This is a genomic window from Nocardia sp. NPDC059229, assembly GCF_042754165.1.
GTDB lineage: Bacteria > Actinomycetota > Actinomycetes > Mycobacteriales > Mycobacteriaceae > Nocardia.
The window spans coordinates 389017-444851 of the sequence record NZ_JBHZAK010000001.1; the positions used below are offsets into that span (position 1 = coordinate 389017).

The 55835-nt window shown below is 69.2% G+C and carries 55 protein-coding genes (2 of these 55 only partly in view); 26 read left to right on the forward strand and 29 right to left on the reverse strand.

What is annotated here, in order from left to right:
- The 3 genes in view from ACFXHE_RS01860 to ACFXHE_RS01870 are tightly spaced (at most 52 nt apart) and all read right to left on the reverse strand, a layout consistent with a single transcriptional unit that may run on beyond the window.
- Window positions 1-26 carry the 5' portion of a DUF5996 family protein gene (locus ACFXHE_RS01860; RefSeq protein WP_379378828.1) on the reverse strand. The gene continues 937 nt to the left of window position 1, outside the view, so 26 of the gene's 963 nt are visible here — the first part of the coding sequence; the start codon lies at window positions 24-26; the stop codon falls past the left edge of the window.
- A 52-nt stretch (window positions 27-78) separates the two neighbouring features.
- A complete protein-coding gene (locus ACFXHE_RS01865) occupies window positions 79-735 on the reverse strand; it encodes an FMN reductase (RefSeq protein WP_379378829.1) in 657 nt (218 codons plus the stop codon).
- Between the two features lie 8 nt (window positions 736-743).
- Window positions 744-1877, reverse strand: coding sequence for an LLM class flavin-dependent oxidoreductase (locus ACFXHE_RS01870; protein WP_379378831.1), 1134 nt, complete (start codon window positions 1875-1877; stop codon window positions 744-746).
- Window positions 1878-2183: 306 nt separating this feature from the next.
- Here ACFXHE_RS01870 and ACFXHE_RS01875 point away from each other — a divergent pair, with 306 nt between their 5' ends.
- From ACFXHE_RS01875 to ACFXHE_RS01895, 5 genes are all read left to right on the forward strand, one after another.
- Complete coding sequence (locus tag ACFXHE_RS01875; protein ID WP_379378833.1) at window positions 2184-2546, forward strand: hypothetical protein; 363 nt, start codon at window positions 2184-2186, stop codon at window positions 2544-2546.
- 91 nt (window positions 2547-2637) lie between these two features.
- Window positions 2638-5901: a BTAD domain-containing putative transcriptional regulator gene (locus tag ACFXHE_RS01880; RefSeq protein ID WP_379378835.1), complete on the forward strand. Its 3264-nt coding sequence runs from the start codon at window positions 2638-2640 to the stop codon at window positions 5899-5901.
- A 63-nt stretch (window positions 5902-5964) separates the two neighbouring features.
- Window positions 5965-6345 (forward strand): nuclear transport factor 2 family protein, encoded by a 381-nt coding sequence (locus ACFXHE_RS01885; protein WP_379378837.1) that lies wholly within the window; start codon window positions 5965-5967, stop codon window positions 6343-6345.
- Window positions 6346-6347: 2 nt separating this feature from the next.
- Window positions 6348-8417, forward strand: a complete 2070-nt coding sequence (locus tag ACFXHE_RS01890) for an MMPL family transporter (RefSeq protein WP_379378839.1) — start codon at window positions 6348-6350, stop codon at window positions 8415-8417.
- Window positions 8418-8718: 301 nt separating this feature from the next.
- A complete protein-coding gene (locus ACFXHE_RS01895; RefSeq protein ID WP_379380338.1) occupies window positions 8719-9783 on the forward strand; it encodes an AraC family transcriptional regulator ligand-binding domain-containing protein in 1065 nt (354 codons plus the stop codon).
- On the opposite strand, the gene ACFXHE_RS01900 is transcribed toward ACFXHE_RS01895, so the two are convergent.
- Entirely contained in the window at window positions 9710-10441 is a 732-nt protein-coding gene (locus ACFXHE_RS01900; RefSeq protein ID WP_379378841.1) for a DUF998 domain-containing protein, read from the reverse strand. The two genes, ACFXHE_RS01895 and ACFXHE_RS01900, sit on opposite strands and share 74 nt — an antisense overlap.
- Before the next feature lie 2 nt (window positions 10442-10443).
- Complete coding sequence (locus ACFXHE_RS01905) at window positions 10444-11568, reverse strand: SDR family oxidoreductase (RefSeq protein WP_379378843.1); 1125 nt, start codon at window positions 11566-11568, stop codon at window positions 10444-10446.
- On the opposite strand from ACFXHE_RS01905, the gene ACFXHE_RS01910 reads away from it, so the two are divergent.
- Window positions 11528-12979: a DUF1254 domain-containing protein gene (locus ACFXHE_RS01910; RefSeq protein ID WP_379378845.1), complete on the forward strand. Its 1452-nt coding sequence runs from the start codon at window positions 11528-11530 to the stop codon at window positions 12977-12979. The two genes, ACFXHE_RS01905 and ACFXHE_RS01910, sit on opposite strands and share 41 nt — an antisense overlap.
- Before the next feature lie 89 nt (window positions 12980-13068).
- On the opposite strand, the gene ACFXHE_RS01915 is transcribed toward ACFXHE_RS01910, so the two are convergent.
- From ACFXHE_RS01915 to ACFXHE_RS01925, 3 genes are read right to left on the reverse strand one after another with little or no spacing between them, the layout of a single operon-like run.
- Window positions 13069-14181 carry an alcohol dehydrogenase catalytic domain-containing protein gene (locus ACFXHE_RS01915; protein ID WP_379378847.1) on the reverse strand — a complete coding sequence of 371 codons (1113 nt, stop codon included), beginning with the start codon at window positions 14179-14181 and terminating at the stop codon, window positions 13069-13071.
- Complete coding sequence (locus ACFXHE_RS01920; protein ID WP_379378848.1) at window positions 14181-15305, reverse strand: acyl-CoA dehydrogenase family protein; 1125 nt, start codon at window positions 15303-15305, stop codon at window positions 14181-14183. The genes ACFXHE_RS01915 and ACFXHE_RS01920 overlap by 1 nt, the downstream gene beginning before the upstream one ends.
- Window positions 15306-15314: 9 nt before the next feature.
- Window positions 15315-16481, reverse strand: a complete 1167-nt coding sequence (locus ACFXHE_RS01925; protein ID WP_379378850.1) for an acyl-CoA dehydrogenase family protein — start codon at window positions 16479-16481, stop codon at window positions 15315-15317.
- A 127-nt stretch (window positions 16482-16608) separates the two neighbouring features.
- Between ACFXHE_RS01925 and ACFXHE_RS01930 the strand changes: the two genes are divergently transcribed.
- Entirely contained in the window at window positions 16609-17562 is a 954-nt protein-coding gene (locus tag ACFXHE_RS01930) for a patatin family protein (protein ID WP_379378852.1), read from the forward strand.
- A complete protein-coding gene (locus ACFXHE_RS01935; RefSeq protein ID WP_354835528.1) occupies window positions 17559-18143 on the forward strand; it encodes a QsdR family transcriptional regulator in 585 nt (194 codons plus the stop codon). Before ACFXHE_RS01930 ends, ACFXHE_RS01935 begins: the two co-directional genes overlap by 4 nt.
- A 31-nt stretch (window positions 18144-18174) precedes the next feature.
- Here the strand turns inward: ACFXHE_RS01935 and ACFXHE_RS01940 are convergent, their stop codons facing one another.
- Window positions 18175-19329, reverse strand: coding sequence for an alkaline phosphatase family protein (locus ACFXHE_RS01940; RefSeq protein ID WP_379378854.1), 1155 nt, complete (start codon window positions 19327-19329; stop codon window positions 18175-18177).
- 37 nt (window positions 19330-19366) lie between these two features.
- Here ACFXHE_RS01940 and ACFXHE_RS01945 point away from each other — a divergent pair, with 37 nt between their 5' ends.
- Window positions 19367-19969 (forward strand): GNAT family N-acetyltransferase, encoded by a 603-nt coding sequence (locus tag ACFXHE_RS01945; protein ID WP_379378856.1) that lies wholly within the window; start codon window positions 19367-19369, stop codon window positions 19967-19969.
- A gap of 293 nt (window positions 19970-20262) precedes the next feature.
- Here ACFXHE_RS01945 and ACFXHE_RS01950 read toward each other — a convergent pair whose 3' ends face one another.
- Both ACFXHE_RS01950 and ACFXHE_RS01955 read right to left on the reverse strand, forming a co-directional pair.
- Window positions 20263-22602 (reverse strand): heavy metal translocating P-type ATPase, encoded by a 2340-nt coding sequence (locus ACFXHE_RS01950; protein ID WP_379378858.1) that lies wholly within the window; start codon window positions 22600-22602, stop codon window positions 20263-20265.
- A gap of 136 nt (window positions 22603-22738) precedes the next feature.
- Complete coding sequence (locus ACFXHE_RS01955; protein WP_379378860.1) at window positions 22739-23032, reverse strand: hypothetical protein; 294 nt, start codon at window positions 23030-23032, stop codon at window positions 22739-22741.
- 209 nt (window positions 23033-23241) lie between these two features.
- Between ACFXHE_RS01955 and ACFXHE_RS01960 the strand changes: the two genes are divergently transcribed.
- The 3 genes from ACFXHE_RS01960 to ACFXHE_RS01970 are packed head-to-tail and all read left to right on the forward strand — an operon-like array spanning window position 23242 to window position 25982.
- Window positions 23242-23595, forward strand: a complete 354-nt coding sequence (locus ACFXHE_RS01960; RefSeq protein ID WP_379378862.1) for a YciI family protein — start codon at window positions 23242-23244, stop codon at window positions 23593-23595.
- Entirely contained in the window at window positions 23592-24824 is a 1233-nt protein-coding gene (locus ACFXHE_RS01965; protein WP_379378864.1) for an RNA polymerase sigma factor, read from the forward strand. Before ACFXHE_RS01960 ends, ACFXHE_RS01965 begins: the two co-directional genes overlap by 4 nt.
- A 42-nt stretch (window positions 24825-24866) precedes the next feature.
- Entirely contained in the window at window positions 24867-25982 is a 1116-nt protein-coding gene (locus ACFXHE_RS01970; protein ID WP_379378866.1) for an alpha/beta hydrolase family protein, read from the forward strand.
- A gap of 111 nt (window positions 25983-26093) precedes the next feature.
- Here ACFXHE_RS01970 and ACFXHE_RS01975 read toward each other — a convergent pair whose 3' ends face one another.
- Window positions 26094-27542, reverse strand: coding sequence for a DHA2 family efflux MFS transporter permease subunit (locus ACFXHE_RS01975; protein WP_379378868.1), 1449 nt, complete (start codon window positions 27540-27542; stop codon window positions 26094-26096).
- Between the two features lie 114 nt (window positions 27543-27656).
- Between ACFXHE_RS01975 and ACFXHE_RS01980 the strand changes: the two genes are divergently transcribed.
- A complete protein-coding gene (locus ACFXHE_RS01980) occupies window positions 27657-28316 on the forward strand; it encodes a TetR/AcrR family transcriptional regulator (RefSeq protein WP_379378870.1) in 660 nt (219 codons plus the stop codon).
- 79 nt (window positions 28317-28395) lie between these two features.
- On the opposite strand, the gene ACFXHE_RS01985 is transcribed toward ACFXHE_RS01980, so the two are convergent.
- The 4 genes from ACFXHE_RS01985 to ACFXHE_RS02000 form a co-directional block, all read right to left on the reverse strand.
- Window positions 28396-28767 carry a hypothetical protein gene (locus tag ACFXHE_RS01985; RefSeq protein WP_379378872.1) on the reverse strand — a complete coding sequence of 124 codons (372 nt, stop codon included), beginning with the start codon at window positions 28765-28767 and terminating at the stop codon, window positions 28396-28398.
- A gap of 95 nt (window positions 28768-28862) precedes the next feature.
- A complete protein-coding gene (locus ACFXHE_RS01990; RefSeq protein ID WP_379378874.1) occupies window positions 28863-29330 on the reverse strand; it encodes a hypothetical protein in 468 nt (155 codons plus the stop codon).
- Window positions 29331-29412: 82 nt separating this feature from the next.
- Window positions 29413-29724 (reverse strand): hypothetical protein, encoded by a 312-nt coding sequence (locus ACFXHE_RS01995; protein WP_354835563.1) that lies wholly within the window; start codon window positions 29722-29724, stop codon window positions 29413-29415.
- Window positions 29725-29817: 93 nt separating this feature from the next.
- The gene (locus tag ACFXHE_RS02000) at window positions 29818-30459 is read right to left on the reverse strand and encodes a TetR/AcrR family transcriptional regulator (protein ID WP_379378876.1); all 642 of its coding nucleotides are present in this window, start codon (window positions 30457-30459) and stop codon (window positions 29818-29820) included.
- 109 nt (window positions 30460-30568) lie between these two features.
- Here ACFXHE_RS02000 and ACFXHE_RS02005 point away from each other — a divergent pair, with 109 nt between their 5' ends.
- Together ACFXHE_RS02005 and ACFXHE_RS02010 are read left to right on the forward strand one after the other, a co-directional pair.
- Window positions 30569-31291: an SDR family NAD(P)-dependent oxidoreductase gene (locus tag ACFXHE_RS02005; RefSeq protein ID WP_379378878.1), complete on the forward strand. Its 723-nt coding sequence runs from the start codon at window positions 30569-30571 to the stop codon at window positions 31289-31291.
- Between the two features lie 145 nt (window positions 31292-31436).
- Window positions 31437-32087 (forward strand): zinc ribbon domain-containing protein, encoded by a 651-nt coding sequence (locus ACFXHE_RS02010; protein ID WP_379378880.1) that lies wholly within the window; start codon window positions 31437-31439, stop codon window positions 32085-32087.
- A gap of 7 nt (window positions 32088-32094) precedes the next feature.
- On the opposite strand, the gene ACFXHE_RS02015 is transcribed toward ACFXHE_RS02010, so the two are convergent.
- The 5 genes from ACFXHE_RS02015 to ACFXHE_RS02035 all read right to left on the reverse strand — a co-directional run bounded on the left by ACFXHE_RS02015 (window position 32095) and on the right by ACFXHE_RS02035 (window position 38985).
- The gene (locus ACFXHE_RS02015) at window positions 32095-33417 is read right to left on the reverse strand and encodes a serine hydrolase domain-containing protein (protein WP_379378882.1); all 1323 of its coding nucleotides are present in this window, start codon (window positions 33415-33417) and stop codon (window positions 32095-32097) included.
- Between the two features lie 118 nt (window positions 33418-33535).
- The gene (locus tag ACFXHE_RS02020) at window positions 33536-34837 is read right to left on the reverse strand and encodes a hypothetical protein (protein WP_379378884.1); all 1302 of its coding nucleotides are present in this window, start codon (window positions 34835-34837) and stop codon (window positions 33536-33538) included.
- Window positions 34834-36348: a tetratricopeptide repeat protein gene (locus tag ACFXHE_RS02025; protein WP_379378886.1), complete on the reverse strand. Its 1515-nt coding sequence runs from the start codon at window positions 36346-36348 to the stop codon at window positions 34834-34836. The genes ACFXHE_RS02020 and ACFXHE_RS02025 overlap by 4 nt, the downstream gene beginning before the upstream one ends.
- A 1-nt stretch (window position 36349) precedes the next feature.
- Window positions 36350-37468, reverse strand: coding sequence for a hypothetical protein (locus ACFXHE_RS02030; RefSeq protein WP_379378888.1), 1119 nt, complete (start codon window positions 37466-37468; stop codon window positions 36350-36352).
- Complete coding sequence (locus ACFXHE_RS02035) at window positions 37465-38985, reverse strand: hypothetical protein (protein ID WP_379380340.1); 1521 nt, start codon at window positions 38983-38985, stop codon at window positions 37465-37467. The genes ACFXHE_RS02030 and ACFXHE_RS02035 overlap by 4 nt, the downstream gene beginning before the upstream one ends.
- Before the next feature lie 148 nt (window positions 38986-39133).
- Between ACFXHE_RS02035 and ACFXHE_RS02040 the strand changes: the two genes are divergently transcribed.
- Window positions 39134-39703 carry a lipoprotein LpqH gene (locus ACFXHE_RS02040; protein WP_379378890.1) on the forward strand — a complete coding sequence of 190 codons (570 nt, stop codon included), beginning with the start codon at window positions 39134-39136 and terminating at the stop codon, window positions 39701-39703.
- 103 nt (window positions 39704-39806) lie between these two features.
- The gene (locus ACFXHE_RS02045) at window positions 39807-40595 is read left to right on the forward strand and encodes a hypothetical protein (protein ID WP_379378892.1); all 789 of its coding nucleotides are present in this window, start codon (window positions 39807-39809) and stop codon (window positions 40593-40595) included.
- 83 nt (window positions 40596-40678) lie between these two features.
- On the opposite strand, the gene ACFXHE_RS02050 is transcribed toward ACFXHE_RS02045, so the two are convergent.
- Together ACFXHE_RS02050 and ACFXHE_RS02055 are read right to left on the reverse strand one after the other, a co-directional pair.
- Complete coding sequence (locus tag ACFXHE_RS02050; protein WP_379378894.1) at window positions 40679-41245, reverse strand: YbhB/YbcL family Raf kinase inhibitor-like protein; 567 nt, start codon at window positions 41243-41245, stop codon at window positions 40679-40681.
- Window positions 41246-41274: 29 nt separating this feature from the next.
- Window positions 41275-42144, reverse strand: coding sequence for an alpha/beta hydrolase family esterase (locus tag ACFXHE_RS02055; protein WP_379378896.1), 870 nt, complete (start codon window positions 42142-42144; stop codon window positions 41275-41277).
- 471 nt (window positions 42145-42615) lie between these two features.
- Here ACFXHE_RS02055 and ACFXHE_RS02060 point away from each other — a divergent pair, with 471 nt between their 5' ends.
- The gene (locus ACFXHE_RS02060; protein WP_379378898.1) at window positions 42616-43410 is read left to right on the forward strand and encodes an SAM-dependent methyltransferase; all 795 of its coding nucleotides are present in this window, start codon (window positions 42616-42618) and stop codon (window positions 43408-43410) included.
- A gap of 44 nt (window positions 43411-43454) precedes the next feature.
- On the opposite strand, the gene ACFXHE_RS02065 is transcribed toward ACFXHE_RS02060, so the two are convergent.
- Both ACFXHE_RS02065 and ACFXHE_RS02070 read right to left on the reverse strand, forming a co-directional pair.
- Window positions 43455-44273, reverse strand: a complete 819-nt coding sequence (locus tag ACFXHE_RS02065; RefSeq protein ID WP_379378900.1) for a GNAT family N-acetyltransferase — start codon at window positions 44271-44273, stop codon at window positions 43455-43457.
- A gap of 172 nt (window positions 44274-44445) precedes the next feature.
- Window positions 44446-45273, reverse strand: coding sequence for a helix-turn-helix domain-containing protein (locus tag ACFXHE_RS02070; protein WP_379378902.1), 828 nt, complete (start codon window positions 45271-45273; stop codon window positions 44446-44448).
- Between the two features lie 85 nt (window positions 45274-45358).
- Between ACFXHE_RS02070 and ACFXHE_RS02075 the strand changes: the two genes are divergently transcribed.
- Window positions 45359-45556 (forward strand): hypothetical protein, encoded by a 198-nt coding sequence (locus ACFXHE_RS02075; RefSeq protein WP_379378904.1) that lies wholly within the window; start codon window positions 45359-45361, stop codon window positions 45554-45556.
- 18 nt (window positions 45557-45574) lie between these two features.
- Here the strand turns inward: ACFXHE_RS02075 and ACFXHE_RS02080 are convergent, their stop codons facing one another.
- Window positions 45575-46564: a cyclase family protein gene (locus ACFXHE_RS02080; RefSeq protein ID WP_379378906.1), complete on the reverse strand. Its 990-nt coding sequence runs from the start codon at window positions 46562-46564 to the stop codon at window positions 45575-45577.
- Between the two features lie 90 nt (window positions 46565-46654).
- Here ACFXHE_RS02080 and ACFXHE_RS02085 point away from each other — a divergent pair, with 90 nt between their 5' ends.
- From ACFXHE_RS02085 to ACFXHE_RS02100, 4 genes are all read left to right on the forward strand, one after another.
- The gene (locus tag ACFXHE_RS02085; RefSeq protein WP_379378908.1) at window positions 46655-47089 is read left to right on the forward strand and encodes a T6SS immunity protein Tdi1 domain-containing protein; all 435 of its coding nucleotides are present in this window, start codon (window positions 46655-46657) and stop codon (window positions 47087-47089) included.
- A gap of 45 nt (window positions 47090-47134) precedes the next feature.
- Window positions 47135-48304: an alpha/beta hydrolase family protein gene (locus ACFXHE_RS02090; RefSeq protein ID WP_379378910.1), complete on the forward strand. Its 1170-nt coding sequence runs from the start codon at window positions 47135-47137 to the stop codon at window positions 48302-48304.
- A 75-nt stretch (window positions 48305-48379) separates the two neighbouring features.
- On the forward strand, window positions 48380-48727 hold the full coding sequence (locus ACFXHE_RS02095) for a DoxX family protein (RefSeq protein WP_379378912.1): 348 nt from the start codon (window positions 48380-48382) through the stop codon (window positions 48725-48727).
- A 26-nt stretch (window positions 48728-48753) separates the two neighbouring features.
- Window positions 48754-49146 carry a nitroreductase/quinone reductase family protein gene (locus ACFXHE_RS02100; protein ID WP_379378914.1) on the forward strand — a complete coding sequence of 131 codons (393 nt, stop codon included), beginning with the start codon at window positions 48754-48756 and terminating at the stop codon, window positions 49144-49146.
- A 9-nt stretch (window positions 49147-49155) separates the two neighbouring features.
- On the opposite strand, the gene hutU is transcribed toward ACFXHE_RS02100, so the two are convergent.
- Together hutU and hutH are read right to left on the reverse strand one after the other, a co-directional pair.
- A complete protein-coding gene (gene hutU, locus ACFXHE_RS02105) occupies window positions 49156-50805 on the reverse strand; it encodes a urocanate hydratase (RefSeq protein ID WP_379378916.1) in 1650 nt (549 codons plus the stop codon).
- Window positions 50802-52346, reverse strand: a complete 1545-nt coding sequence (gene hutH / locus ACFXHE_RS02110; RefSeq protein ID WP_379378918.1) for a histidine ammonia-lyase — start codon at window positions 52344-52346, stop codon at window positions 50802-50804. The genes hutU and hutH overlap by 4 nt, the downstream gene beginning before the upstream one ends.
- 158 nt (window positions 52347-52504) lie before the next feature.
- Here hutH and ACFXHE_RS02115 point away from each other — a divergent pair, with 158 nt between their 5' ends.
- Window positions 52505-53296, forward strand: coding sequence for an SAM-dependent methyltransferase (locus ACFXHE_RS02115; protein ID WP_379378920.1), 792 nt, complete (start codon window positions 52505-52507; stop codon window positions 53294-53296).
- Between the two features lie 50 nt (window positions 53297-53346).
- On the opposite strand, the gene ACFXHE_RS02120 is transcribed toward ACFXHE_RS02115, so the two are convergent.
- Complete coding sequence (locus ACFXHE_RS02120) at window positions 53347-54387, reverse strand: hypothetical protein (protein WP_379378922.1); 1041 nt, start codon at window positions 54385-54387, stop codon at window positions 53347-53349.
- Window positions 54388-54509: 122 nt separating this feature from the next.
- Between ACFXHE_RS02120 and ACFXHE_RS02125 the strand changes: the two genes are divergently transcribed.
- On the forward strand, window positions 54510-54863 hold the full coding sequence (locus ACFXHE_RS02125) for a hypothetical protein (protein ID WP_354835611.1): 354 nt from the start codon (window positions 54510-54512) through the stop codon (window positions 54861-54863).
- Window position 54864: 1 nt separating this feature from the next.
- Window positions 54865-55835, forward strand: partial view of an alpha/beta hydrolase gene (locus ACFXHE_RS02130; protein ID WP_379378924.1) — the 5' portion only. It continues 46 nt past the right edge of the window; the window shows 971 of its 1017 coding nt (coding positions 1-971); the start codon lies at window positions 54865-54867; its stop codon lies beyond the right edge, outside the window.

Here is a 55835-nt window from a genome sequence, read left to right on the forward strand (position 1 = left end):
ATGGCGGGCAGTATTTCCTCGGCCATTCGCTCATGCTACCCAGCGACCGGTCGACTACCGCCCGACTCGGGCGTGCGGCTACCGACCGTCTCCGGCGTGCCCGGCCAGCAGCTCGCTGAACGGGCGTACCGCGCCGACGCCATTGCCGGAGCTGCGTCGGTGGACCGGCTCGTCCTGCAGAAAGCCCTGGACGCCGGTGGGTTCGGCGACCATGAGCTGGGCCAGTTCGGCGGCCGCGCGGTGGATGCGCTCGGCCAGTCCGGTGGAGCCGAAGTCCTCGGTGGCGGCGAAGACGCCGGTCGGTACCACCACGGACCGCAGGTAGGTGAACAGCGGACGCATGGCGTGATCGAGCACCAGCGAATGTCGGGCGGTGCCCGCGGTGGCGGCGATCAGGACCGGCATGCCATTGAGCGCATCGGTGTCGAGGACGTCGATGAACATCTTGAACAGGCCGCTGTAGCTGGCCGTGAACACCGGTGTCACCGCGATGATGCCGTCGGCGTCGGAGACCCGCTGCCGGGCCGCGGCCACCGCGGGCGTGGGCAGCCCGCCGGTGGTCATGGTGGTGGCGAGATCGCTTGCCAGTTCCCGCAGTTCGATGACCTCGACCTCGAGGCTCTCCCCGCGCCCGCCCACCGCCGCGGTGACCGCGGCGGCGAGCTGGTCGGCGAGCAGCCGGGTGGAGGAGGGCTGCGAGAGCCCGGCGGTCAGCACTACGAGTTTGCGACTCATGCTCGTCCTCAGTTCTTTTCGGCGAGCAGGCGCTCGCGGGCGGGCTCGACCAGGTGGTGCGGGGCGTCCGGTCCGGCGGCGACCAGCGACGCGTGGGTGGGCGGATCGCTGGGCACTCCGGCGGGGCGGCGCGCCTCGAATTCCTTGCGCAGCACCGGGACGACCTCCTTGCCGAGGATCTCGAGCTGTTCGAGGACCATGTCCAGCGGGAGGCCGGCGTGGTCCATGAGGAACAGCTGCCGCTGGTAGTCGCCGACATTGTCGGCGAAGCCCAGGGTGCGCTCGATGACCTGTTCGGGGGTGCCGACGGTGAGCGGGGTCAGTTCGGTGAAGTCCTCCATCGACGGGCCGTGCCCGTACACGGGCGCATTGTCGAAGTAGGGGCGGAAGATCCGCTTGGCCTCGGCCTCGGTCTCGGCCATGAAGACCTGGCCGCCGAGTCCGACGATGGCCTGTTCGGCGGCGCCGTGCCCGTAGTGCTCGAAGCGGCGGCGGTACAGGTTCACCATCTGCCGGGTGTGCTGCTGGTCCCAGAAGATGTTGTTGTGGAAGAAGCCGTCACCGTAATAGGCGGCCTGCTCGGCGATTTCCGGCGAGCGGATGGAGCCGTGCCACACGAACGGCGGGGTGCCGTCGAGCGGGGCGGGGGTGGCGGTGAAGCCCTGCAGCGGGGTGCGGAACTTGCCTTCCCAGTCCACCCGCTGTTCGCGCCACAGGCGGCGCAGCAGGTGGTAGTTCTCCACCGCGAGCGGGATGCCGTCGCGAATGTCCTTGCCGAACCACGGGTAGACGGGTCCGGTGTTGCCGCGGCCCATCATGAGGTCCACCCGGCCGCCGGCCAGGTGCTGCAGCATGGCGAAGTCCTCGGCGATCTTCACCGGATCGTTGGTGGTGATGAGGGTGGTGGAGGTGGACAGCACGAGCTTCTCGGTCTGCGCCGCGATGTAGCCGAGCATGGTGGTCGGCGAGGACGGCACGAACGGCGGGTTGTGGTGCTCGCCGGTGGCGAAGACGTCGAGGCCGACCTCTTCGGCCTTGAGGGCGATGCGGACCATGGCCTGGATGCGCTCGGCCTCGGTCGGGGTGCGGCCGGTGGTGGGGTCCATCGTCACGTCACCGACGCTGAAAATTCCGAACTGCACGGGTCCTCCTCGGGTCGCTGCCATTTTTGGTGGATATGACAACCACTTGAACATAGGGGGTGGCGGGCGTATTCCGGGGCGTGAGTGCGGGGTGATTCGCGCCACTACCGCACCCGCGGAGCAACCGGAGCCACAACGCCGGAATTCCGCCGACACCTGGCCGATTCGGCCTACCGGAGACTGTGGAGTACCCGCAAACAACCTGTGGGTACAGCGAAAGACTCAGTAGTGCAAGATCTTTCGACGTATCCTGAACATTCCCCGCGCAACGCCGGAGATCTCGAGCATGGACAGGGGGTAGATCCAATGGCGGACAACACCGTCGGTACGGCATACGCCGTTGTCGTCACCGCGGTCGCCGATCCGATGCAGGTGGAGGGCCTGGAATGGGATCGTGCGGTGGAATACCTGCCCAGTATCGATTCCCGCATCATGCAGAAGTGGGTGCGCTCGCAGGAGGACGGCCCCGATCCCCGTCGCGGCGTGGTCATTCCGGGCCCGCAGCGCCGGGTCGGGCACCGACATCCCTATCGCGAGGTCTGCGTCCCCTCGGCCGAATACCAGCTCTTCAGCGCGGCGGTCCGCACCAACCGCCGCCGCGCCCTGACCACTACCTGCGCCGAGGACGAGGCTCGCCAGCGAGCCCGCCTACTGTCCACGGCGCACTGACCCGTCCTATATATCCACTGACCGTCGCGTCGGGCCGCTCGGGGGGTCGAGCGGAACTCGGAGACGGGTTGCGGCGTGTCAGACTCGCGGTGTGCGCATCGCGATTCTGGGTCCGCTGGAAGTGGTGGCCGGTGACCGCCCGGTGCCGGTCGCCGGAACGCGATTGCGCGGACTGCTGATTCGGCTGGCTCTGGACCCCGGGCGTCCGGTGAGCGTGGGCGCGCTGGTCGAGGCGGTATGGCCGGAGCGGATTCCCGCACGGCCCGAACACGCCCTGCACGAACTGGTTTCCCGTCTCCGGCGCGCTCTGCCGGACGAGGTGAGGATCCGGTCGGGCGCGGGTGGCTATCGCCTCGAGGTCTCGGCGCTGTCCGTGGACGCCTACCGCTTCGAGCGGCTGGTGCGCGGTGGTCTGGTGAACGGGGAACGCGGTGATCACGAGCGCTCGATCGCCCTACTGCGCGAGGGACTCGCACTGTGGCGCGGCCCCGCGCTGGCGGATGTCGCAGACCTGCCCTTCGCCGCGGCGGCGGCCACCAGGTTGGAGGAGCTCCGCGTCAGCGCGACAGAATCGGTGATCGCGGCCGAACTGGCCGTACGCCCGGGCAATTCACTCCTGATCACCGAGCTGGAGGAACTACTCGCGGCGTACCCACTACGGGAGCGCCTGCGACTGCTGCACATTCGCGGCCTGCACGACGCGGGCCGCACCGCCGACGCCCTGACCGCCTTCGATGGCTACCGCACCCGGCTGGCCGCCGAACTCGGCACCGACCCCGGCCCCGACCTGGCCGAGCTACACCTCCGACTGCTGCGCGGTGAACTCCCCCGCACCCAACCCCCGATCGATGATGCCGCACATGGGGCGTCGGTGACCGCGCGACCGGATTCGGGGGCGGGCCCGGGGAGCGAGATGCTGGGCCGGGGGCGGGCCGGGCGGCTGCGGGTGCCGTTGACGAGCTTTGTGGGGCGGGAGCGGGAGCTGGCCGAGGTCGGGGCGCGGGTGGGGCGGGCACGGCTGGTGACGTTGGTGGGGCCGGGCGGGGCGGGGAAGACCCGCTTGGCGATGGCAGTCGCCGCGGAGTTGGGCGAGCGATTTCCGGGTGGGGTGGGGGTGGCGGAACTGGCTGCGGTGAGCGATGTTTCGGATGTACCGCAGGCGGTGGCGACGAGCCTGGGGGTGGTGCTGGCACGCGGGCACGAAGCATCGAGGGCGGATCCGGTGGGGCTGCTGGCGGACGCCTTGCCGACCGCGCCGACGCTGCTGGTGCTCGACAATTGTGAGCATCTCGTCGACGGCGTGGCGGACCTCGCCGGGGAACTGCTCGGCTGTGTACCCGAGCTGCGGATTCTCGCGACGAGCCGGCAATCGCTGGGAATCACCGGGGAAACTCTGTGGGAGACCGCGCCTTTGGCGGTGCCGTCACCGAATTCACCGGACGCCGCGAGCTATGCGGCGGTGCGGCTGTTCCTCGATCGGGCCACGGCGGTCCGCCCCGATCTTCCGGTGTCCGGCCCGGAGCTGGAGACGGTCGCGGAGATCTGCCGTCAGCTCGACGGTCTGCCGTTGGCGCTGGAGCTGGCCGCTGCGAAGGTGCGCGTCATGCCGCTGGCCACGCTGCACGCGCGGCTGGCCGACAGGTTCACCGTGCTGGCGGGCGGCAATCGCACCGCGCTCCCGCGGCATCGCACGCTGCGGGCCGTATTGGATTGGGACTGGGAACTGCTCGGCGAGGCCGAACGCACGGCGCTCGCGCGTCTTGCCGTCTTCGCCACCCCGTTCACGCAGGCTGCGCCCGAGTCGCTCGGCGTCGCTGCCGCCGAGCTCGAGGCCCTGCTCGACCGGTCGTTGCTGCAGCTGCTGGAGCCGATCCCCGATCCGTCGAATCCCGGTGCGCCGAAACCGCAACCGCGCTACCGGGTGCTCGAAACGGTCCGCGAGTACGGGCTCGCACAGCTCACGGCCCGGGGCGAACTCGACTCCACCCGGGCGGCGCACACGGCGTACTACCTGGCGCTGGCGGAGCGGGCGCAGCCGCGGCTCCGCAGCCACGATCAGCTCCCTTGGCTGCGCCTCCTCGATGCCGAGCACGAGAATCTGCTCGCGGCCCTCCGCTTCTCGCACGAGTCCGGCGACGTGCACACCGCGGCGCGACTGGGCTCCGCACTCGGCATGTACTGGGCTCTGCACGGAGCGCATGCGGACGCGGTCCGCATGCTCCGGCCGGTGCTGCACCTGCCCGCCGTCCGGCCCCATCCGCCGCTCGCGGCCGCTTTCGCCCTGCACTCCATGCTCGCCGCCCAGGCGGCCGAACTCGGTGCGGACACCGATCACCTCCGCCGCTGGATCGGCGTCGAGCCTGAGCCGAGCGGGGATGGGGCGGCCGAATTGGCTTGCGCACTGGTGGAATTGGCGGCCGAGCGGGTCGAGGCGGGGCTCGAGGTGGTGGAGCCGTGGCTCGGGCACCCGGATGCGTGGACTCGGGGAATGTTCTGGCTGGTGCGGTCCTTCCTGAATGCCAATGCCTCGGGGGTGGCCCGGCTGGATGAGGACTTGCGCACTGCGGCTGCGTGTTTCGAGGAGGCAGGGGAGCGATGGGGGCAATCGACGGCCCTGACGTATCTGGCGTTCGCGCGTGCCACGCTCGGGGATCTCGATGGCGCGGCCGATGCGATGGCGGCTGCCCTGGCGGCGGCCGAAGAGCTGGGTAGCACTGTCGCACTGCGCATCTGGCTGGTCATGATTCGCTTGCACTCCGGTGAGGTCGAGGCGGCGCGCACGGATCTGAATGCGGTGCTCGCCGAATCGCTCTCGGCCCGGGACACGGTGATGGCGCGGTTCCTGGCCGCCGACATCGCGCGGATCGACGGAGATATGCCCGGGTCGGCGCGGCAGTTGCGGATCGTGGAGGCCGATCTGAATCGGGCCATGACCGAGGATCGGTCGTATCGAGCCATGTTCGGGCTGCGTATGGGCTTCTTGCGGGCGGCCGAGGGACAGGTGGGTGCGGCGGTCGCGCACTGTGCCGACGCCTGGGCGAATGCGGTGGCGATCCGGGACATGCCCATGGCCGCCGAAGTGAGTGTCGGGGTGGCGCGGACCTGCCTGGCGGCCGGACTGGCCGCGGCGGCGGCCGAGTCGCTGGGGGCCGGACACGCCCTGCGCGGTGCGCCCGATGCCCGGAATCCCGACATCGTGGCGCTCCGAACGGAATTGGACGCCGTGCTCGGAGCCGAGGCGACGGACGTCTACGAGCGTGGCCGGGCGCTCCCCCGCGCCCAGGCCGTTGCCTCGATCGAAACATGCCTGTCGGCGGCGCGCGAACACCGTGGTCTTCCTGGACGGGGTGAGTAGCGTGGACGCCCGTATGAGCGGGGTATGAGCTCGGTGTGAGAGTGGCCCCGCACTGTGGGCCGCATGCGAAACGAATCCGATCTGCACGAGTACCTCACCACCTATCCGCAGGAGATGGCGTTCGGCACCGACGATCCCGCTGTCCTGGTCGACCGCTGGTTCGCACCCGATATCGACTACCGCAACGACGGCTTCCGCCTGAACCGCCACGCCCTGGTCTCGCACGCCCGCCCCGCGCGCAAGAATGCCGAGTCGGTGCGGGTGGAGGTGCACCGCGCCCTGCTCTCGGGTGACGCCATCGCCGCCCACTACACGCTGTACGCCACCCTGCGCACCACCGGCCCGACCGCCACCGAGATCTGCATGGTGGGCAGGCTGGCCGCCGACGGCCGGATCGCGGAGGTCGATCAGCTCACCCGCTCCGTGCCGGTCGGGGGCGAGTAATCGTGGGGAAGCTACTGCGCCGAATGGTGTGGGCCGCCATCGCCTTCTGGGTGGTGGCCATCGTCGCGACCGGTGGGTTGGCCGGCAAGCTGGGTTCGGCGGAGAAGAACGATGCCACCACGTGGCTGCCGAAAAGCGCCGAGTCGACGAAGGTTTCGGAACTGGCCGGGAAGTTCACCGGAAAGGATGTGTATCCGGCGGTCGTCGTTTACGACCGGGGCGGCGCGGTCCTGAGCGCGGCGGACCAGGATCGGGCCCGCGCGGATATCGGCCGGTTCGCTGCACTGCCGAATGTGCACGGGCCGGTCGAGGGGCCGGTGGTGTCCGGCGACGGCCAGGCCATCCAGGTCGTGGTCCCGATCACCGTGGGGGTCAAGGGAATCAGCGACACCCTGCCGACGGTGAAGTCCATACGAGCCATGGTCGCGGGCTCGGGAATGAGTGTCCATGTCACCGGACCGGCGGGTTACGGGGCCGACTCGGCGGACGCGTTCTCCGGGGTGAACTCCACCCTGCTGTATGTGACCATCGCGATCGTCGTGGCGATTCTGCTGGTCACCTACCGCAGCCCGGTGCTGTGGCTGCTACCGCTGCTCTGTGTCGGAGTAGCCCTGACCGTCGCGCAGGCCCTGATCTACCTGCTGGCCGCGCACGCCGGCCTGACAGTCAACAGTGATACCGAATTCCTGCTCACCGTCCTGGTTTTCGGTGCGGGCACCGATTACGCCCTGCTGCTCACCGCCCGCTACCGTGAGGAATTGCGCCGCCGGGAGGACCGCTATGCGGCCATGGCCACCGCCATCCGCCGGGCCGGGCCGGCGATCGCCGCGAGTGCAGTCACGGTGGCGCTGAGCCTCCTCTGCCTGGTCGTCGCGGACCTGAACTCGACCAAGAGTCTCGGTCCGGTGATGGCGACCGGTGTGCTCGTCGACTTCGCGGTACTCACCACCCTGTACCCGGCCCTGCTGGTCCTGTGCGGGCGCTGGATATTCTGGCCCGCCGCACCACGTTTCGGCGATCCGGAACCGTCCGGCGGTCGCTGGATGCGCACCCTCACCCGGTTGACGGTTGCCCGCCCGCGCCGCGTCTGGCAGCTCACCGCCGCGGCCCTCGCGGTGCTGGCCCTGGGCCTGTTCGGCCTGCACGCGGCAGGCCTGAGGCCCCAGGACACCTTCCGGACCCGGCCGGAGGCAGTGGCGGGCGAGCAGGTGCTGGTGCGCCACTTCCCGGGTGGATCGGGCGATCCGCTGCAGATAATCGGCCCGGCCGCCCAGGGTGAGCGGCTGCGCGCGCTGGCCGCCGAAGTCCCCGGTGTGGTCGCGGTGTCCGCACCCGCGACCATCGACGGCCTGGCCTACCTCGAAGCGACCGCAGCAGACGCCACCGACAGCGTTGCCGCCTTCGCAACCGTCGACCGGCTCCGGTCGGCGCTGCACTCGGTGCCCGGCGCCATGGTGGGCGGCGGCAGCGCGGTGGCGCTCGACACGCTGAACTCCTCCCGTCATGACCGCAATCTCGTTGTGCCGCTGGTTCTCTCGGTCGTCTTTCTGATCATGGCCATCCTGCTGCGATCCCTCGTGGCGCCGGCGATGATGCTGGCGACCGTCGTACTGTCTCTCGCGGCGGCGCTGGGCGTCAGTGCCGTGGCCTTCGGCAAGCTCCTCGGCTTCCACGGTGCGGATGCGGCATTCCCCCTGTGGACCTTCGTGTTCCTGGTCAGCCTGGGCATCGACTACTCGATCTTCCTGATGGCCCGGATCCGCGAGGAGAGCACCCGCCACGACGCCACCACCGCCACGGTCATCGCCGTCCGCACCACCAGCGGCACGATCACCGCCGCGGGCGTCGTCCTCGCGGGCACCTTCGCAGCATTGCTCACTCTCCCTCTGGTTTTCGCGGCGGAGATCGGCTTCGCCGTAGCCTTCGGCGTCCTCCTGGACGCCTTCGTAGTCCGCACAATCCTGGTTCCCGCCCTGGCCATGGACCTGGGCGAACGCCTCTGGTGGCCACGACGCCGGGCGAAGACACCGAATGCCCGGCGAGAACTGGTCTCACCGGGCATCCCGGAGTAGGGACGGGACAGGTGGCCGACATGAGGGCGGTTCGTCAAGCCGCTGTCATGTTGTGGTGCAACCGATTTGACGGTGATCGTCTGCAGGTCATTCGCGACGATCACCTTGCCGGTGTAGCCCTGTTGGGCCCAGGTGGCCCATTGGGACGGGTCGACGGCAGGCCGAGGAAAACCGCGAACAACTCATGCACGAACGAAAGTTCTTCGTCGACGAACACAACAATGAGCTGTAGGAGCGCGAATTCTCCCTCTGCGAACACTGATTCGACCGGACCTCACCATGGCGCAGAATCGAGATGGTGATGGATATCGCGAATCCCGCGCTCGAGCGGACCGTCTCGGGACACGTGGTGCGCATTGTGCTGGACACGGCGGTCAGGTCCGGTATCGACGAGGTGGAGGCCACGCGAATCGGGAGCTTCGATCGGAAGTTGCTGGCCGATGACCGGATTCGCATTCCCTCGGAGAGCCAGTATCGACTGTGGGCGCTGATGGAGCATGTCGTCGGCAACGAGGCGGGCGTGCGGGCCGCGGATATGGCCGATCGCGGGCGGTTGCATATCTGGGACTATCTGTTCAGCAGTGCTCCGACACTGGCCGAAGGATTTCACGACGCATCTCGGTTCAGCGTCGTGATCTGCGATCCGGCGGCGCAGTTGGGGGTCACCGACGACGGGTCCGCGCTCACGGTCGGGTACCGCGGCACCACCTATGGCGAGACCCGCGGCATCATCAACGAGTTCGCGGTGATCGTGGCCGTCCGGCGCGCCCGCGATGCCTTCGGCGACGCGGCGGTGCCCGTGCGAGTCGACTTCGCGCACCCGGCGCCCCGGCATCATGGATATCTCGAAGATGCCTTGGGCACCACGGTGATTCATTTCGGCCAACCGGCAGACCTGATCCACTATCGGATCACTGGAAATCGGACCGAGGCGCGGCCGCATGATCCCGGCCTGCGCCGGATCCTGCACACCGCCGCCCAGCATGCCATCGACGAGGCGCGTCCGATTCCCGGATGGATCGAATCCTTCCGCGCGGCACTGTATTCGGAGGTGACGCAGAGCACCGGGCCGACGGACAGCTCACCGAAACGGGGCCCGCGGGTCGCCGCCGTCGCCGCGCGGCTGCGGATCAGTGACCGCACCCTGCAGCGGCGGTTGTCCGAGGCGGGCACCTCCTGGAGCGAGGAGCTGGCCGCGATGCGCTGTGAGCAGGCCACCCGACTGCTGCGTCACACCACGCTCACCGTGCAGGCCATCGCGCTGCGCGTCGGCTACAGCGACGCTCGCGCGCTCAGCCGCGCCTTCGACGGTTGGACCGGTCTGTCCCCGGATGCCTACCGCCGCGCCGACCGCCATCGGGGGTGAGCAGCAGAACGAATCCGACCTGCCCGCCCCACACGGTGAGCGTGTCGAACGCGATGCGTTCCGACACGCCCGCACCGAGACCGAAATGGTTTCTCGCGAACAGGAACACACCGCCGATCACCGAGATCGCCACGGCCAGCGCGGTGCCGACGACCAGGCCGCGCCGCCTGCGCGCCACTTCCGGCGTGATCAGGACCATGCCCGCCAACTGCGCGAACCACTGTGCCAATGCGATGGTGTCGTGTGCCTGCGGCCGAATATCCCAGGGCGCCAGCCCGATTCCCGCGATCCCGAGACCGCCGACAGCCACCAGCGCGCACCCGGCCCGGAATCGACGACCGCTCCACATCCGCGCCCAACCCAGTGCCCCGGCAAAGCTCAGCAGGCCGGTCGACACGAACATCACGTTCTGCACCGCGTGATCGGGCGAGCACACCCATCGCGAGGCCCCATCGCGATCGACGTATTCGCCACACCGCGTGATGCCCAGGTCGCTGATGTAGTTGCCCGACATGCTGTATCCCGCCGGCCACGCGTGGGCCACCGCCAGCGAGACGGGAAAGTACGACAGCGTGAGCAACCAGCAGGCGGCGGTGGCCCATGGCAGCCAGGTGCGATTCGACCGCACCCGGCCGGTGTCCGCGATTGAGGTGGGCACGCTCAGAACATCGCGCCGTTGGCCCGGATCGTCTGTCCGGAGACCCAGCCCGCCTCGGCGCTGACCAGCCACCCGACCAACGGTGCGGTGTCGGTGGGGAGCCCGAGACGCCCGTGCGGATTGTGCAGTGCCGCGGCCGCAATGGATTCGGGCGTCTCCGCGCTGCGGAAGAAGTCGTCGTCGACCGGACCGGGCGCGACGGCATTGACCGTGATACCGCGCTCACCCAACTCCTTGGCCGCGGCGACCACCATCCGCTCGACGGCTGCCTTCGATCCCGAATACAGCCCGTAGGTGCCGGTCATGATCGAGGTGAGCGTGGTGGACAACACGACATAGCGACCATTGTCGGCAATGTTCCGGGCCGTGGCGCGCAACGTATTGAACGCGGTCCGGGTATTGCGCACGATCAGCTGATCGAAGTCGTCGTCGGTGGTGTCGGCGATCGGCTTCTTGATGACCCGGCCCGGCACGTGCACGACGATATCCAGCTTGCCGTGGCGCGCAACGATATCCGCGAACAGTGCGTCGACCTCCGCGGCCGAGGTGGCGTCGGAGCGGACCGCTTCCACTGTCGCGCCGAATGTCTCGAGCGTCGCGAGCGTTGCCTTGGCGGCCTGCTCGTCCCCCTGATAGGTGACGATCGTGGTGGCACCGCGCCCAGCGATGTTCTTGGCGAATTCCGCACCCTGATTCCGAGTGCCGCCGATGATCAGAGCGACCTTGCCCTCGAGGTCCCGCATGACTTGCGACATCAGTCGAATCCCTTTTCTCTCTTCGGTTTCGAACCTCTGCCATTCTGTCGAGAACCCCACGCCAGGCCCAGGACCGATCGCGTCACCCGGGTAACCGACTACGCCAAGCGGACCGGGGTCGGCCAGTCCCCGCAACTGCTGATCGCTGCCTGATTGCTGATTGCTGTTGAGATTCCAGTTCGAGAACGTCATCTGGCAGGACAAGACTTGAAATGAGGTCTTTTCCTCTAAATTACGCACTTCGACCCCACCGCTCGATACGCTCGCTGAGAGTTTGCTGTCAATCAGTCGACTCGAGCTGCGTTCGAAAATACCCAACCAGGAGGATGCGGTGATCAGTAGTTCGAAAACCCGGTGGGCCTGGGCGGCCATGGCGACGGGCCTCGTGGCCGCAGTCGCGGTGGCGTCCGCCGCCTGCTCGAAGAATTCGTCGGAGTCGTCATCGACGACGTCGCCCTCGTCCGCGCCGAGCGCCGATGATCTGGCGGTGCAGGCATACGCCTACACCTATCCGCTGGTGTCGGTCGAGGTGACACGGAGGCAGTCGACGAACCTTCCCGCGGCCGATCCGTCGACAGGCAGGGCGCCGATGAATCAGCTGGCGCCCCTGCACTTCCTGCCCGATGCGAAGTTCACCAGCGTGGTGCGCCCCAATGTCGACACCCTCTACACCTCGATGTTCTTCGACGTATCCCAGGAACCGCTCGTGGTGAGCGTGCCCGATATGGGCGGGCGGTACCACTTGTTCCCGATCCTGGACATGTGGAGCAATGTCGATGCTGCCCCGGGCCCCCGCACGCTGGGGGATGTGCACGGTTACCAGTTCGCGATCGTCGGCCCGAACTTCCACGGCAGCCTGCCCGAGGGCGTGCACGAATACCGTCTGCCCACCGATTCCGGCTGGATGATCGGCCGCATCGAAGTCGACGGCCCCGAGGACGTTCCCAATGTGATCGCCATCCAGAACCAGATGACGGCGGCCCCGCTCAGCGCCCGCGACACCGCGTACACGCCGCCGCAGAACATCGATCCGCACCCGGACTGGCCCAAGGATCAGGAGGTCGCCCAATACATTCACAATCTGACCCCGCAGCAGTACTGGGACCTGTACTACTCGGCCTTGTCGCACAACGAGACTCGCCCCGATGACAAGGCTCTGCTCGACAAGCTGGCCGCGATCGGCTGGGCGCCGGACAAGAAGCTCGACCTGTCCACACTGTCCGAGACCGAGCGCACCCGCTGGGAGCAGGCCTGGCCCAAGGCGCTTTCACAGATCGAAGCCATTCCGGACAAGAACGAGGTCAACGGCTGGAAGATCACGCGCAGCGATATCGGTGACTACGGCACCGATTACGCCACCCGCGCCATGATCGCCTACGCGGGTCTGGGCGCCAATCTGCCCCAGGACGCGATCTACCCGTCCAGTGGCGTCGACGACAAGAAGACCCAGTTGAATGCGGACAACACCTATGTTCTGCACTTCGCCGCCGACCAGATCCCACCGGTCAAGGGCTTCTGGTCGCTGACCATGTACGACCAGCGTGGCTTCTTCGTCGACAACCCGTTGAACCGCTACGCGGTGCGCGGCGAACGCCTGACCAAGAGCTCGGATGGGTCGGTCGACATCTATGTTCAGCGCGAGAACCCGGGCCCGGAAAAGGAAGCCAACTGGCTTCCGGCCCCCGCGTCGGGTGATTTCAACCTGATGCTGCGCACCTATTGGCCCGATCAGAAGATCATCGACGGCAGCTGGAATCCGCCGGCGGTGACTCGGACCAACTGACATTCGACGTCGGAACCGGGCGAAGACCCGGCGAGAGGTTGGCTCGCCGGGTCTTCGCTGTCTTTCACTGCGGTGCAGCCACTCTCGATTCAGGAATGGTCGAACACGATGATCTGGCGAACCGCTGCTCCATCGGCCAGGAGATCCAACGCTTCATTGATCTCCTCCAGCCCGATTCGAGAGGTGATCAATTTCTCCACCGGTAGCCGCCCTTCCCGCCACATCTGTTCGTAGCGCGGAATATCCCGGGCCGGCACCGCGGAACCCAGGTAGCTGCCGACGATGGTGCGGGCCTCGGCGGTGATGCTCAGCGGCGGCAGGGTCACCGTCGAATTGGGCCCGGGCAGCCCGACCGTGATGGTCATGCCGCCGGGTTCGGTTGCCGTATAGGCGGTTTCGAATGCGGCCGGATGCCCGGCACACTCCACCACGTACCGCGCCCGGATCCCCTGGTCGGCGATCTGCTCCGGCGTGTACGTCTCGGTGGCCCCGAGCTCCTTCGCCATGCCGAGTTTGTCCGGCAGCCGATCCACCGCGATGAGCCGTTCCACGCCAATGGCATTCGCGGTCAGCAGGGCGGCCATCCCGACGCCGCCGAGCCCGACCACCATGAGGCTGTCCTGCGGACGCGGATCGGCCACGTTCAGCACCGCCCCGCCGCCGGTCAGCACCGCGCACCCGAACAGTGCCGCGATCTCCGGCGGCACCGAGTTGCCGACCGGCACCAGGGAGGCCCGGTCCACCACGGCGTGTGTGGCGAAGCCGGAGACGCCCAGATGATGCCGCACCCGGTCGCCGCCGCGCGACAGGTGCCCGGCATGGTGCAGCAGTTCACCGGCGGTATTGGCGCGGGTGCCCGCGGTGCAGGGTAGCTGCCCGTCCCGCGCGCACGCGTCGCACTCTTCGCAGCGCGGCAGGAAGGACATGACCACTCGCTGTCCGATGAGCAGATCGGCGACCCGCTCGCCGACCGCCAGCACGGTGCCCGCGGCCTCGTGGCCGAGCAGCATGGGCAGCGGGCGGGGCCGATTGCCGTCCACCACACTCAGATCCGAGTGGCACAGTCCGGCCGCCTCGATGGCGACCAGCACCTCGGTGGGCCCGGGATCGCCGAGTTCGAGCCGGCACACGCTGATCGGCCGCGACTGCGCGTAGGGCCGCGCCCGTCCGATCTCCTCCAGGACCGCGCCGCGAATGTGCATCAGATTTCGACCATCTGGTAATCGGCCACGTACCCGCCGAGGTAGCGCAGGTGGTCGGTGGAGTCACCGAGGGTGTGCTCGATGGCGGTGAGCCGCGCGGTGTAGTGGCCGACGGGGTATTCGTCGGTCATGCCGATGCCGCCGTGCATCTGGATGGCCTCCTGCCCGATGTGCCGGGCGGAGCGCCCGATCCGCAGTTTGGCGCGGGAGGCGACGACCGGATCGACAATGCCGTCGGCCAGCGACATGGACGCGTACATGCTCATGCCGCGGGCCAGTTCCAGTGACACGTACATGTCGGCGGCGCGCTGGGTCAGCGTCTGGAAGGTGCGCAGCGGCACCCCGAACTGCTTGCGCGTCTTCAGGTATTCCGCGGTGAGCCGCAGGGACTCCTCCATCGCGCCGATGGCTTCGGCGCACAGCGCGGCCTGCGCCCCGGCCAGGGCGGCCTGGATGGCGGCGGCGGCATCGACCGGCTCGCCGAGCGGTTCGGCCACCGCGCCGTCGAATGCGATGTCCGCGCCGCGCAGCCCGTCGTGGGTGGCGTAGGCGGTGCGCCGCACGCCCGGATCGGCGGGGTCGACGAGGAACAGCCCGATACCGTCGTCGAGCGCCGCGCTCACGATGAGCAGATCGGCGCAATCACCGTGGGAGACCGGGTGTTTGCGGCCGGCGATGCGCCAGCCGTCCGGCTGCCGCACCGCCTGGGTGGCGGTGTCGGTGGCGGGCCAGCGCAGCCCCGGCTCGCCGTGCGCGAAGGCGAGCTTGAGCTCCCCCTCGGCGATGCGCGGCAGCAGGTCCTTGCGCTGTGCGTCGGCGCCGACGGCGGAGACGAGCCCGCCCGGCAGCAGTGCGCAATCCAGCACGGGTTCGGGGGCCAGGGCGCGGCCGATCTCGGTCATGACCAGCATGGCCTCGATGGGCCCGGCGCCCATGCCGCCGTCCTCCTCGGCGAAAGTCAGTCCGAGCAGGCCGATTTCGGCGAAGGTGGCCCAGATCTCGGTATCCCAGCCGAGTTCGGTGCCGACGATGTCGTTGCGGCGCTCGGGGGTGTAGCCGCGGGACAGCACGTCACGCACGGTGTCGCGCAGCATGTTCTGTTCGGGGGTGAGATCGAAATCCATGGTGCTGCCTCACAGTCCGAGGATCGTCGAGGCGATGATGCCGCGCTGCACCTCGTTGGATCCTCCGTAGATCGATGTCTTGCGATAGTTCAGGTAGGTGGCGGTGCTGCGGCGGGCCCAGTCCGGGTCCGACTCGTCCTCGCGCGCAACGGAATCCGGTCCGGCGATGTCGACCAGTAGTTCGGTGACGGCCTGCTGGAGTTCGGTGCCGCGCAGCTTGAGAATCGAGGAGACCGGGTTGGGCTTGCCGTCGGCCGAGCCCGCGGCCACCCGCAACTGCACCAGTTCCAGTGCCAGCAGCTCGTTTTCGAGCTCGGCGAGGCGGGTCGCGAAGAGCTGATCCTCGAGCAGGGTCTTCTCGCCCAGGCGGGTCTGCTTGGCGTACTCCTTGGCCAGCCACAGTTTCACCTTGGTCTGGCCGACCGCGGCGATGCCGGTGCGCTCGTTGCCGAGCAGGAACTTGGCGTAGGTCCAGCCCTGATTCTCCTCGCCGACAAGCTGATTCGCGGGCACCCGGACGTTCTCCAGGAACACCTCGTTGACCTCGTGGCCGCCGTCGATGAGCTTGATCGGCCGCACGGTCACGCCGGGGGTGTCGAGCGGGAACAGCAACATGGAGATGCCGGCCTGCTTCTTGGGCGCGTCCGGATTGGTGCGCGCCAGGCAGAACATCCAGTCGGCGGACTGGGCGGCGGTGGTCCAGGTCTTCTGTCCGTTGATCACGTAGCTGTCGCCGTCGCGGACCGCGACCGTGCGCAGCCCGGCCAGGTCGGAGCCCGCCTCGGGCTCGGAAAAGCCCTGGCACCACCAGATGTCGAGGTTGGCGGTGGCCGGCAGGAAGCGTTCCTTGAGCTCCTGGGAACCGAAGTGCGCGATGACCGGGCCGATCATATTGGTGTTGAAGGTCAGCGGTTCGGGCACCGAGGCCAGCTGCATCTCGTCGTGCCAGAGGTGGCGCTGGATGGGGGTCCAATCCTTGCCGCCCCATTCCACCGGCCAGTTCGGGGTGGCCAGCCCGTGCGCGTTGAGGATGCGCTGGGTGGTGACGATGTCGTCCTTGCTCAGTTCCTGCCCGTGCCGCTGCCGGTTGCGGATGTCGGCCGGGATCTCGCTCCGATAGAACGCGCGCAGCTCGTCGCGGAAGGCGAGCTCGTCGTCGGTGAGCGCTAGTTGCATGCGTTGACCTCCAGGTTCATGGCTACCCACGCCATCGCCGGATATGATACACAGAGACACCATTGTCTCAAATAGGGTCGTATACTCGAACGGCCGCGCACACCACCGACAGCCAAGGGAGCCATCCGTGCCCGACCACGACCGCACACTCGGCGTCGGCGAGCTCATCGCCCACCGGCATCGCGAGGGCAGCGCGCCCGGGCAGCGCACGGACTCACATCGGCTGGCCCTCGTCATCGAGGGCGGCTCCTCGCGCGGCGCGTACTCGCACGGCATGGCCATGGCCATCGAGGAATTGGGCATCCTGCCCTGCTTCGACGCGGTGTACGGGGCGTCGGCGGGCGCGTTGAACGCCGAATGGCTGCTGTGCGGGCGCGCGGTGGATTCGCGGCGGGCCTGGAATCCCGAGGTGATCAGTCGCGTGATCAATCCGGCCCGGGCCCTGCGCGGCGGCCGCGTGGTCGATACCGAGTACCTGGTGCACACCGTGTACGAGCGCATCGTGCCCATGGATTTCCCTGCGATCCTGGCCAATTCGATCACCTTCCACCCCATCGCCACCGATGCCGACACCGGCGCGGCCGTCGATCTGCATCCGGAGCTCAGCGATGTGCGCTCGGTACAGACGGCGCTGCGGGCCTCGGCCTGCCTGCCGATCCTGGCCGGGCGGCCGGTGCGGATCGGCGCGCGCCGGTACGTCGATGCCGGGCTCTCCGAATCCGTCCCGGTGCGAACGGCATTGACGCAGGGCGCGACCCGCGTCCTGGTGCTGCGCACCCGCCGCGCCGGCGAAACCATGCGTCCCCCTTCGGGTCTGGAATCCCGGGTGGTGGCCCGCTTCCTGTCCCGGCACGCGCCGGGGACGGTCGGACCGTGGCTCGATCGGGTCCAGCGACACCACAGCGACGAGCGGGACTTCGACTCCGATCCGGCCGTGCTGCAGATCCGCCCGCCGCACAGCGCACCCGATATCGGGCGCATCGACCGCGATCCCGGGGTGCTCCAGCAGGCCCTCACCCTGGGGCGGGTGGCCACCGCCCGCACACTGTCGGCATACCTGGCCCCTAAGCTGTCCGCGTGACACGCGCGGAGGGAACCAGAGCACCGGGCCGGCCCGCCTCGGCCAGCCGGGACGATGTGCTCGAGGCCGCCATCGCCGTGTTCCTGAGCGGAAAACGGGTGGACGTCAATGCCATTGCCGCCCAGCTGGGGGTGGGGCGCGCGAGCATCTACCGTTGGTTCGGATCCCGGGACGGCCTGCTGGGCGCGGCCGTGGCGCGGCAGCTGGAGCGGGTCGTGGCCCATGCCGATCGCCGCTCCCGCGGGGCGGGCGGTGAGCGGCTCACCGCGGCACTCAACCGGACCATCGATCTGCTGGTCGAGAACGACGCGCTGCGTTCGTATTTCGACAATGAATCGACCGCGGCCCTGCGCCTGATCACCCGCGGTGACGGGATCGTGCACCAGACCGCGGTGGCCCTGGTGGAGCGGTTCATCGAGCGCGCCGAATCCGAGGGCTACCAGCCTCCCATCGAGCGCGACACCCTGGCCTACGCCCTGGTCCGGCTGTGGGAGGCGTTCCTCTACAACGACGCCGTGGCCGGCTTCCGCGGCGATGTGGACCGCCTGCGCAAGGTCCAGACCGCGCTACTGCGCACCTGAGTGCTGCAGCGAACGCCGCACCCACTCGAAATCAGGGTGTGACGATGAGGGGGACGAGCTGCTCGGCCGAGGTGCGGGCGCCGTGGTGGCCCACGAGGGCGGACTCCAGGGGCTCGAGGGCCGGGCGGACCAGGACCGCGGCACCCTCGGCGACGGCGATGAGATCGCCGATGCGGGAGGCGATCACCGGTATGGGCGGGGTCGGGCCGAACCAGTGCTCGTCGAGCGCCTGCTCGCGGGTCACGACCGTTGCGTGCGTGGACAGTTCGGCGGTCCACGCGGAGTGGGCGTCGGCCAGGGCTTCGGGGCGGTCGAGGTAGATGTGGCGGACCCGCGCCTCGCCGCCGATCAGCCGGACATCGCGATGCAGCGCGGGCCGCGCGTCCAGATCGACGACGGTGTCCACGTGGATCATTCCGTGATCGCCGGTGATCAGCACCGTACAGGTGGAGGGGAGCTCGGCGAACAGGCCGGCGAGGCAGGCGTCGATATCGCGGAGCACGGCCAGCCACTGCGGCGATTCGGGTCCGTACAGGTGACCGTTCGCATCGAGATCGGGGAAGTAGGCGTAGGCGAAGCGGGAGTTCGTGCCGGAATGCCGTGCGACAGCGAGGATTCCAGCGCGCAGCTCGTCGAGGGTGGTGGCCGGGCGCAGGGTGCCCGGCGCGCGGAAGGCGGCCCGGGTCAGACCGGAGGTGCGCTGGTAGGCGGGGATCACGTAGTGCAGCTCGACGCCGTGGGCGGCGAGGTCCTCCAGGCGGCTGGTGTGCGGCTGCACCGACTCCGGCGGGTACGCGTCGCGGGCGTCCTCGCCGGTCGCGCTGTCGAGACTCCAGCGCAGCGCATTCAGCAGGCGGAGACGGTCGCGGTCGGGCAGGGCGAAGCTGTAGCCGATGATGCCGTGTGTCGCACAGGGCGCGCCGAGGGCGAGGCTGGCGAGACTGGTCGCGGTGGTGGCGGGAAAGCCCGCGGTGAGGGTGGTGCGGACGTGCGCGGCCAGGGTGGGCGCGCTGTCGGCGTGGCGGGCGAGAAGTTCCGCGCCGAGGCCGTCGATCAGCAGCACCACCACATCCCGGTTGGGTGCGAGGGCCAGCGGACTGCGCTGGTCGAGCCCGAAGGACGCGGCGACGGACGGCAGGACGTCGGCGAGCGTGGCCGGCGACGTCCCCGAGGGTGAACTGGCCATTCGCCGACTCTATTGATCTCGGCGCGATAATTCACCGGTGTTCGAATCCGCCGACTTCTCGATCAAGCCCACCCTGACCGGCGCGAAAGTTCTCCTGCGGCCGTTCATTCCCGAAGACCTCGACGCCATCCTCGCGGCCCTGCGTGATCCCGACGTCCGCAGGCTGACCGGCAGCGTCCACGAGGAGTCCACCGAGCCCGTGCCGGAGGATCCGGCCGAGCGCGAGCGCTTGCGCGACTGGTACGCCACGCGCGAAACCCAGCCGGACCGCCTCGATTTGGCCATTGCCGACATCACGACCGGCCGCTGCGTCGGGGAAGCCGTCCTCAATCGGTGGGATCCCGGCAATGGCAGCTGCAACTTCCGCATCCTGATCGGCCCCGATGGCCAGGGCCGCGGGCTGGGCACCGAGGCGACGCGGCTGATCGTCGGCTACGGGTTCGAGAAGCTCGGCCTGCACCGAATCTCCCTGGAGGTCTATGCCTTCAACCCACGCGCTCGCAGTGCCTACGAGAAGGCCGGCTTCCGTCCCGAGGGCGTCCTGCGCGAATCCCTGCGCTACGGCGACGAGTGGATCGACGCGACCGTCATGTCCATCCTGTCCCGCGAATGGGCCGAGCACCGCGGCCATCCCGCATGACCCTGCCCGCATACGCGAAAACCGCCTCCGAGGAGGCGGTTTCGTGCGTTGTGGGGCGAATCAGGCCAGGCCCCACGCCTTCAGGAGGTAGGTGATGTTGGCGGCGATTCCGGTGACGGTGTTGGCCAGGTCGATGGCGGCGGAACCGAGGTTGACGATGGGCATGTTTCAAGTCTTTCGGGCCGGGAACATGGTGCAGTCCCACTGTATTAGTGTCAGCTAACTCCCAGCATCATGAATCGACTCACCCCTCGGCCGAGGTGTAACCCAGCGCACAGCGGTACCGGTGCGGCTCAGTCCCGTTCGGGCAGGCGCAAACGTTTCAGGGACAGGGCGTTCAGGGCCACGATGATGCTGGACCCCGACATGGACATGGCGGCGATCTCCGGTCGCAGCGTGAAGCCGAAGGCAGGCTCGAAGACGCCGGCCGCGATGGGCAGGGCCAGGCTGTTGTAGCCGACCGCCCAGGCCAGGTTCTGATGCATCTTGCGCAGCGTGCCGCGGCCGATGCGCAGCGCGGTGGGGACGTCCAGCGGATCGGAGCGCATGAGGACCACATCGGCGGTCTCGATGGCGACGTCGGTGCCCGCGCCGATGGCGATGCCGAGATCGGCCTGGGCCAGGGCGGGGGCGTCGTTGACGCCGTCGCCGACCATGGCGATCTTCCGTCCGGCGGACTGCAATTCGATGATCTTGGCGGCCTTGTCGCCCGGCAGCACCTCGGCGATGACGGTGTCGATGCCGAGTTCGGCGGCGATGCGCTCGGCGGTCGCCCGGTTGTCGCCGGTCAGCATCACCACTTCGACGCCCATGTCGTGCAGGTCCGCAACGGCTTCGGCGGAGCTCTCGCGCGGCGCGTCGGCAATGCCGATGACGGCGGCGGGCTCGCCGTCGAGGGCGGCCAGCACCGCGGTCTGGCCCGCGCCCGCCACCCGGTCGCGGGCTGCGGCCAGCTCGCCCAGGTCGACGCCCTCGCGGTCGAGCAGGCGGCGATTGCCGATGACCACGCGGCGGCCGTCCACGGTGGCGATCGCGCCGTGACCGGGGACATTCTCGAAGTCCACCGCGCGGGCGTCGGTGGGGCCGTGCTCCTTGGCGTAGCGCACCACGGCGTCGGCCAGCGGGTGCTCGGACTCGCGTTCGACGGCGGCCAGCAGGGGTAGCAGATCGGCCTCGGAAAGCCCGGGGCCGGTGACGATTTCGGTGACCTCCGGCTCGCCCTTGGTGAGGGTGCCGGTCTTGTCCATCACCACGGTCCGGATGCGGGCCGAACTCTCCAGTGCCATCGCGTTCTTGAACAGCACGCCGCGTTTCGCGCCCAGGCCGGTGCCGACCATGATGGCGGTCGGGGTGGCCAGGCCGAGGGCGTCGGGGCAGGTGATGACCACGACCGTGATGGCGAACAGCATGGCCTTGGCGAAGGTGGCCCCGGCCAGCAGCCACACCGCCAGGGTCAGCACACCGCCGATCAAGGCGACCAGCACCAGCCAGAAGGCCGCGCGGTCGGCCAGTCGCTGGCCCGGTGCCTTCGAATTCTGGGCCTGCTGCACCAGATTCACGATCTGCGCCAGCGCGGTGTCAGCGCCCACCTTGGTGGCGCGCACCCGCAGCGTGCCGTTCTCGTTGAGGGTCGCGCCGATGACCGCCGAGCCCGGCTCCTTGTGCACCGGCAGGCTCTCGCCGGTCACCATGGACTCATCGACCTCGCTGGTCCCGTCCTCCACCAGCCCGTCCACCGCGACCTTCGAGCCCGGGCGCACCAGCAGCAGATCGCCGACTTTCACCTCGGCCGTGGGGATTTCGATTTCCTGCCCGTCCCGGATCACCACCGCACGCGGCGGCGCCAGATCCAGCAGCGTGCGAATCGCGTCATTGGCGCCGCCTCTCGCCCGCATCTCGAACCAGTGGCCGAGCAGCACGAAGGTGGCCAGCATGGTCGAGGCCTCGTAGAAGACCTCGCCGCCGCCGGTCAGCGTAATGCCGAGGGAGTACAGCCATCCCGCCCCGATGCCGACCGCGACCAGTACCATCATGTCCAGCGTCCGCGCCTTCAGCGCCGCCCACGCCCCGGTGAAGAAAATGGTCGAGGAGTAGAAGATCACCGGCAGGCTGAGGATCAATTCCCAGATGTCCGAACGCATTCCGAACGGCACCGGCAGATGCCACCCGAACATGTCGGTGGCCATCGGCGACCACAGCATCACCAGCACCGAGAACACGGCGGCCACCACGAACCGGTTCCGCATGTCAGCAGCCATGTCCTCCATGGACATCCCCGCATGCCCGGCATGTGCACCGTGCCCCATCGCGGCATGATCCATCCCCGCATGCGCTGCATGGTCCATACCGGCGTGTGCCGGGGCGGCGGGTTCGGCCATGGGGTCGCAGACATGGTTGGGGACGGATTGGCCGGCGCAGTGCAGGCCGCATTCCTGGACCCAGGTGCGGAGGTCGGCGACGGAGGTGTGGGCGGGGTCGAAGGTGACGGTGGCGGTTTGGGAGACGGGGTTGGGGTCGACGACGAGGACGCCCGGCCGGCGGCCGAGGACCGACTTCACCACGTTCTGCTGGCTGGCCCAGTGCAGGCCCCGGATGTCCAGGACCGTGGTCCGCTGGCCGTTCTGCCGATCCATCTCGCACTCCTCCGCCGACTGGCTCTCACCGCCCTCGACCATATACCCCATAGGGGTAATTGGCAGGGATCCGGCCGGAACGAGCCATCAGGGCGGGCACCGGGCCCGGTGGGGTGCGGGCCCGGACACTCGGGCGTCAGGACATGGGGACGGGTTCGCCGACCTCCACGCGGCCGCCATAGGTCAGGCCCGGGCAGCCGGAGGCGAGTTTCACCGCCGAGTCCAGGTCGTCGGCCTGGACGGCGACATAGCCGGAGAGCCGGTCGGGCGCGGCGGGGTTGTCGCCCAGCATGACGGTCTGGCCCACGCGATTACCGAAATCGGTGACGCGCTCGCCGATCTCGGCGAACCAGTCGGCCCACAGCTGCTCCTGCTCGGGCGTGGCTGCGCGGTTGGGGTCGTTGCGGAAGGCGAGGATGTAGGTGGACATTGTCGTTTCTCCTGTCGGGTGGACGGCCCGGTCGGCCGACTCGTGAATCCGTCGCGCGGTTCCGGCCGGGAATCGACAATCTGGTCGAGAATTTTTTCGCGACCGTGTCGATTTCGCCGCCATCCCGAACGACGGGTTGAGCGACAACGACGTCAGCAGTGACACGGCAACGGAGCCGTGCGATCCACCCCAGCGAAGGGAGCAGTGATATGCCCGAGTACCTGCTGCTGATCCACCAGGACGAACAGACCTGGCTGGCCACGGATCCGGCCGTGCGGCAGCGCACCCTGAACGAGCACCTCGAGTTCATGGCCGCGCACGCCGACCGGCTGCGCGGCGGTAACCGCCTGCGCCCCACCTCGACCGCGACCACGGTCCGGCACGACGAGCACGGCCGCACGGTCATCACCGACGGCGTGTTCGCCGAGACCAAAGAGGTTCTGGGCGGCTACTACCTGGTCGAGGCGGCCGATCTGGACGAGGCCATCCGGATCGCCGTGGACGTACCGTCGCCGTTCGGTTGTGTCGAGGTCCGGCCGATCCACCCGCACGACGAGCCGTGACGACGCCGGAGGTGGCCGCCGCGGTCGCCGACGCGCACCGGCGCGAGTGGGGCTTCGTGCTGGCGGCGACCGTGCGGGTGACCCGCGATATCGATCTCGCCGAAGAGGCTGTCCAGGAGGCGTTCACGCAGGCCCTGCAGACCTGGCCGGAGTCGGGGATCCCGGATCGCCCCGGCGCCTGGCTGACCACGGTGGCCAGGCGGCGCGCCCTGGACGCCCTGCGCCGCGACATCGCGTTCGAGCGCTCGATTCCGCTGCTGGTGGAGGATCCGGCGCCCGACCCGGCCGCCCCGGACTCGGTGGCCGACGATCGGCTGCGGCTCATCTTCATCTGCTGCCACCCGGCCCTGTCGATGGAGGCGCGGGTGGCGCTGACCCTGCGCCTGCTGTGTGGTCTGTCCACTCCGGAGATCGCGCGCGCCTTCCTGGTCGCGGAACCGACCATGGCGGCGCGCATCACGCGGGCCAAGAAGAAGATCGCCGAGGCGCACATCCCCTACCGCCTCCCGTCCGACGAGGAACTGCCCGACCGCGTCGACGCGGTGCTGACCGTGCTGCACCTGCTGTTCACCACCGGCCACACCGCCCCGGCCGGCGCCGAACTGGTCCGCCCCGAGCTGGTGGAGCGCGCCCTCGACCTGGCCCGCATGCTGCGCCTGCTGCTGCCCAACGACCCGGATGTGGCGGGCCTGAACGCGCTGCTGCTGCTCACCGACGCCCGCCGCGGCACCCGCACCGACGAGACCGGACGCTTCCTGCCGCTGGCCGAGCAGGACCGCGCGCACTGGGACCGCCGGGCCATCTCCGAGGGAATAGCCTTGGTGCGCAGATCATTACGCGGTCGTGCGCCGGGCCGCTTCCCGCTCATGGCGGCCATTGCCGCCGTCCACGCCGAGGCCCCCGCCTTCGACGCCACCGACTGGCACGAGATCGCCGGTCTCTACGACCATCTCATCGCCGTCTGGCCCTCCCCCGTCGTCGCCCTCAATCGCGCCGTCGCCCTCGGCCACGCCCACGGCCCGCAGCGCGGCCTGGACGAACTCGACCGCCTGGCCACCGAACCCCAGCTCACCGCCTACCACTACCTCCCCGCCGCCCGCGCCGAATTCCTCACCCGCCTCGGCAGATTCGACGAGGCCCGCCTCGCCTACCAGGAGGCCCTGCTGCTCGCCGAGAACAAGGTCGAAGCGGACTTCCTCACCACCCGCCTGCACGACCTCGGCTCCTGAATCGGATTGCCGCATCGAGCACCGGCGGTTAGATTGCCGCTCATGGGGATCCGCGGGGCAGTGGCACTGGGGGCGATCGCGCTGGTCGTGGGTACCGGCGGCGTGGCCGCGGCGGAGCCCACGGTCGAACGCGAGTCCTTCGCCTTCCAGTTCGGAGATTTCACCGGCTCGGGTGAGCTCGACTTTCCTGCGGGGGCGCGCAATGCGCCTGTGGTGGTGATGATTCCGGGGTCGGGGCCCGAGGATCTCGACGCCGACCAACCGTCCGGCTCCCATATCTTTCTCGATATCGCGGACGACCTGACCAGCCGCGGCTACGCCGTCATGCGCTACAACAAGCGCTATGTGCGCGGCCCCGGCGATGTCGACAGTGCCGACTATTGGACCAAACTCGACCTGAACGACATGCGGGACGACGCCGATCAGGTCCTGCGCGCCGCCGAGCAGGATTCACACGTCGACCCGCACCGTGTCTTCGTCTACGGCTGGAGCGAGGGCAGCACCGTCGCGGCCGCCCTGGCGGCGACCCATCCGGAATTGGCCGGAACCATCTTCCAGGGCCCGGTGGCACTCCCCTGGCGCGTGACCTTCGGCTACCAGGGCGAGCAGGTCTACGCGCCGTACCTCTCGCGGTTCGCGTCGAACGGCCTGCTCGGACCGGATGAACTCGACCGCGCCTTCCACGGCAACGGCGGCCTCATGGCCAAGCTCGCGCTCCGCTTCGCCTGCGTGAACGCCGATGCCGGAGACTTCACCGTCCGCCCGACCTGGGATCTCAACCGAGACGGCAAGCTCGACGTGGACCTCGAGTTTCGCCCCGTCTACCAGTTCTACCTGGAGTCCGCGATGCGCCCCGGCGGCATCTACGACATCTACGACCCGGCCCGCGCCCTCCCCAGCCTCATCGAACAGGCCCCGAAACTGACTGCGCCCGTGCTCATCCTGCAGGGTGTGAACGACGCCAACGTCCCTCCCGCGGGTTCGTCCAGCCTCGACGCCGCCCTGGCCGCCGCCGGCAACCGCGACCACACCCTCCGTCTCTTCCCCGGCCTCGGCCACTCCCTCGGCCCCACCACCGACGTCCTGCACGACAACTTCCAGCCCATCGATCAGTCGGCCCTGAACACCCTGGCGCACTGGCTGGACGCCCACCGATGACCAGCCCGCACGTCTGCCGAACCAGCTGTGCCGGAACGGTTTTCCCGCCATTCACTCCACCCCACCGGATTTCGTCGACCGCCACCGGCACGGCTGGGACCGCGTCGCCGGTCAACTCGCCGCGGCGCTGACCGCCGGGCGCCTACGCGATCGACGCTCCAGCACCGCCAACAGCCCGGTCGGCAGGAGGGCGAGGGCGGAGCCCGCGAACACCCAGCCGAAGGTCACCGCGAAGGCGGCCCCGTGGCCCGGCTGGCCGATCCCGCCAGGCAGGTGCCGTTGCAGGATCACCACGAAGACGGCAGTGCCGACCGAGCCGCCGACACGCTGCATGACGGTGAGTTGTGGTGTGGCGTCGATGATCTGGGACGGAGTGAGCTCCCGCATGGCCGCCGTCATGGCGGGCATAGCAGCCAGCCCGATACCCAGGCCGCGGACGATCATGGCGAGGCAGAGCAGCCAATAGGGGGTGTCATCGGCGAGCAGCATGAACGGCACGGTGGCGACGCAGCAGACGAGAGCACCCAGCAGGCAGGTGAGGGCGCCGACGCGCTCGTAGAGGCGCGCGGACAGGACCATGGCAAGGGCCGCGCCGATGCCCTGCGGTGCCATCAGCAGGCCGGTGTGGGCGGCGTCCTGATGGCGAATCAGCTGAAAGTACAAGGGCAGCAGCACCATTGCCCCGAACGTCACCGCACCGATGACAAGGGTCGAGACCGTCCCCGCGGCGAAGTAGCGGTCCCGCCACAGGCGCAGGTCCAGGACCGGATTCCGGACCCGCAGCGAATGCGTGACGAATACCGCGACCAGAATCGCACCGCCGCACAGTGTTACGAGCACCTTCGGGTCGGTCAAGCCACGCGACGCCGCCTCGGACAGTCCGTAGGTGATTCCGACCGTGCCCGCCGAGACCAGGATCAGACCGAGCACATCCAGCGCCTCGGTGGATTCGGCGCGCTCATCCGACGGCAGCAGCCGCGCGGCCAGCACCAGCCCGATCGCGCCGATCGGCGCGTTGATCAGGAAGATCCACTGCCAGCCCGCGTATTCCAGCAGTAGCCCGCCGATCGTCGGTCCGATCACCGGGGTCAGCACCATCGGAATGCCCGCCGCCGCCATGGCTTTCGCCATCCCCTCCCGCCCTGCCGCGGTGACCAGGATCATCTGCCCGACCGGGATCATGACCCCCGCCCCCAGCCCCTGGGCCACCCGGGCCGCGATCAGCATGCCGACGCTCCCCGCGGCGGCACAGGCCACCGAGGCGAGCGTGAACAGCAGCAGCGCACCGAGATAGAGCCGTTTACGCCCGACGCGCCGTGCGGCCCAGCCGGTCACGGGCAGCACGGCCGCCTGCACCAGCAGGTAGACGGTGACGACCCACTGAATCGCATCGAGCGTGCCGCCCAGATCGGCGGCCAGCGATTTCAGGGACACATTGACGACGGTCGCGTCGAGGAAGGCGAGTATCGCGCCGACCAGCACAACCACAATGGCCCGGCGGGCCTGCGGAGTGAGCGCGGCCCGATCCACTGCCGTGCCCGGGATGTTCGAGATAGTCACACGTCGAAGTGTCATCCGTTTGGATACAAGTGTCAACCAAATGGATAACATACGAATGTATGACACCGTCGGCTCGGTGGATGACACAGTCATCCACCGCATTACGATGGTCGGATGGCAACCGCGCCCGACCCTGATACGGACCCCGTCCCGCCTGCCGCGGGTCGCCGGCCCCGGCGCGCGCCCAGCGCCGCCGATCGCCGCCGCGACGCCGAGCGCTCCCGCCAGGCCCTGCTCGACGCGGCCCTGGACGAGTTCGCCGCCAAGGGATTCGACGGTGCCCGGGTGCAGGAGATCGCCGATCGCGCCGGGGTCAACAAGCAGCTGATCGCCTACTACTTCGGCGGTAAAGAGGGCCTGTACCACGAGATTCAGCGTGGCTGGCCCGCGGCGGAAGCCGAGCGCGCGGATCCGGAACTCCCGCTCGACGAGGTGGCCGCCCGGTATCTGTCCGCGGTGCTCGCCGATCCCCGCCCGGCCCGCCTGCTGGTGTGGCGCGGCCTTACCGGAAGTGGTTCTGCCACTGACTATTTGGATGGATCGGCCACTGTCGACGCCGATCTGGAGAACCTGACCCGAGCCCAGGAACGCGGCGAGATCTCCCCCGGGATCGACCCCGCCTTCATCAGAATGGCCCTGATGGGCATGATCCTGGCACCCGTCATGCTTCCCGAGACAGCCCTGCAGGCGACCGGAAAGCAGCCCGGCTCACCGGAATTCGAAGAGTATTACAGTGCGCAGCTGCGTAGATTGATCCAGCTACTCGGCCGGTGAGATTTCGGAACTCACTGCGAGAGCGGCGGTTCGGAGCGATCGCACCGAGGGCGAGTCAGGATTTTCGACTGCGGGGGGACTATTTGCAGACGGTGGAATATTGGGTGCACACCGTCCAGCCGGTGCCATCGGGGCGGGCGACGGGCATCCAGGTGTGGTCCGAACCGCCGGTGCTGAGCCGGTTGGTGGTAGCCGGGTCGGGGGCGGCGGGTTGCGGGGCGGGGTCGACGTATTCGTACTGGTAGGAGTAGCCGTAGGGGTCGGTCGAGTAGGTGATGACGGTGTGGTGGGATGTGCCCGGGGCGGTGGATCCGGCCCCGGAGCCGCCCGAGATCGTCGAGCCCGGCGGTTCGGCCGCGGCGATGCCGGCGGCGGTGGCGAACAGGGCTCCGGCCGCGACCAGGTAGGTCAGCGGTTTCCGGACGGCGATCAGGGCGTTGTTGGTGTGCATTGAATGAACCTCCTCGTTCGCCCTAGATACGACGCCGGGTTACGTGGTGGTTCGGTAGTTGATCGAACAGTGAAGGCCGACAGTGGATTACGAGATCAGAAGCCGGGTCCGGGCGGCGGCGGCAAGCGGCGTTCGCGGGGGATCAGCAGGAGCAGTAGCGACAGCACCAGCCCGCCGCCGACCAGGTACAACCCCCAGGTCCCGCTGAGCAGATGCCGATAGTCGGTGCGCAGCTCGTGATCGAAGCGCTGGTCGAGCCGCCAGGTCAGCACGCCGAGCCCGGCCAGGCCGACGAGGACGCCGATCCAGCCCAGGATCCGCGATCCGACCAGCGCGGCCACCAGCACCACGGTCGCCACTCCGAGCAGCCCGATGGCCAGGGAGGTCGTGAAGGACCCCGACTGTGCGCCGATCTGGTCCAGTGACCGGCCCGAGGCGAATCCGCTCCGCAGGTCGGAGAACTGGACATTCCGCGCGTCGACCGTGCCGACCAGCGGACCGAAAACCCCGACCGCCACCGCGATGGCGGCGGCGAACAGCAGCAGATGAACGAAAGTGCGCATACTCCACGGTATTGCGCTTCCGGTCCCCCGGCACGCCCTCGAGCCTTACGGTCCGAAATACGCCGGAGGACCGGCTGATGAATCAGGCGCGACGGTCCACCGCGGCCCACGCGGCCACCGCGACCACACCGGACACCACCGCGACCGACGGCCAGGCGCCGATCTTCTTGGCGAGCGGGTGCGAGGCGCCCATCGCGCCGACGGCGAGCCCGGTCAACGCGGCCGCACCACCGGTGCCGACCGTCTTGCGCCAGCGCGGGAAGGCGGCCGCCGTGCCCGCCGCGAACACCGCGCCACCGAGCTGACGCTTCTTGGTGGCCTGAGCGAGGGCGAAGCCACCGGTGAGCCCTCCGGCCACCAGCAGCGAGGTCGGTACCGCGGGAATCCCTGCCATTGTCACTACCTCCAACACACAAGCGAACGAATTATCCCCTCGACGGTAACCGGAGCCGATTCCACCGTTTTCTCGGGGCAGCGATCGGCCCGGTCAGTCGCGGTCCGGATCGGCCAGCAGCGAGCCGTTCAGCTGCTCCTCGCTGATCGGCGGAACCGGCAGCGGGTGAGCGGCTTCCGCGCGCAGCCCATCGAGCATGAGGGCCAGATTGCGCCGCCAGGCCTCGGGTGCGATACCCGCGGTCTGCTCCACCACCCGGGTGTGCGACCAGGTGATGAAGGCGATGTCCTCGAGCGCCCAGTCCGCCCGCAGCACCCCGGCATCCTGTGCGCGCGTGATGATTTCGCGCATGATCGCGTGGCCTCGATCGCGTTGCGCGGCGATCTCCGGACTGGGCGCGGCCCGTAGCGCCAGCTCGTTGAGCAACCGGTCGTAAGCCTGTAGTTCACAGATCTTTTCGACGAGATAGACGAACGATCCCCACGGATCGCCAAGTGCCAGCGCCTCTTCCGCAATGCGCCCGCCCGCCTCGATGCGATCCTCCACGGCCGCCGCGATCAGATCGTCCCGGGTCGGGAAGCGGTTGTACAGCGTGCCGATGGCCACGCCCGCGCGGGCGGCGATCTCCTTGAGCGGCGCGTCGAGCCCGCGTTCGGCGAAGACCTCGCGCGCCGCAGTCACCAGCGCGTCGCGATTGCGGCGGGCGTCGAGGCGGAGGGGTTTGTGCGCGGGCATTCGCCGATCCTACAAATCGGGCAGCGGATTTAAGTTGAGCATAGGTTCAAGTTCATGCTAGCGTCGGTCACGTAACTTGAACCATGGATCAACTTAGCGAGGAACGAGCATGAGCAAGACCATCGCGATCTTCGGATTCGGCCCGGGCCTGGGCATGGGCGTCGCCCGGCGCTTCGGCCGGGAGGGCTTCCGGGTGGCCGTCATCGGCCGCAAACCCGGCAAGGCCGAGCAGCACGTCGTCGATCTGAAGGCCGAAGGCATCGAGGCCGCCGCCTTCCCAGCCGATGTGACGGACGCGGCGCAGCTCACCGATGCCGTCGCGACCATCCGAAAGACCTTCGGTGACATCGATGTCGCCCTGCACGGCGCGGCCGGCGAGATGACCGATCGCATTCCCGCCACACTCGCCCTGGACATTCCGGACCTGCGTGTCCCGATGGCGCTGAAACTCCACTCCCCCGTGCTCATGACCCGGGCCCTGGCGCCCGCCATGATCGAGCGCGGAGAGGGCGCACTGCTGTACTCCTCCGGGTCGTCCGCCCACACGGTGCTGCCGTACCTGGCCAATATCGGCGTCGCCCTGGCCGCCCAGCGCGGCTACCTGCTGCAGCTCGCCGAGGAGTTGCGCGGTACCGGCGTGTACGTCGGCCTGCTGAATATCGGCGTGCTGATCGGCGACAGCCGGGCCGAGCAGATGGTCGACGAGCATCCCGAGCTGGTTCCGCCGGGCGTGAGCATCCCGCGCATGACCAATAACGAACTGGGTGATCGGTATTGGGACATGTACACCCGGCGCGACCGCACCGAGGTGGAGGTCGGCTTCACCGACTGACCCGCATCCCCGGCCGCGGGGGATTCGTGGGATGTGTTGCGGGCGAAGCGAGTCATACGATAAGAACCTGACGAAACACGGTCCGGGGGGCTCCGGGCGCGTCCGTTCACAGAGTTCCGCTCAGCCGCAAAGGAATAACTCGACCATGACCGGTCCGGTCGTCTTCACCAGCTACTACCACGACGAATCCAATGACGACGGATTCCAGTGGGAGTTCCGTTGTGATCGCTGCAGCACCGCCTACAAGTCGCCGTTCGAACAGAACTACTTCTCCCGCGGCCGGGGTGCGCTGCGTGTGCTGCGTGATCTCTTCGGCGATCAGGTGCGCGCCATCGACAAGATCTCCAATGCCGCTGAGAGCTACTCGAACCACTGGGGCGGCTCCTCCTCCAGCACCAAGGACAAGGCGTTCGCGCGCGCGGTCGAGCAGGTGCGCAGCGACTTCCGGCTGTGCGGCGGCTGCGGCCGCTGGGTGTGCCACCGGGTGTGCTGGAACGAGCAGGTCGGGCAGTGCACCAACTGCTCGCCGCAGGTGGCGCACCAGATCGCTCAGGCACAGGCCGAGGCCCGCGGCTCGCAGATCCGCGAGGCCGCCTATCAGCAGGACTGGGCGTCCCAGCACGATGTGGCCACCCCGGCCCGGGTGTCCTGCCCGACCTGCGGCGCGCACACCACGGGCGGCAAGTTCTGCTCCACCTGCGGCAGCGCTCTGTCCCTGCAATCGAATTGCCGGGGTTGCGGCCATCAGGTCCAGGTCGGGGTTGCCTTCTGCGCCAACTGCGGTCAGCCGCAGTAGCGTTCGGTCAGCGGATGCCGGGGGTCGCCGGGTCGGTCCCCACGCAGCCGAGGATGAAGCAGCCCGGCGGCCAGTCACCGAACGGCGGATACAGCGGCTTGCCGAGGCATTCCAGAATGCCGCAGCCCGGGTAGGCCATCGGGCCGAGGCCCAGAGCGGCCAGCGTGGCGTCCGGGTTCATGAACATCGGGTCGGTGAGGCTGGTGTCCGGCCGTGGTACGTACGGACCCGGGTCGGGCAGGCTCGGGGTCCGGAACGCGGTGGTGAGCCCACGCAGCACGTCGTGCGGAAAGCTCACCGCGCCACCGGGAACCGTGACACCGGTCCAGCTGACCAGCAGGCCCAGGCTGGGGACGATGAAGTTGTCCTGGCGCATCATCCCGGCCATCTGGATGGCGTCCTTGGGCAGTCCGGGGAACAGGTCCTCGCAATCCGGGCCGTTGACGGTGATCAGGAAGCCGTAGCAGGGATTGACATCGTTGGGCGTCGTAGCCTGGGCCAGGTAGCCGGTGGAGATCAGTTGCCGGCCATGCCAATTGCCGCGATTCACCAGCAGCAGGCCGAGTTTGGCGTAGTCGTCGGGCGGCAGCACCAGGTGAGCGTGCCCGTAGGTGTTGCCGCTGCGGTCCCGCGCCCAGAGATAGTCGGACTTCTCGATGCCCAAGGGGCCGAACAGGTTCCGCTGCGCGTACGCCTGGAAGTCCTCGCCCACGGCCTGCTGGATGACATAGACCAGCAGGTCCACGGCCCGCTGACTGTACTGCCAGGTCTCACCCTGCGGATGCTCGATGGGCATGGCCAGCGCCTGCGCCACCACGTTCGGGTCGAGCCGGGCCAGCCCGGTGACGCCCTCGGAGGCGATGGCGACCTCCATGCCGGAAGTCTCGGTCAGCAGGCTGCGCACGGTGATCGCGCGATGTTCGGCGTCGCCGAGCCCGGCGGGCAGGTAGACGTCGATCGGATCGTCCACGCGCAGTTTGTGTTCGTCCACGGCGATCCCGGCGACCAGGGACACCACGCTCTTGGTGCCGCTCCACAGATTCCAGGCGACGCCGCCCGCGCGTTGATTGGTGGGCCCACCGCCGATCAGGCAGTTGTTGCGGAACACCTGCACGGTGAATCGGGTCGGGTCGGAGGCGACGTCCACCGCCTGCCGCAGCGCGGCCGAATCCAGTCCCACCTCTTCGGGTGTCGCCGTCTCGGGCTGCCGGCCCGCGCTGACCTCGCAGTGCCGCAGGCCATCCGGCTCGGCGCGGCCGATCGGCCCGGCAATCGATGCCAGGGCGGCCGCCACCGCCGCCACCACGATGCCTGTCACGATTCGCGCCATTCGCCCTCCACTCCCGATCTTTCGTGAGGCTTCATCGGAGAGCTGGTGGGGCCGTTATCCTTTCGTGACCCGTGACTTCCTGGGGCGATAGTTCTGGGGGCTCAGCCGCTCCGGTGACTCAGCGGCGAGCGTCGACCGTGGCGAAGGCGGCCCAGATCAGCGGGGAGTGCTGAATCTCGCCGGTGCTGCGCCAGGCGGCCAGATGCGCACGCTGCCACGCGTTGAGAGCGGCGACCGGATCGGACGATTCGTGGGCGGCGTCGATGGCGCACACCGCTTCCTGGAAGGGGTGCGTGGTGGTGGGCGTGCCCGCGAAGCGATGGAAGGCGAGATCGGTGGGCAGTGGCCAGCGTCCGGCCGTCACCACTTCCGCGCCTCCGGTGAGCATGGCCGCGACCAGGCCGAGGGGCTCGGCGAAGCGGAGGTCGCCGCCGCTCTCACAGGCGATCAGGGCGACCCGGCTCGGGATCGGCCAGATTTCGGGCCCGGTACGAGGCACCGCCGCTCCGTGCCCATTGCCCGAATAGTCATGGCCCACACCATCCGTGAGCGCGTGTGTGCCGAGCAGCAGGTCGCGGGCCGAGAGCGGACGGTGGTCACGGTAGGCCGGTGCGCAGCCCGGACTGGCGGCAGTACAGGACAGGTGCAGGGTGGCCGATTCGCTGCGGCCGGATTCGGGGGCCGCGGCGGTGACGTGGCCGACGTACAGCAGGCGGGCCGCGCCCGCGTGCAGGGTGCGGCTCAGCCAGGCCCGGTCCAGATCGGTCCGGCGGAACGCCGCGAGGGGATCGCCGACGGCCGGGCTCAGCCGATCGGCGGCGGCGAGCGTGGCGACCAGGGCGGCGAGCGGCGCGTCCGCGGCCATCCGGCCCAGTACCGATCCCAGTGCGGAGTCGGCGCGGAAGCCGGGCACCCGCGGATCCAGGATGGCGACCACCGGCAGCGTCCGGGTCTCCGCCCACGACCGCGTCGCCCGGGCGGGCGCGTGCACGATGCCGGTGGGCGCGAGCACGCTCACGTCGGCGATCTCCACCAGCCGCACCTCCGGATCGGGAGCGATGAGCTCCCACGGCACCTGCGCGGTGCGCGGCGACGGCTGGATGCGGATGTGCGGCCGGATGCCCTGCGAATAGAGCTCGTGCAGCCGCACCGCCAGGTTGTAGGGCAGGAAGGTCGACGAGAGGTATTGGGCCAGCGTGTTTTCCGCCCGATAGGAGGCCAGTTCACCGGTGGTGAGCGCGGATTCGAGACCACCGGCCACGCCGGGCGCGGGCAGGGCCGCCGCGAACCGGGCCACGGCCGCCGCGACCTGGTCCTCCGGCACCACGCCGACGCCGCCCGGCGCACTCTCGTCGGTCCAGCGCCAGGTCAGGTAGAGGTCGCCCGCATCGGCCATGCGGACACAGACGGTCGGTGTCATACGGGTATCACCCGCTCGGCGCGGACGCGACGGCCGTAGCGCTGCTCGGCGGCATCCAGCCAGGCGGACAGGGCGATATGGCCGTCCGGCGGAACGGAGACCCGCGGCGGCGGACTGACGGGCAGGCCCGCGCCGGCCGCCACCGCCGCGAGCGCGGTGCCGAGTTGCAGCGCGTCCTGAACGGCGGCCGACTCGGACGGCGGTTCGAACGGCTGGAACAGATCGAGCGGCGCGGGCGGTTCCGCGGACAGCCTGTCGACATCCACAATTGTTCCTGCACACTGATTTTCGATGAGATCGGCGACCAGCCGGGCATCACCGGCCAGATACGAGTACCGGAAGGCCAGGCGCAACGCGGGATTCACGATGCGACGGTTCCAGGTGTCGCGCTGGGCGCCGTCGGGCAGCTCGTAGCGGACGGCATCCAGGGCCAACGCCGCCGGAACCGCGAGATCCACTGCCCGCGCGAGCAATCCGGGCACCTGGCCGACGAGCGGCTCCAGCACCCCCGCGTGCCAGTAGTCGAGCTGCGCGCAGTGCAGGCCCAGGCCGCGCACCGCGTAGATGGCGCGGGCGGCGGCCAGTTCGGATTCGCCCTCCTCGAATCGCCCGGCCGCGAATGCGGTGGTGGCCAAGCGGAGTCGCACATCCGCGGTGTCGATGACCGCCCCGGATTCCTCGAATCGGCGCAAAGCCTCGCGATACCGGGCCTGCGCCGCCTCCGGCCGACCCCGGTGCTCGGCGATGAATCCCATGACCTTCAGCCCGATTCCGGCGCGATGCGCCGCACCGGCCGCCTCGAAGTGCTCCTGGGCGGCGGCGAGCAGCGGTTCGGCCTCATCGAAGGATCCGGTACGCGTGTACATCAGCGCCAGGTTCTGCCGGGTCTCGGCCACCCCCACGCTGTCGTTCACCGCCTCGAAGGCCGCCAGGGCCTGACCGGCGAAATCCTGTGCCAGCTCCCAGCGCCCGGTCTCGAAGTGGGCGGCGGCCAGATTCATGAGCGGGTGCCCGACCCGCTCGGGATCGAAACGCCGTGCCGCATCCAGGGATTCGACCGCCAGATCGAGGGCCCGCCACCAGTGCTGCCGATGCAACGCCACCGCGGTGGACGACACCAGGCACGCCAGGCGCAGGTCCCCCGGCGCATCCGCGCGATCCAGCGCCGACCGAGCCCGCTCGAGCGCCTCCTGCGCCCCATCCAGATCCCCGAGGTTCTGCATGGCCTGTGACAACCCGATCAGCGCACCCGGATACATCCGCCGCGCGCCGGAAGACATCTCCCCCAACGCTTCCCGAAACCGCTCCACCGCCGCCGCGTGATCCCCCAGCTGATCGGTCACCACCGCCACGTCCACCAGCGCGCACAGCCGCAGATCCCCGGTTTCCGTCTCCGCGGCCTGCTCGAAAACCCGCAGCGCCTCCCACAACTCGCCCCGCGCGACCGCCTCGGCCCCGGCCCGCAGCAATGGACTCTCCGCTGTGTCGAGCCCCGACTCCACATACGACATGTCAGTAGTCCGAATCCGCCTCTGCGGCCGCGATTTCGGCGAGCAAGGGGGCCAGCGGGCCGGAGTCGTCGACGGCCGGGTCGGCCGCTGTGCGGAGCCGGGCGGCCGCGAAGTCGCGGATCTGCCGGCGCAGGGCGGCCGCGGTGTCGGTGGCCGCGTCATCGGCCGAGGCCGGGCCGGCCTCGGGATCCGGCCCGAAACCGGGGACGTGGATGGCGACCCGGACGGCGGAAGCCGGTGCGGACAGCACGGATTCGCCGATCCAGGTGTCATCGGCGGCCCGCAGTTCGGTGTCGAGCTCGCCACGGCCGGTATCGATGCGGGCCCAGGGCCGCAGGTGGGCCGGAACCGCGTCGGGCAGGCCCGGGTGCGCCGCCACCGCGATGGCCACGCTGGTCGCTCCGGCGTCGCGGACGAGTTCCCAGGACACCGCGGATTCGGAGGCGTCGACCAGCCCGGGCGGGCAGCGGCGCCAGTCCCACCCGCCGGTGCCGCGGGCCAGTACCAGGGTACCGCCGGGCCGGGCCTCGTCACCGGCCGCGAGAGCGTAATCAGAAGCGCGCAACGATGTTTCGAGATAGGCGGGAGCCGGCGGGGCGAGCGCGTCCACGCCGTCCACCAGCAGTTCGCACTCCTCGGTCAGCAGGGCGATATCGCGGTCCAGCAGCGCCGGGTCGAGGTCGGCGATGCCGTCCAGGGCGGATGCCGGCCACCACCGGGATGCCCAGTGCGCGTACGCGAGTCGGCGGGCGCTGACGGCCTGCGACCGGAGCACGGGAGCGGCGGGTACCTCGACCGGGCGCTCACCCGTGGCGACCGCCGGTACCGGCTGATCGTCAGCTGTCACGACCGGCCCGCCCGGCCGGACGGAGTCGAGGGCCAGGGCGGCGGATTCGCCGTAGAGCGCCCACACCCATTCCTGCGCGGCATCCACATCGTCGATCAGCGCCGCCGGAAGTTCTTGTCCGGCAAGCACACTCCAGATGAGGTGGCCGCCGACGACCTCGAGCACCATGGAGTCGGGCCCCGGGGCGACGTGCAGGGCGGCCGGGTCGCCGACCGGGACTATGCCGCGCAACCCGTCGGGGTAGCGGTGGATCGTGACCGCCGAGTTCGTCATCCCACCCTCGATTCCCGATCGCCGGGCTCGGCCGCCGCGCCGGCGGCCAGGGCCCGTTTCACCCGCATCCGGTGGTCCAGGATCACCGACCGGGCCACGCCGTCCAGCAGATCCCAGAGCTCGTCCACGGCGTACACGGGGAACTCACGGACGTCCCGCCCGTGCAGTCGCGCCCATAGTCTGCGCAGGTAGGGACGCCACGGCACGCGCAGATCCGCCGCTATCGCCCCCAGTGGACCGTCGACCGCGTCCACCCGCACCGCCATGCGCCGCGCCTGCAGCACATAGGCTTCGCGCTGCCATCGCCCATTGATCATCCGCGCCGCCGCACCGCCGCTCGATGGCGCGCCCGGCCGGGTCGAACCGGCTGCGGCACTGGTCAATCCGGCGACGGCGCCCGTCACCCCGGCCGCGGTACCCGCCAGCCCGGTCGAGCCGGCGAGCAGCCCGGCGGCCGTGCCGGTCAGGCCGACGGCCGCGCCCAGCAGACCGGTGGCCGCACCGGCCAGGGTGACAGTGGATCTGGGAGTAGGGGCGGCGTCGCCGTCCGGGGCGTAGCCGATGGGAAGCGGTGCGCCGAGGGGGCGGAGGTCGACCGCCAGGGTGGCGCCGGCGGCAGCGGCCACCCGGAGGGATTCGTCCAGCAGGGCCCAGGGGGCGCATGCGCGGGCGATCTCGGCGGCAACCAGTTCGGGGATCGCAGGCAGGTCGGACCGTTCGCTGGAAGCTTGCAGAACGGTGAAGATGCGCTCGTGGATGGTCCGGTCCAGGGGCAGGCCGAGGGTGGCGGTGGAGGCCGAGAAGCCGACCTGGGGCGGGAGCGGAAGGGGGTACAGCGTGAGTCCGAATTCCTGTGCGGTGCAGCCTATTTCATTGAGCCACAGCCGGATTCCGGTGTGAGTGCCGACGTATGCGTCGATGACGGCGTCGATATCGGCGGGGTCATCGGCGCCGTCGAATCTGGTTGCGGCGCAATCCTCCAGGAGTCCGGCCAACAGCTCGGAGTGGTCGGGCACCTCGGTCAGCGGGCGCCGCCGCCAGGCGGTCTGGATCAGTTCGGTCAGCTCGCCGACCCGGGCCGGTTCGGACAGGTATTCCTTGAGTGCCTGGGTGGTGCGGCCGGCGGCGAGCCCGTGGATCTCGCGCAGCGCGGCTTCCGCGGCGGCCCGGTCGCCGACCGGGTCCGGCAGGCCGGAGACGGTGGCGAGTTCGAAGCAGCGCTGGAAGTACAGGTCCTGGGCATTGCCCTCGGTGATCCGCAGCGCCCGGCGCGTCCGCTTGAGCAGTGTGAACCAGGCCGCGGTGGCGCGCAGGACATCGGCGGCGGCGTGAATCCGGGTGGCCAGCAACACCGCTCCGTCGGCGGAGAGCATGGAGCCCGCGCACTGCGGGTGCTGAACCGGGCGGATGACCAGCGGATCCAGGATCAGCTTGACGGTCCGCCGCAGGGGTCCGCCGTGCGGTCCGCTCAAGGGTTCGACCCCGTCGAGCCGGCGCCACACCTCATCCAGCACCATGGCCCGCGGTCGTCGCATTCGCCCAGGTTAGCCCAGTTTCACCGCCTTTCGCGTGCCGGAAGTTGGGATCGGTAGGCCGGGTGCCGATTTCTACGGTTCTGGCATCGGTTCCACCACGGAGCCAACATCACGAGAACGAGGAATGACCATGAACTCCAAGCCCGTCCGCCTGACCACCGCCGTCCTCGCCGCCACCGCGGCGGCGGCCCTGCTGGTCACCGGTTGCTCCAGCAACTCGAGCAGCTCCAAGTCCAGCCCGACCACCGCCGCCCCCGCGGCCACCTCCGCCGCGGCCACCTCGGCCCCGGGCTCCGCGGCCCCCGCCGGCGGCGCGTCCTCGGCCTCGGTCGACGGCAAGGCGATCAGCGCCAAGTTCGAGACCACCTGCGCCAAGCAGGGCGGCAATCTGGCGCTGGCACTGACCGACAGCGGCAACTCCACCTACGGCACGCTCAGCGCGAGCGCCACCATCACCGGCGACACCACCGTGCAGGCGGTCGGCATCACCGGCACCAAGGGCGGCGACAACGGCCAGCCGTACGCGCTCGGCTTCGGCAACGGCATGCCGGGCGGCAACGCCAAGGTGACCAAGAGCGGCAACACCTACACCGTCAGCGGCGAGGGCGTCGGCACCCCCGACCTGTCCAACCCGATGGCCGGCCCGAAGACCGAGAAGTTCGAGATCGTCTTCGCCTGCAGCACCATCGTCGGCGGCTGAGCCGGTCCGTCCACCGGCCCCCGACGCGGGGGCCCCGTTCTCCCCGCTCGTGCCATCGGGCATGAGCGGGCTCTTCCCCCCACGTCTCCGATCCGGAAAGCTCATGAAGAACCAAATCCGCTACGCAGCACTCGCTCTCGGCATCCTGGCCATCGGCTACTACCTGTGGCACGGCCTCACCTCCGACAGCGTCTTCGGCTGGGTCGGCCCGCAGATGGCCCTGCCGATCATCGCCCTGACCATCGTCCCCATCGCCTTCGCCTTCACCGGCGACGGCATCATGTCGGCCTTCACCGGCAACAACAGCTCCCAGTTCCGCAATGGCCTGGTGGGTCTGGGCACCGTCGAGGGTGTCCGCCAGACCGGCGTCTACCTCAACGAGCAGCCGCAGGTGCGCATCGACTTCCGGGTCGAGGGCGCCGACGGCAAGGTCTTCGCCTCGCACGCCAAGATGATCGTGCCGCTGACCCAGCTGGCGCTGCTGCGGCCCGGCGTGGTGCTGCCGGTCCGCTACCTGCCCGACCGGCTCGAGAAGGTCGAGGTGGACATGTCCGGAGATACCTCCGCGGCGCAGGAAGCCATGAACGCGGCCAACATCCGCAAGGGCTTCACCACCCCCGCGAAGCTCGATATCGCCCGGCGCGGCATCGCGGCCCAGGCCGTGGTGCGGTCACTGTCGGTGCCCGGGGAGATCCGCGACGGCCACTCGCGGCTGGATCTGGTGCTGGTGGTCACCCGCCCGGACGGCAGCACCTTCGAGACGCGCACCGAGAAGTTCCTGCCCCCGGCGGCGGTCTCGATGGTCCAGGTCGGCCGCGTGGTGAACGTCCACTACCTGCCCGGGAACGAGCGGGAGGTGGTGCTGTCGCTACCGGTCAACACCGCCAACTGACAGTGGTATCCGAAAAGAACAGAGCCGCAGGCCTATCGGGCCGCGGCTCTTCGTCATTCCCAGGGGGTCTTTGCCGTATCCCGTCAGGGACGTTCGTAGAAACCGTCGATCCGGCCCCGGGCGTGCGCCCTGGCAGCGGCGAGTACCGCCCGCGGCTTGGCCGATTCGGCAGAGCCGCCGCCGGGGATGGTGACCGGTTCCGTCAGTGCGAAGACCTGGAAGACGTACCGGTGCGGCCCGTGCCCCGGGACCGGACCCGGACCCACATATCCGCGCCCCCAGCTCGAGCGCAGCACCTCGACACCGTCGATGGTGGAGCCGGAAGCCAGTGCGCCACTGGGCAGTTCGCCGATCTTCGGATCGAGCAGCGCGAGCGCGTGCACGAACGGACCGCCGAACGGCGCGTCCTGATCCTCCACCACCAGCAGCAGCTGCGCGGTGTCCGCCGGGACGCCCGACCAGGCCAGTGCGGGCGACAGGTCCTGCCCCCCGACCCGTTTCATGGCGTGCCGGACATCGAGCACCGCCTCGTGCTCGAAATCCGTGCTGGTCACCTCGAAGACGTCACCCGCTGCCAGATTCGGCCGGCACCAGGCCAGGTCCTCGGGCGCGGCGCGCCGGTTCCGCAGCAGTCTGCCGATGATCGCCATTCCGTTCTCCTTTTGACGGATAGACCTTTTCAGAGCTTGCGGGCGTCCGCTGACACCAGCAGCGGCTCGGCGAAGCGCCAGATCTGCTCGGCGGCATCGAATTCCAGCGACACCGCCGAGCCCGGGCTGCCGGCCCAGGGTTCCGGCACCGGTGTGCCCGGCCAGGTGTGGCCACCGCCGAAGACCGTCCACTCGGATACCACGGTGCCGCCGACACCCTGGCTCACCGTGGTGCGGGTCGACCGGTCGGTGGTGACGGACTCGCCGGGCCCGGTGCAGCCGTCGAGCTCGCGCCAGTACCGCGCGGAGTCCGCCAATCCCCTGGTGCCGCCCCGCGATTCGCCGTTCGGACCGAGATGCCGCGAGTAGCCGCCGGTGATCGGCACCACCGGATCGGCGTCGCCGTTGATCAGCATGGCCGACACCGCGTGCCCGGGCCGGATCCCGGTCAGCGCCTCCGGCAGCCCGCCCGCGACGGCGGCGAAGACCGCCACCCGATCGCCGGCCTCGAGGGCCATCCGGTGCGACATGAACGCGCCGTTGGAGATGCCGGTGACGACCGCGCGATCGTCCTGGGTGTCGAATTGCGCAGCGCACCAGTCGATCACGGCCCGCAGGAAGGCGACATCGTCCACGCCCGCCTCGTCCGCCGTGGTGACCCCGCGACCGTCGGCCCAGCAGCCTTCCCACCCGTCCGGGTAGACGACCCCGATCCCCCACTCGTCGGCGTGCCGGGCGAAGCTGGTCCAGTCGTACATCAGGCGCTCGGTCGCCGACGGGCCCTGGTTTCCGTGCAGCACCAGCACCAGTGGCGCGTGCTGCCGCCGCGGTGGGCGCACCCCGAAGGTCCGGCGCAATCCATCGATGTTCAGTTCGCCTTCGACCAGGTCAGCGGCCACGGTCGTCCCTCCTGCCAGGACGGCGCGGCCTGATGTTCCGCGAACCCGAACCCATGTTCACTATGTGCGCCTGTCATGGTAGTTCAAGTCGAATGTCCAGCTGGACCGGATATTCCGGCGGCGCGAGGGCATGCCTGTCGAGCAATCCACTCCCACCCCCGGTGTCGAACTACCAAGGGACCCCAACCTGAGGCGTCAACACCGTACCCTCAACCCCGACCCAACCCGCTGATCCCGCACCGTCGACGAACTCGACTCGGGAGGAGATGTTGGCCGACGGGCTGCGCGGTGGGACCGAACATGCAGGTTCGTCCGATCATGGAAGTTGCGTTGGGGCAACATGTTCGGACTATTGTACGGACTGGGTTGCGCTTTATAGCGTCGGACGACGCCGGAGGTGCACGACCGGGTCGGGGGCGGGCAGCACGGCTGGCGCGGGGCGTGTGCATCGACGAAGGAATGGAATTCGACGTGAACGAGACCGGACCGGTGATCCGTACCGATATCCCGCATTCCGCGCGGATCTGGAATTTCTGGATGGGCGGCAAGGACAACTACGAGATCGACCGGGAGGTCGGTGAGCAGAGCCTGAAGATCGATCCCGACATCGCGACCATGGCGGTGCAATCGCGCGAGTTCCTCATCCGCGCGGTCCGCCACCTCGCCCGCGAAGCCGGAATTCGTCAGTTCCTCGATATCGGCACCGGCCTGCCCACGATGCAGAACACCCATGAGGTCGCCCAATCTGTAGCGCCGGAAGCCAAGATCGTCTACGTCGACAACGACCCCCTGGTACTCGCCCACGCACGCGCGCTGCTGACCGACACCACCGCTGAGGGTGTCACCACCTATATCGAGCGCGACTTCCACGATCCCGAGCAGATCATCGCCGAGGCCCGCACCGTGCTGAACTTCGACCAGCCCATCGCGGTGATGTTCATGGGGGTGCTCGGGCACGCCCGCACCTACGACGACATGCTGCGGATCGTGCGCACGGTTATGCAGGCAGTACCGTCGGGCAGTTATCTGGTGCTGTGGGACGGCACCACCGACAGTCGGCCGTACGTGGAGTTGTGCGAGGAATACGCCAAATCCGGTGGCGTCCCGTACTACCCACGTACCCAGGAGCAGATCCGGGCAGCCTTCGACGGCCTGTCCTTCGACGAGCCGGGGTTCGCGCGCATCACCGAATGGCGCATCAACCCCGCCCGAATCGGCGAACCCGCCCCGATCGCCGCCTACGGCGGCCTCGCACACAAGGCGTGACCGTCCTTCACTCGAAGCAGGAAAGGCACTCGCAGCCGGCACGCTCACTCGAAGGCGTAGTGCACCTCGTCCATGACCGCCTCGAATCCGATGGCGCGGTAGATCTTGTTCGAGGTCGGATTGTCGATGTCGGCGTACAGGCAGACCTCGGCCCCGGTCTCGCGCAGCCGCCGGGAAACCTCCGCGACCAGTGCCGAGGCGTAGCCGTGGCCGCGAGCGGCCCGGGGCGTGAAGACCGGCCCGATCCGGACCCAGCCGTTGACCGGGACCTGGTGCGCCGTCAGGGACACCGGTTTTCCGTCGTCCTCCCACAGCCACCAGCGTCCGGCCTCGATACGGGCGCGGATTCCTTTGTCGTTCATGGCCAGATGCTTATCGCCCAGTTCGCGGGCCATCTCGGCGAGCCAGCGCCCGCTGACATCGATATCCGCCGCGGTGGCGGGGCGGGCCCTGCCCGGGGGCGCAAGCGGCGGGCGCAGCGGCCCGAGCCGGTACAGCCGCGCACCGTGGCCCGCGTGACAGGCCCTGCCGCGCAGCGCACTCCACGCCGCCGCGAACGGCCCGGCCAGCGGCTCGGTGCCGTGCACGTCGTCGATCTGCGGCAGGAGCTCGGCGAACCGGGTCACCAGGAGCGGCACCGCGTCGATCGGCGACTGCCCCAGCCACACTCCGCGCCCGGCGCTCCGCATGGCAACGCCCACAACGTCATCCGTGAGTACCGACGCGAAATAGGAGGGCTCACGGGCGATGGTGAGACCGGCGATCTCATTGGCGAGGACCGTCGACATCACCGTGTGCCGCAAGGGATCACGCCCGATAAACCCGGCCACTCGCTGCTGGAATTCCACCGGATCGCTCGTCATCTCCACCCGCACCCGCCCAACCTAACGCGACGATCCGACAGGTCACAGCCGAATCGCCCGGCAATCACAAAATCCCCGAAACGATCTGCCGTGATGGCGGCGCCGATGCCCGCACGTCGGATTCGAACAGCGTGCCGCCGGAGTCGCGGTGATGCTTCGCCTCGGGCCGGATCTATTGCCCGGTGAGATCCAGGCGGAACTGGGTGGGGGTGGTGGCGGTGTTCGCACGGAAGAACTTGGTGAAGTTGGCCGGGTCGTCGAAGCCGAGGCGGCGGGCGCATTCGGCGGTGGTCACCGGCTCGTGGGCGAGCAGGCGTTTGGCTTCGAGGGTGACGCGGGCGTTCAGGTACTGCTTGGCGGTGGCGCCGATGGCCGATTGCACGGCGCGCGAGAGGGTGCGGGGCGAGTAGCCGAGTTGGGCTGCGTACCAGGCGACTTCGCGGGTTTCGGAGTGGTACCGCTCGGCCAGGCGGGCGAAACGGTCGAAGAGATCGGTGGGGTCGGGCAGGGCGGGCAGACCCGCGGCCAGCCGGAGCGTCACCGCGCTCAGCAGGTGGTGCAAGATGGCCGTATTCGGCGGATCGACGGCGTATTCGCTGGTCAGATGCTCGAAGGCGGAGTCGGTCAAGGGATTCGCGGTCACCACCGGGGGCGTGGCCGGGGACGGCAGATGTCCGAGGGCCGCGGCGGGCACCAGTTCCGAGCGGCACAGGATGAGATCGCCCATCAGCTCGGCGATATCGTCCCAGCGGTGGGTCCAGCCGGGGCGGATCCAGGCGACCGTGTCCGCGGCCAGGTCGTGCGCGACGAAGTCGATGGTCATGCGCCCGCTTCCGGCAGTGCAGCGGGCCAGGACGTGGAAGTCGCCGCGGATCACCTCGTGGCCGGCGGCCACCGGCATCCGGCGCAGCTGGTCGAAGGTCAGCAGTTCGAGACCGGTGGGGGAACCGGCCGTCGGCGCGTACTGCAGTGTCCGGATGGGCTGTCCGATTTTGACCATGAGCGGTGCCGAATCTACCGGGCCGGCCCGGGTTTCGGGCCCATACCGCCGAGCCACGTCCCGACGTCCGGGATGGTCTGCCATCGTGGCCGGAGCCATCGGCCTGCTCATCCCGTGGGCCGCGCCCCTGGCCGCCGGCTGTCTGGCCGTCATGCTGGTCTTCCTGTTCCCGGCCAACGTCCGGGCGGCCCGCGCCGACCTCGGCATCAAGTCGATGCCGCTGCCGCTGCGGGGCCTGGTGCAGGTGGTCCTCATCGCCGCCCTGGTGCTGGCGGCGTTCTGAAAGGTGTTCCCGGCCGGTCTATTTGATGGCGATGGGACTGATCGGGCTTCCCACCGCACCCGGGATCCGCAGGGCGGGCGCGCACAGCAGGAAGTCGTGGACGCCGTCCTCGGCGCAGTCGCGGGCCAGGGCTTCGAGATCCCAGATCTCGCCGAGCGGCAGCCCCATGTCGCGCAGCGCGAGCATGTGCAGCGGCATCATGACGCCGTCCTCGGGGCGCATGACCTCGACGGCCGGATTGTCCACCGCGACCGCGGCGATGTCGTGCTCGTGCAGCCATTCCGCGCAGCGCCAGCTCAGGCCGGGGCTGACGCCGAACCATTCTGCGGCCCTGCGGGTTTCGAGGAATCGGGTCCACCAGCCGGTGCGCACCAGCAGGATGTCGCCGGGGCGCAGCTCGACGTCCTGCGCGTCCGCCGTCGCCTGCAGGTCCTGCGGCGTGACGACGGTCCCGGCCTCGAGCCGATCCAGGTTGTGGTGCCGGGCCACGTCCAGCAGCACGCCGCGGCCCACCACGCCGCCGCGCTCGGCGACGTGTTCGATGCCGAGCTTGGCGGCGCCGAAGCTGGTGACGGCCGCGGCCGGATAGCCGTTGTAGAGCAGGCCGTCGTAGTACACGTGGGAGAGCGCGTCCCACTGCGTGGCCGTCTGCAGAGGCATCATGATGTAGTCGTCGTTGTAGCGCATCGGGCCGGCGGCGTACATGCCCGCCACCTGTGCCTCGTTCCGGCCACCCCAGCCGTCCAGGGCGGTCGCGAGGCCGGCGTCGCCGCCGTCCACGGCCATGAGATGGATGGGGTTGCGCCGGAAGCCGCTCGAGCCCTGCGGGCCGTACGCGTCGAACGGGATGCCCAGCTGGATGGTACGGCCCGCGCGTGCCCGGGTGGCGGCAAAGGCGATGCGGTCCGGGGTCAGCAGGTTCAGGGTGCCGAGCTGGTCGTCCTCGCCCCAGCGGCCCCAGTTGCGGACGCGCTCAGCGACTCTGCGCCATTCTTCGGTCACGGGCACCTCCACTACGACGGGTGATTCGATCTTCGCGCGGTGCGGCCGGACCTGTCGAGGCTCGGTCCCGGTCGCCGGTCTGGTTGGATGGGCGCAGTGACCAGCGTTCCCTTCCGTTTGATCGGCAACCAGCGTATGGACCGGGTGATGCCGGCCTGGGCCGAACACTATCCGCAGTTCGACACGGTGGTCGGCTACTCGGATCTGGGGTGCGCGTTCCTGATGAGCAGCCGGACCGGCGAGTACGGGATCCTCGATCCGTACAGCCCCGGCGTGAAGCCGTACGGCGTCTTCAGCGAGATCACCGAGTTCGTCAGCCGGGTCCTGTTCGACCCGAACGTCATCACCTATGTCCTCCAGCCGGGGCACGTCGCCGAGATCCGCCGGCGCCTGGGCCCTCTCGCCGACGACGAGGTGTACATCGCCACCCCGTACCCGTTCCTGGGCGGATCGGAGACTCCGGACGCGTATCAGAAGGGCGGCGTCTGGGTGTTCTTCGATCTGGTGGCGCAGGCCCACGGGATGGAATGACGGCGGTATGGTCGGGGGGTTGCCCGCCGAAAGGGAGTGATGGCCATGCCGATTCGTCGCAGGTTCGCAGCCGCGGTCCGGCAGGCCGCACTGGCCGCGGGCACGATGAGCGCCTGCGCCGCGCTGACCGCCACCCTGACCATGACGGCGGCGCCGGCCACGGCCGACAGCAATGATCTCGGGCGGCTGAGCGGGATCGAATTGCTCAATGGCGCATGGTCTTTCGACCGGGCCGCGGAGTCGCTCGGCTTCACCTACACCACCGTCGATCAGCGGGAGAATCCGGCCCGGGCCGGCGCGGCGCTGTATCTGCCGTCCGGGCTGCCACCGCAGGGTGGCTGGCCGCTGGTGGTGTGGGCGCACGGCACGACCGGGATCGGCAATGACTGCGCGCCCTCGCATCGGCCGCAGTCGGATCGAAATCGCAGCTATTTCAACCAGATTCTGGACCGGGGCTACGCCGTGCTGGCGCCCGACTATCAGGGTCTGGGCACCGGCGGCAATTTCAGCTACTACAACACCGCGGTCGAGGGCCGCTCCATTCTCGACTCGATCACGGCCGTTCGCGGTCTGCCCGTCCCGCTGTCGGCGCACTGGGTGCTCATCGGCCAGTCCGAGGGCGCGCACGCCGTCATGAGCGCGGCCGCCCTGTACGCCCGGAACCCGGCCTCCGTCAGGGGACTCACCGGCGTGATCGCCACCGGCCTGCGCACGAATCCGGCCAAGAGCCTGCGTGAGATGTTCCGCCGCGGCTCGACCGGCTCCGAGAACCAGGTCGGCTACGCGGGCTACTATCTCGCCGCGCTGGAGGAACTCGCGCCCGGCACCGTGATCCCATACCTGTCCGACTTCGGCAGGCAGTACGTGGAAAAGGCTGCCACCGCATGCCTTTCGGATCTGGTGGCCGCTGCCGGGGGCCGCCGTCCCGAGGCGCTCGTCACCGATCCGGACAACCCCACCCCGACTTTCGAGGCCGACATCAGATCGCTGGTCTCCTATCAGGAGGACCTGGTCCCCGCCGACCTCATGATCGGCTACGGCACCGCCGATATCGACGTCCCCCCGGCCGACACCCCCGCCTACGGTGCCGCCCTCCAGGACCACAACCCCTGGGTGAACGTCACCGTCACGGCCTACCCCGGCAAGGACCACAGCGGCGCGTTCCTCGCCTCCCTGCCCGACGCGCTCACCTTCCTGCAATCCCATCTCCCCTGACCCCGATGTCACTCCTCGGGCTCCCGCTTCGTCATTCAGGTAAGAGCACAGCAAACCTGAAAGGACGTGGCTCCCATGAACCTCGCCTACCACATCGTCGGTGTCGTCTCGGCCCTCTGGATCGGCTTCTCCGGCTACTCCCTGTTCACCGAGAAGCAGTTCGTCGTGGACCCGCTGATCGACTACGGCGTCCCGCGCACCTGGTGGAACTGGCTGGCCCTGGCCAAATCGGCCGGTGCGCTGGGCCTGGTGGCCGGTTTCTTCCTCCCGCCCCTCGGCATCGCGGCCGCCATCGGCCTGATCCTCTACTTCACCGGGGCCGCGGCCACCACCATCCGCGCCCACTCCTACAAGACCACCCCCTTCCCCCTGCTATACCTGGCCCCCGCCGCCGCCACGCTGGCCTTGCAATTGGCCCGGTGAGCCGCGGCCGGTGCTAGCGTCGGCCCATGCCGAGCCGACGCGATCTGCAACACGCCATGGTCACGACATTTCAGCGGAGGGTGGGCAACCCGATCCTGGGCCGCCTACCCATCCAAACCCTGCTGGAGACCACCGGCCGGGTCAGCGGCCGCCCCCGCCTCACCCCCATCGGCGGCCGCCGCTCCGGCGCGTCCTTCTGGCTGGTCTCCGAATTCGGCACCCGCTCCCAGTACATCCGCAATATCGAAGCCGACCCCCGCGTCCGCCTCCGCCTCCACGGCCACTGGTATACCGGCACCGCCCACCTCCTACCCGACGACGACCCCATCGCCCGTCTGCGCACCCTCCCGAAGGCCAACAGCGCAGCCGTACGAGTGATGGGCACCGACCTCCTGAGCGTCCGCATCGACCTGGATTGAGGCGCCGGATCAGTCCTCCCACAATGGAATTCGAATGTTCTTCGCGTGAGCGACCGATTCCGCTTCCGGGTATCCGGCGTCCACGTGGCGCAGCACGCCCGTGGCCGGGTCGTTGGTGAGGACCCGGTCGATCTTCTGGGCGGCCAGCGGGGTGCCGTCGGCGACCGTGACCTGACCGGCGTGGATGGAGCGGCCGATGCCCACGCCGCCGCCGTGGTGGATGGAGACCCAGCTCGCGCCGGACGCGGTATTGACGAGGGCATTGAGCAGCGGCCAGTCCGCGATGGCGTCGGAGCCGTCGGCCATGGCTTCGGTTTCGCGGTACGGCGAGGCGACCGAGCCGCCGTCGAGGTGATCGCGGCCGATCACGATGGGGGCCGCGACCTGACCGCCGGCGACCAGCTCATTGAATCGGAGTCCGGCGGAACGGCGTTCGCCGTAGCCGAGCCAGCAGATACGGGCGGGCAGGCCCTGGAACGCGACCCGGTCCCGCGCCAGGTGGATCCAGCGGGCGAGGGACTCGTTCTCGGGGAACAGGTCGAGGATGGCGCGGTCGGTGGCGGCGATATCGGCCGGGTCTCCGGACAGGGCGACCCAGCGGAACGGTCCCTTGCCCGCGCAGAAGAGGGGCCGGATGTAGGCGGGCACGAAGCCCGGGAAGTCGAAGGCGCGCTCGTATCCGGCCAGCTTCGCCTCGCCGCGAATGGAATTGCCGTAGTCGAAGACCTCCGCGCCGCGGTCCAGGAAGCCGACCATGGCGCCGACGTGGATGGCCATGGAATCCCGTGCGCGCCGGGTGAATTCGTCGGGCTTGCGCCCCGCGTAGTCGTCCCAGTCCTCCAGTGCGACACCGATCGGCAGGTAGGTCAGCGGGTCGTGGGCCGAGGTCTGATCGGTCACGATGTCCACCTCGACCTCGCGGCGCAGCAGTTCCGGCAGTACCTCGGCGGCATTGCCGATGAGCCCCACCGACAGTGGCCGCCGTTCGGCCTTGGCGGCGAGCACCCGGGCCAGGGCGTCGTCGATGTCGTCCGCGATCTCGTCCAGGTAGCGGGTCTCGACCCGGCGGCGGGCATGCCGCGGATTGCATTCGACGCACAGCGCCACGCCGCCGTTCATGGTGACGGCCAGCGGTTGCGCCCCGCCCATACCGCCCAGACCCGCAGTGAGCGTGAGGGTTCCTGCCAGGGTGCCGCCGAATCGCTTGGCGGCCACCGCCGCGAAGGTCTCATAGGTGCCCTGCAGGATCCCCTGGGTGCCGATATAGATCCAGGACCCGGCGGTCATCTGCCCGTACATGGTCAGGCCCGCCGCCTCCAGGCGGCGGAACTCGGGCCAGTTCGCCCAGTCCGGAACAAGATTCGAGTTGGCGATGAGCACGCGCGGCGCCCACTCGTGGGTGCGCAGCACGCCGACCGGCCGGCCGGACTGGACCAGCAGGGTCTCGTCCTCGCGCAGGTCGAGCAGGGTCCGCGCGATGGCGTCGAAGCTGGGCCAGTCCCGGGCCGCCCGCCCGGTCCCGCCGTAGACGACGAGATCCTGTGGCCGCTCGGCCACCTCGGGATCCAGATTGTTGTGCAGCATGCGCCAGGCCGCTTCGGTCTGCCAGGTGCGGGCGGTGAGCGTGGCGCCGCGGGCGGCCCGGACGATTCGGGTCATGACGAAACCCCCTGGTCGAGAAGGTGATCCGCCGCACCCGACCGCACCAGTGCGGCCACGGTGGCGATATCCGGTGCGAGGTGGCGGTCGGGCCCGGGTCCCGGCACCCGTGCTCGCACCAGATCCCGCAGCGCCCCGGTCACCGGAGCAGGCCGCAGAGGTGCGCGGAGATCCAATGCGCGTGCGGCGGTGAGCAATTCGATGGCGAGCACGGTCGTCAGCCCATCCACCGCGCGCCGCAGCTTGCGGGCCGCGGTCCAGCCCATGGACGCGTGGTCCTCCTGCATGGCGCTGGAGGGGATGGAATCCACCGAGGCCGGTACCGCAAACCGCTTCAGCTCGGTCACCACCCCGGCCTGGGTGTACTGGGCGATCATGTAGCCGGAGTCCACGCCCGGATCGGCGGCCAGGAATGCGGGCAGCCCGTGTGATCGGTGCACGTCCAGCATGCGGTCGGTGCGGCGTTCGGCCATGCCGGCCACGTCGGCGACCGCGATGGCCAGGAAATCCAGCACATAGCCGACGGGAGCGCCGTGGAAGTTCCCGTTGGACTCCACCCGGCCGTCGGCGAGCACCACGGGATTGTCGATGGCGGAACGCAATTCGCGTGCGGCGACGGTCTCGGCGTGGTCCAGGGTGTCCCGCGCCGCGCCGTGCACCTGCGGCGCGCACCGCAGCGAATACGCGTCCTGTACCCGCGGGCAGTCCTCGCCTCGGTGACTGGCCACGATCTCGGACCCGGCCAGCGCCGCCAGCATGCGCGCCGCCGACACCGCCTGTCCGGGATGCGGGCGCAGCTCCTGCAGATCCGCCGCGAACACCCGATCGGTGCCCAGCTGCGCCTCCACGCTCATGGCCGCGGTCAGATCGGCCAAGTCGAACAGCCGCCGCAGGTCCTCGATGGCCAGCACCAGCATGCCCAGCATGCCGTCGGTGCCGTTGGTGAGGGCCAGGCCCTCCTTCTCCGCCAAGGTGATCGGCGTCAGCCCGTGCTCGGCCAGCACGGGCCCGATCGGGCGCGGACCGCCGGGCCCGAGCACCGACCCCTCCCCGATGAGTGCCAGCGCCACCGCCGCCAGCGGGGCCAGGTCACCCGAGCAGCCCAGCGAACCGTATTCCGGCACAACCGGAATCAGCCCGCTGTCCAGCAGTGCGGCCAGCGCCCGCGCGGTCCCGGGCCGCGCCCCGGTGTGCCCGGACAGCAGGGTGCGCAAGCGCAGCAGCATCATCGCCCGCACCACCTCCGCCTCCACCGGAGCACCGGCCCCGGCGGCATGCGAACGAATCAGCGAGCGCTGCAGGTCGGTTCGCCGGGCCGGCGGTATGTGCCGCAGCGCCAGCGCCCCGAACCCGGTGGACACCCCGTAGACCGGCCGGTCGCTGTGTGCCAGGGCGTCGATGTGCTGCCGCACCCGCGCCAGCTCCGCCAGCGCATCCGCGTCCAATTCCACTCGTGCGCCGCGCCGCGCCACCGCCACCACGGCCGCCCGTGTCAGGGGTCCCGCTCCCACCGGCACCCGTTCGGCTCCGATTCGAGTCATGAGCACCATTCCAGCGCTTCCGGCCGCGCAGATCGAGCACCCTCGGCCCGGTTTCGCGAGCTTTTTCCGACGCCTGGCAGGTTGCCGATAAGCTCCGCGTTTCTCTCTGGCGTGCGCCGCAAATTGTTAGGATCGGCGGGGATGTCGAGGGAGGTGCGGTGTCTGAGCTCAATCGAGCACCGGTGGGCGTGGATCCATTCCGGCCCAACGCTGCTCGCGTGTACAACTACATGCTCGGTGGCAAGGACAATTACGACGCCGACCGCGCACTCGGCGACAAGATGCTGCAGGTCGCCCCGGACACCCGGGAGACCGCCTGGCACAGCAGGCAATTCCTGCTGCGGGCGGTGCGACGCGCGGCAGAGGACGGCGTCCGTCAGTTCGTGGACATCGGCGCGGGCATTCCGATCAGCCCGAATGTGCACGAGGTGGCACAGGAGGTCGACCCGTCCGCCATCGTCGCCTCCATCGATTACGACCCCGTGGTGTACGCCCACAGCAATGCGCTGCTCACCGGCGCACCGGGCGTCACGCCCATCCTCGCGGACATTCGCGAACCGGACAAAATTCTCGAATTGGCGCGCACCGAGGGCGGAATCGACTTCTCCCAGCCGGTTGCCATCGTGATCGTCGGCGTCCTGCACTTCGTCATGGACGACGAGAAGCCCTACCAGGCCGTGGCACGCCTGCGCGACGCCATGGCGCCGGGCAGCCTGCTGGTCATCCAGCACGCCTCCACCAGTACCCACCCGTTCTTCCAGAACGCCTCCACCAGCAACACCGTCGGCAGCCCCTCCCAGGTCGACTTCCGGCCGCCGGAGCAGGTCGAGCGCTTCTTCGAGGGCTTGGAGATGCTGCCGCCGGGCCTCGCGCCCGCCAATGAATGGCTCGAAGGCGACCTCCAGCCCACCCGCCTGGTGGTCCTCTGCGGCATCGGCCGTAGGAACTGACCGCCGGGACGAAAATCGCTGCGGAGCAGGTCAACCCACTGCAGCGCCGCTCAATCCACCGCGGCCAGCGTATCCGCCCGTCTGACCAGCGCCTCGGCGATCGGGCGGGGACGCCGGCCCAGGCCGCAGGCGCTGGCGACGCCGTCGACCGGGCGGCCCAGCACCGATTCGATGGTGCGCAGCGTCTGGATCTGCTGGGCCTCGGTCGGGGTCTCGTGCACGAAACCCGCATAGAAGCGGGTTGTCGGCGGTAGGTCCAGGCCCGCGAGCGGGGCATAGAACTCCGGGCGGGTGGCGGGCGGAATCTCACCGGCCGAGAGCGGGCCGTGGATGAACTCCAGGATCCGGCGCGAGGGCCAGTGCCGGGCAATGGAATTGGCCAGTTCGACCAGCGGGCGGGTATCGCGCAGTGTGGTCCGGGCCTTGTTGCGCATGCTCCCGAGGCACAGGTGCACACCGATGCGGGTGCCCTCCGGGGTGGCCGCCGCGAGCTCGGCGATGCCGCGGCCCAGGGCCAGCGCCGCATCGATACGCCGGTGCAGCGGCTGGGTTTTGGCCATCAGCACCATTTCGGCGGTGGCCTCGAACTGCAGCACCACCTGGTCGCCGGCCCGCGCGCGAATGGCCTCGATATCGCGAATCGTGGCGTCGCGGAAGGCTTTCCGATACCGTCGCACCCCGCCCACCCCCATCGCGATGAAGGCCATCGTGAAATCGGTCGGCATGCCGATCTGAAGTGACAGCTCAGGTAGATCCCGTTCCGCGCATAGGGTTTCGAAGGTCGGCAGCGCTTCTTCGGCCTCGCCGCGGTAGCCGAACTCCATCATGTCTCCGGTCAGCCCGGCCTGCCGGGCGGCGCGGTGGATGGTCCGCTCCCGGCTCGACGACCATGAACCGCTGCGTTTCACTTCCAGCGCACCCTGAGTAACCAGATCGTCGATGATCGGCTGGATGTACCACTCGTAGCGTCTGGTCTCCCCGGTCGGCAGCGTCCGCAACCGGGTGCCCGCACCGTCGAGCATCGCCCGCATCGCATCGCCGGTGCTCTCGGCCGGAAAGCTACCGACGAAGTGCACATTTCGCGCGCCCATACCGTGCATAGTAGATCTTCGACCACGTTCCCGAATGCACCGTTCACGGATCATTGTGTGGAGTATCGTCATTCGCCAGAGAATGGCCGGACTCGGAACCGCTCCTGGGAAGAATTTCGGTGATGAAGAAGCTCTATGCCCGTTTGATGAAGGCCTCGTGCCCCGTCGATCCGGAGTCGATGGCGGTCAATCTTCCCATCATCCAGGGTGAGGTCGTCCCGTACGCCATGTCGGATCCGGGTGCTCGCCAGATCTTCTTCTTCCTGGACGAGCAGGACGGGACCATGTTCTCGATCACGCTGTACGACACCGAAAAAGACCTCGAACACGCCATGCGGGACGCCGACAGTGAGCACCGCCACACGACGCTGGCGCGGCTGGGCTGCACGCCCATCGACGCGCGCACGCTCGAGGTGGTGGCGGGCGCGGTCGCCGACGACGCCGCGAAAGTGGACTTCAGCCAAGGGATTTCCTGACGTGCGCACCTCGTTGCGGGCGCTGGCCGTCTGCGCGGCCACGACCCTGCTCTCCCTCACTCCGGTACTGGCGCAGGCCGATCCCGAGGCCACTGGCGATCACTGCCAGGACATGACGTTCCCGGTTCCGCAGGGCACCATCGCGGGTACCCTGTGCCTGCCGGAAGGGCCTACGGACACGGTGATGATCCTGATGTCGGGATCCAACTACAACCACCTGTACTGGGATTTCCCGTACCAGCCCGACACCTACAACTTCCGGCGCGCCATGAACGCGGCCGGCTACGCGACGCTGGTGGCGGACCGGCTCGGCAATGGCGCGAGCAGCCGCCCGCCCAGTCTCAGCCTGACGGCCTCCGAGACCGCGGAGGCCCTGCACACCATGGTGCAGGCGCTGCGCGGCGGCTTCGCGGGCAATACGCCCTTCACCAAAGTGGTCACCGCCGGCCACTCGCTGACCTCCGGCACCTCGGTCATGGAGGCCACCAGTTACCACGATGTCGACGGCGTCCTGCTGACCGGCTATTCGCACACGCTCAGCGTGCCGGACGTGCTCGGCGTGATCAGCACCTACTACCAGGCGGTCAATGATCCCGAATTCTCCGGGCGCGGTTACGATCCCGGCTATCTGGTCACCCGCCCGGGCACCCGCGCCGCCGATTTCTATGGCATAAACCCGGACCCCCGGGTCGTCGCGCTCGACGAGGCCAACAAGGAGACCTTCTCCCTCACCGAGTACCCCGACGGCCTGCTCTCCACCCTGCCCGGCATGTCCAGCTTCATCACGGCGCCGGTGCTCATCGTGAATGGCAGCCGGGATCGGATGACCTGCGGCCCGGGTTTCGGCACCTGTACCGACACGGCCACCCTGGATGCGGCCGAGCGCCCGTACTTCTCCCCCGCGGCGAAGCTGCGCACCTTCGTGCTCCCCGACAGCGGCCATGCCATCAATCTCGCGCCGAATACGGGTGA

Bases quoted from the DNA above. Each gene is read 5' to 3' on its own strand.
- ACFXHE_RS01970 (WP_379378866.1), top strand. From the start codon at position 24,867: ATGGGGATCCGCGGGGCAGTGGCACTGGGGGCGATCGCGCTGGTCGTG.
- ACFXHE_RS02045 (WP_379378892.1), top strand. From the start codon at position 39,807: ATGAAGAACCAAATCCGCTACGCAGCACTCGCTCTCGGCATCCTGGCC.
- ACFXHE_RS01995 (WP_354835563.1), bottom strand. From the start codon at position 29,724: ATGGCAGGGATTCCCGCGGTACCGACCTCGCTGCTGGTGGCCGGAGGG.
- ACFXHE_RS02070 (WP_379378902.1), bottom strand. From the start codon at position 45,273: ATGGTCAAAATCGGACAGCCCATCCGGACACTGCAGTACGCGCCGACG.
- ACFXHE_RS02100 (WP_379378914.1), top strand. From the start codon at position 48,754: ATGCCGAGCCGACGCGATCTGCAACACGCCATGGTCACGACATTTCAG.
- ACFXHE_RS01950 (WP_379378858.1), bottom strand. From the start codon at position 22,602: ATGGATCGGCAGAACGGCCAGCGGACCACGGTCCTGGACATCCGGGGC.
- ACFXHE_RS01940 (WP_379378854.1), bottom strand. From the start codon at position 19,329: ATGGCCAGTTCACCCTCGGGGACGTCGCCGGCCACGCTCGCCGACGTC.
- hutH (WP_379378918.1), bottom strand. From the start codon at position 52,346: ATGACTCGAATCGGAGCCGAACGGGTGCCGGTGGGAGCGGGACCCCTG.
- ACFXHE_RS01905 (WP_379378843.1), bottom strand. From the start codon at position 11,568: ATGGCCGCCCAGGCCCACCGGGTTTTCGAACTACTGATCACCGCATCC.
- ACFXHE_RS01920 (WP_379378848.1), bottom strand. From the start codon at position 15,305: ATGGATTTCGATCTCACCCCCGAACAGAACATGCTGCGCGACACCGTG.
- ACFXHE_RS01875 (WP_379378833.1), top strand. From the start codon at position 2,184: ATGGCGGACAACACCGTCGGTACGGCATACGCCGTTGTCGTCACCGCG.
- ACFXHE_RS01915 (WP_379378847.1), bottom strand. From the start codon at position 14,181: ATGCACATTCGCGGCGCGGTCCTGGAGGAGATCGGACGGGCGCGGCCC.
- ACFXHE_RS02040 (WP_379378890.1), top strand. From the start codon at position 39,134: ATGAACTCCAAGCCCGTCCGCCTGACCACCGCCGTCCTCGCCGCCACC.
- ACFXHE_RS01925 (WP_379378850.1), bottom strand. From the start codon at position 16,481: ATGCAACTAGCGCTCACCGACGACGAGCTCGCCTTCCGCGACGAGCTG.
- ACFXHE_RS02095 (WP_379378912.1), top strand. From the start codon at position 48,380: ATGAACCTCGCCTACCACATCGTCGGTGTCGTCTCGGCCCTCTGGATC.
- ACFXHE_RS01990 (WP_379378874.1), bottom strand. From the start codon at position 29,330: ATGCGCACTTTCGTTCATCTGCTGCTGTTCGCCGCCGCCATCGCGGTG.
- ACFXHE_RS01895 (WP_379380338.1), top strand. From the start codon at position 8,719: ATGGATATCGCGAATCCCGCGCTCGAGCGGACCGTCTCGGGACACGTG.
- ACFXHE_RS02030 (WP_379378888.1), bottom strand. From the start codon at position 37,468: ATGACGAACTCGGCGGTCACGATCCACCGCTACCCCGACGGGTTGCGC.
- ACFXHE_RS02015 (WP_379378882.1), bottom strand. From the start codon at position 33,417: ATGGCGCGAATCGTGACAGGCATCGTGGTGGCGGCGGTGGCGGCCGCC.
- ACFXHE_RS01985 (WP_379378872.1), bottom strand. From the start codon at position 28,767: ATGCACACCAACAACGCCCTGATCGCCGTCCGGAAACCGCTGACCTAC.
- ACFXHE_RS02000 (WP_379378876.1), bottom strand. From the start codon at position 30,459: ATGCCCGCGCACAAACCCCTCCGCCTCGACGCCCGCCGCAATCGCGAC.
- ACFXHE_RS01960 (WP_379378862.1), top strand. From the start codon at position 23,242: ATGCCCGAGTACCTGCTGCTGATCCACCAGGACGAACAGACCTGGCTG.
- hutU (WP_379378916.1), bottom strand. From the start codon at position 50,805: ATGACCCGAATCGTCCGGGCCGCCCGCGGCGCCACGCTCACCGCCCGC.
- ACFXHE_RS02035 (WP_379380340.1), bottom strand. From the start codon at position 38,985: ATGGTGCTGGATGAGGTGTGGCGCCGGCTCGACGGGGTCGAACCCTTG.
- ACFXHE_RS02065 (WP_379378900.1), bottom strand. From the start codon at position 44,273: ATGACGAGCGATCCGGTGGAATTCCAGCAGCGAGTGGCCGGGTTTATC.
- ACFXHE_RS02090 (WP_379378910.1), top strand. From the start codon at position 47,135: ATGCCGATTCGTCGCAGGTTCGCAGCCGCGGTCCGGCAGGCCGCACTG.
- ACFXHE_RS01885 (WP_379378837.1), top strand. From the start codon at position 5,965: ATGCGAAACGAATCCGATCTGCACGAGTACCTCACCACCTATCCGCAG.
- ACFXHE_RS01980 (WP_379378870.1), top strand. From the start codon at position 27,657: ATGGCAACCGCGCCCGACCCTGATACGGACCCCGTCCCGCCTGCCGCG.
- ACFXHE_RS02120 (WP_379378922.1), bottom strand. From the start codon at position 54,387: ATGGGCGCGCGAAATGTGCACTTCGTCGGTAGCTTTCCGGCCGAGAGC.
- ACFXHE_RS02010 (WP_379378880.1), top strand. From the start codon at position 31,437: ATGACCGGTCCGGTCGTCTTCACCAGCTACTACCACGACGAATCCAAT.
- ACFXHE_RS02025 (WP_379378886.1), bottom strand. From the start codon at position 36,348: ATGTCGTATGTGGAGTCGGGGCTCGACACAGCGGAGAGTCCATTGCTG.
- ACFXHE_RS02125 (WP_354835611.1), top strand. From the start codon at position 54,510: ATGAAGAAGCTCTATGCCCGTTTGATGAAGGCCTCGTGCCCCGTCGAT.
- ACFXHE_RS01955 (WP_379378860.1), bottom strand. From the start codon at position 23,032: ATGTCCACCTACATCCTCGCCTTCCGCAACGACCCCAACCGCGCAGCC.
- ACFXHE_RS02050 (WP_379378894.1), bottom strand. From the start codon at position 41,245: ATGGCGATCATCGGCAGACTGCTGCGGAACCGGCGCGCCGCGCCCGAG.
- ACFXHE_RS02005 (WP_379378878.1), top strand. From the start codon at position 30,569: ATGAGCAAGACCATCGCGATCTTCGGATTCGGCCCGGGCCTGGGCATG.
- ACFXHE_RS01865 (WP_379378829.1), bottom strand. From the start codon at position 735: ATGAGTCGCAAACTCGTAGTGCTGACCGCCGGGCTCTCGCAGCCCTCC.
- ACFXHE_RS02020 (WP_379378884.1), bottom strand. From the start codon at position 34,837: ATGACACCGACCGTCTGTGTCCGCATGGCCGATGCGGGCGACCTCTAC.